Consider the following 54,604-nt stretch of genomic DNA (forward strand, 5'->3'; position numbering starts at 1 on the left):
TGACCGCGAGGGACCGCGTCTTCCGCACACTGGACGCGGACGGCGACGGGGTGATCACCCGGGACGAGTACCTGACCCGCCCGGATCGGGCGGCGGCGCGACTGGGGCGTGGCGTCAACGACCCCCTCGTCGCCGTCGCCCGCAGCCGGCACGAACGCGTCTACGACTCCATGGACGCGGACGGAGACGGCAGGGTGACCTTCCAGGAGTACGCGGCCTGGGCCGGTGCCCACACCTTCGACGACGTGTGCCGGCAGGCTCTGGGGTCCCTGTTCGACCTCGCCGACACCGATGGTGACGGCATGCTGGACCGCGAGGAGTTCACCCGGCTGCGGGAGGTCCTGGGCAACAGCGCCGGCAACGCGGGCGAGGCGTTCGACGCCCTGGACGCCGACGGCGACGGACGTGTCGACCGCGACGAGTACCTCTGCGCCATCCGTGCCTTCGTCAGCGAGGGCGCGTCGCCCATGTACGACGCCCTGGTGGCCGTCCGCTGAACCCGGCCGGCTTGTACGTCTTCGAGGTGCCGACCCTGGACCACTGCGGCCGACCGGACCCGTTCGACGGCATCGAGTCCGAGGTCGGCTGACCGCTTGGTCCTCGCGGTGAGGTGACCGTCCGGCCGTTCATCCGCCACGGTCCGCGTCAGGCCTTCCCCACGTCCCGGCGGACCCCGGTCCTGCCGGGGGCCGGCAGGTTCGACGCCCCGTCAATGCCGTTCGCCCGGGCGTCTACGCAAAGGCCGCAGGGCGCGCGAAAGGTGCCGCCGCGCGGGTGGGAACCGCCTCGTGGGTCAGCGGCGTGACCGGGTGGGGCCGCCCGCCGGTTCCTGCCCGAGCGCGTCCTTCCGCGCCTTGAGCTTGCGCCACACCGTGCCGAGGGCCTCGATGTCGTGCTCGTCGAGCAGGTCGGTGAAGACCGGCGCCAAGACCTCGCGGCGGGTGGCGTCCGCCTGCTCGAAGACGCGGCGGCCCTCGGCGGTGAGCGAGACCTCGACCGACCGCGCGTCCCGCGCCGACGGGGTCCGGGCCACCAGGCCGCGGCCCTGGAGGGCGTCCACGACCCGGGAGACCTGGCTGCGGCTGAGCATGGTGCTGTTGCCCAGGACGGAGGCGGGCACGGGCTCGGGGCTGGACGCCAGCCACAGCATCACCTCGAACCAGGAGACGGGGAGGTTGTGCGCCCTGATCAGGGCCCGGTCGACGTGCTCGGTCATCACCGTGCCGGCCCAGACCAGCCCGTAGAAGGCGTGGTCCGCGGCGGGCATCTCGGCCTGTGACAGCTTCTTCGGCATGGTCCGAGTATAGGCGAGTTGCGTGCGCACACACATAAAGCTATGTTGTGTGTGCACGCACATAAACGTCAGGGAAAGGCACCACCATGTCCACCACCCCCCGCACCGTCCTCGTCACCGGCACCTCCTCCGGCATCGGCCTCGCCGCCGCCATCGCCGCCGGCCGGGCGGGCTGGCACACGATCGCCACCCTCCGTGACACCACCCGCGCCGGCGCACTGCGCCGGGCCGCCGCCGACGCGGGCGTCGCACTCGACATCCGGCAGCTCGACGTGACCGACGAGGCCTCCGTCGCCGCCGCCGTCGAGGGCGTGATCGCCGACCACGGCCGCCTCGACGCCGTCGTCAACAACGCGGGCGCCGGCCACCTGGGCACCCTGGAGAACGACGCCATCGGCGACATCCGCGACGTCATGGAGGTCAACTTCTTCGGCGTGCTCAACGTCTCCAAGGCCGCGATGGCGCACCTGCGCGCTACCGGTGGCCGCCTGATCACCGTCACCAGTGTCGGCGGAGTCATCGGCCAGCCGTTCAACGAGGCCTACTGCGCGGCCAAGTTCGCCGTCGAGGGCTACATGGAGAGCCTGGCTCCCGTGGCGCGGGCACTGGGCGTGAGCGTGTCCGTGGTGGAACCCGGCGCCGTGGCCACCGAGTTCGTCAACAACATCGGTGTCGACCTCGCCGCCGACCCGGCCGCCGGCCCCTACTCCGACGCCCTGCGCCGCTACATCGACCGCACCACCGAGCAGTTCCGGGCCGGCAACGCCCAGACCTCGGCCGCGGCGGCGGAGGCGATCATGGAGGCCCTCCACGCCGATCGGCCCGCCTTCCGGATCCAGACCTCCGACTGGGCCCGCACCTTCGTCGGCACCAAGCTGGCCGACGTCGACGGCTCCGCGGTCCAGAACCTCACCGCCACCTGGATCGCCTGACCGGCCGCGCGGCGGGTTCAGCCGACGGGAGAGCCGAACCACCCGGCCAGCCGGCCGAGCAGGTCCTGCCGGTCCTCTCCGACCCACGCGACGTGCCCGTCCGGCCGCGGCAGCATCCCGGGCGCGCCCAGCTCCTCGCCGACGTCCACGACGTGGTCGACCCGGTCCGCCCAGCCCGCCACCGAGAGACGGCCGGTCCGGTCGAGCAGGAGGCCGCGATGTCGAGGTCGAACCCCTGCCCACCGGCCGGCGGGTGGATGTGCGCGGCGTCGCCGGCCAGCAGTACCCGGCCGACCCGGTAGCGCTCGGCCTGCCGGGTGCCGTCGCCGAACCGGGACAGCCAGCGCGGCGAGTGCACGCCGAAGTCGGTGCCCGCCTAGGCCCGCAGCTGCTTCTTGAAGTCGTCGAGGGTCGGCGCGGCCGTACGGTCCTCGGCCACACCCTCGGCGGGTACGCCGATGCGGTACACCCCCTTGTCGCCGTCGATGTCGGGGGTGGCACCGAACCGCAGCTGGGCACTGCGCGCCCGGGTGACGACGACGGCGACCGTCGCCGGATCCTCGGACACCTCCACGTCCCCGGGCAGCGTCTCGACCGTGGCCGGCTCGCCGGGAAACCGACACCGAGTCGCTTGCGCACCACACTGCGGCCTCCATCCCACCCGACGAGGTAGCGCGAACGCGGACGGGTGCCGTCGGCCGGCTCGACGGTCACGCCGTCCTCGTCCCGCCTCGGCCCGGTCACCTCACGGCCGCGCCGGATCTCGGTACCGAGTTCGCGGGCGCGCTCCTCAAGCAGCTGTTCGGGGGCGTGCCGGGGGATGGCGAGGCCGTACGGGTGAGCCGTGTCCAGCAGGCCCGGCCATGGTGTGATGATGCCGCCGAAGAGTCCGCCGACCTCGAACCTCTCGCTGACCGCGAGGAACCGGTCCAGGCCGCGCCGGTCCGCCAGAAGGAGGACAGTCGCTCCTTGCCACTTTCGACTCATAGCGCGCCCAGGGCTTGCGGCAAGGCCCCGGGGCTCCCGCAGAATGACCGGCCAAGGCCATGACCTGCGGGAACGGGACACCTCTCGCCAAGCGGCACGCGCATGTCCCGAGCCCGGTGAGGAACTGGCCGACGCGATCCCTCTCACCGGACGGAGCCTTCGCCGTTATCCGGCCCCCGGTGACGCCCGCCGCCCGGCCGATCCGACCCGCCGGACCTCCCGGTCACTCCGCATGGCGGACAGCCAGATCCGCTCATTCCGGGTAGTGCGGTAGAGAACGCCACCGCCGGTGGCCGACGAACACGAGGATCGGATGCGCGACAACGCGGGCACCGGCGGTCAGGCCCCCGGCCACGGCACACCTTTGCGGGGCCGCGTCGCCGTCGTCACCGGAGCGGCCCGGGGAGTCGGCGAAGCGCTCGCCCGACGCCTGTCCGGCGCCGGAATGAAGGTGGCGCTGCTGGGCCGCGAAGCGGAAACCCTGCGGCGGGCCGCCGCGACCCTGCCCTCGCCGAACATCTGCGTCGAAGCGGACGTCACCGACCGCGCCGCGCTCGACCGTGCCGCCCGGCAGGTCGCCGAACAGCTCGGCCCGGCCAGTGTGCTCGTGGCCAACGCGGGCATCGCCGTCGGTGGCCCTTTCAGCCGCACGGAAGCCGGCCTGTGGCAACGGGTCATCGACGTCAACCTGGTAGGCGCCGCCAACACCGCCAGGGCCTTCCTGCCCCAACTCATCAGCACCCGTGGCTACTTCCTCCAGATCGCCTCCACCGCGGCCTTCGGTTCCGCACCCATGATGAGCGCGTACTGCGCCTCCAAGGCGGGCGTGGAATCCTTCGCCCAGGCCCTGCGCGGCGAAGTCGAACCCGACGGCGTCTGCGTCGGCATCGCCTACCTCCACTGGACCGGCACCGACATGATCAGCGGTATCGACGACCACCCCGTCCTGCGGGCCCTGCGCCAGAACCAGCCCTGGTTCGCACGCCGCGTCCACACCCCGGCACAGGTGGCCGACTGGCTCGCCACCGGCGTCCTGCACCGCGCCCACCACGTCTACGCCCCGCCGTGGCTGCGCTGGTGCCAACCCCTGAGGCCGCTCTTCCCCGCCCTCGTAGCCCGGCTCGCCCGGCGTGAACTGCGGGCGCTCTCCGGCGCGGAACTCACGGACGACGTGGGAGTCCTGGGCGCCGGCGGCCGAGCCGACTGGGACGCCTTCTCCTCCTCCGCCCACCCGCGTCCCGGTCCACAGCAGTAGGGACCGACGTCACCTGGGGACACTCCCGCTGCACGACGTCCTCGCCGGAGGTGTCCCGGAACGTGTCCCGGCGGCGACGGCAAGGGCCCTCCGTGTCCGCTCCTTGACGTAGCGTGGCCGGGAAGCGGACAGTGACTCCACCAGCCGGGGGACCGATGAGGGATCGTACGGAAGCAGTCGAATCGATGGAGCAACTCGCCCTGGTGTGGCGGGCCTTCGTGCTCGACCGCGACGCGGGCGCCGATGTGCGGGACCTTCCGGGCATCGCCGTCCGCTGGGCCGACTGCCGGTTCCCCTTCTGGAACTGCGTCACACTGACCGACGTCGACGCGGACACCGCGCTCCTCGGGCGCCGCCTGAGCACGGCCGCGGACATCATGCGCGCCAAGAAGCGCCCCGGCTTCCTGTGGCTCTTCGAGGACCTCCTCGGCGACGAGGGGCGCGAGCAGGTGCGGGCGGCGGCCGGGCGGGCGGGCCTCGCGTACGCCTTCTCCGGCACCGGCATGGCCGGCGACTTCCTCCCCGTCCCCGAACCGTCCCACCCCGACCTCACCTTCGTCCGCGTGGGCACGGACGAACAGCTCCGGGCGTACGCGGACCTGAACTCGCGCGCGTACGGCTTCCCGCTGGAGGACGGCCGCGACGGGCTGCTCGGGTCCACGGCGTGGAAGAGCCAGGTCCACGCCTACCTCGGGCTACGGGACGGGGTCCCGGTGACGTGCGCGGGAACGGTGGAGGCGGCCGGCCGGCTCTTCGTCGCGCTCGTCGCCACGGCCCCGGAGTGGGAGCGCAGGGGCTACGGCGAGGCGGTGACGCGGAAGGCCCTGTACGAGGGTGCCCGCGCCACCGGCCTGACCCGCGCCACCCTGCACGCGACCGCGGCCGGGGCTCCCGTGTATCCCCGCATCGGCTTCCGGCCGAATTCGCCGGTGCACTTCTACAGCCTGAGCGGGACGCCGGCCTCCCACGGCTGACAGGCACGGCGGCGGACGTCCGAAAGCGTGTCCCACGTGGCCGTGATCTACGGATGGCGTCGCGGTGGTCCCGCCCCGCTGGACGTTCTCCCCGGCACGTTCGATCCCGGTGGTGCGGTCGCCCTGGCACTTCACCGCCCGGGGCGGCCGCTTGTTACTCTTCCCGATCATGCGAGCCCTCTTCCCAGGATCCTTCGACCCGGTCACCCAAGGGCACCAGGACGTACTCCGGCGCGCTGCCCTCCTGTTCGACGAGGTCGTCGTGTGCGTGATGTTCAATTCGAACAAGACCGGCCGCCTCCCCGTGACGGAACGGCTGGACCGGCTGCGCGCGGCAGCAACCGACTTGAGCAACGTCACGGTCGACTCCCACACCGGCGGCCTGCTGGTCGACTACTGCCGCCGAGTCGGCATCGACGTCGTCATCCGCGGAGTCCGCGGCGTCACCGACCTGGACTACGAGATGCCGATGGCGCGCATGAACCATGAGCTGGCGGGAGTCGAGACGTTCTTCATGGCCGCCGACCCCGCCCTGGCCCATATCTCCTCCACCCTCGTCACCGCGATGAGCCGGCAGGAGCGTGCCCCGAAGGATGATCGAGCGGACTTCTCCCAGCAGGTGGGGCCGGCAGCGAGGCCGAGGAGGCAAGGTGGCCGCGGGGAAGGGACCCGTTCCGACGGGGGGTGAGGGTCACTTGACGGAACCGCCGGTGATGCCGGCAGCGATGTACTTCTGGGCGAGGACGAGGAGGACCGCCGCCGGTACCGCGGACAGGACGGACGCGGCCATCACCGAGCCCCAGTCGCCGACGTGCGCGCCGATGTACTGGTAGATGCCCAGCGTGACCGGCTTGACGTCGTCGGTGGTGTTCAGGGTCAGGGCGAACATGAAGTCGCTCCACGAGAAGAGGAACGCGAACAGGCCCGAGGTGATGAGCGCGTTGCGGCTCATCGGCAGCACCACCCGCACGAACGTCCGCACCGGTCCGGCACCGTCCATCTGCGCCGCCTCGATCACCTCGCCCGGGATCGACAGCATGAAGGACCGCATCAGCACGATGGAGAACGGGATGCCGAGCGAGGAGTCCGCCAGCATCAGCCCGAAGTAGGAGTTGACCAGACCGAGTTCGACGTACGAGTCGTACAGTGCGTTGGCGATGACGATGCCCGGGACCATCTGCGTGATCAGGGTGCCGAACACGATCGTCCGGGTGCCCCGTAGCCCGAACCGGGCCAGCCCGTACGCCGCCGGCGCGGAGACGGCCAGGCAGAGGACGACCGCGCCGAGCGAGACCGCCAGGGACGTCAGCAGGTGTCCGCCCTGATCGCCGAGGGCCTTGGAGAAGCCGGACAGGTCCAGGCGGCTCGGTATCGGATCGACCTGGAGCAGTCCCGAGGCGGGCTGGAGGGCGGTGTCGAGCATCCAGTACAGGGGGAACAGCATCACGCACAGGATGAGCACTCCGGCGAGGGTGGAACCCCAGCGGCGCCTGGATGTCGTGGGCGTACGAGTGGCCATGGACGTCACTTCCCCTCGCTGCGGCCGGCCCGCAGGTAGATCACCGCGAACACCGCGGAGACGAGAACGAGGACGTTGCCGACGACCGCGCCCGCCCCGAAGTCGAGTTGCACGAACGAGTTCTGGTAGGTCAGCGTGCCCAGGGTCTGGGTGGCGTCGGCCGGTCCGCCGTCGGTGAGCGCGAGGATCAGGTCGAGGATCTTCACCGTCGACATGAAGCCCAGGACCAGGACCACGGTGATCACCGGCCTGAGCATCGGCAGGGTGACGGAACGGAACGTCCGCCAGGCCGAGGCACCGTCCAGCGAGGCCGCCTCGTACAGCTCCGCGGGGATCTCCTGGAGACCGCCGTAGAGGATGACCATGTTGAACGGGACACCGATCCAGATGTTGACCAGGATCACCGACAGCAGCGCCAGGTGGGGGCTGGTCAGCCACGGGGTGTGGCCGCCGAGGCCGAGCACGTCCAGGAACGAGTTCAGTACGCCCGTGTCCTGGTCGAGGATCCGCCGCCACACGATGCCGGACACCACCATGGGCACCAGCCAGGGCAGCAGGATCAGTGATCGCAGGACGCCGTTGAGCGGGAACCTGCGGCTGAAGAACACCGCGAGCGCGAGACCGGCGCAGAACTGCCCGAGCAGCGATCCGGCGGTGAACAGGAGCGTATGCCACAGCGCCTTGCCGAAGAGGGCGTCGCGCAGGACGTGCGACCAGTTGTCGACGCCGTTGAAGGGGGCCTCGCCGGTGAAGAACGTCCGCGGCGTGTAGTGCTGGAAGCTCATCACGACGTTGCGGACGAGCGGGTAGCCGAAGAACAGCAGCATGAAGACGACCGCGGGGGCGACGAACCCCCACTGGGCCAGGCGGCGGCGCAGGCGCAGCCGTCCCGGATCGGGGGCGCCGGCCGCCCGGCTCGCCGTGGAAGGCGCCGGGACGGTGGCGGTGGACGTGGTCATGTGTGCGTGTACCTCAGTTCCCGCTCGTGGCCCGCTGCTGGGCGCGTGTCAGGGCGGCCTTGCTGGACTCGCCGGTCAGTGCGGACTGGAAGGCGCTCTGGAGGGCGAGCGACACGCCCGGCCAGCCGGCGCCCAGCTCCGCCGTGCGGGAACGGGCCGCGGCCACCTGATCGGCGAGGGCGTCCAGCTCGGGCACCCGCTCGCGCCACACGGCGGCGGCCTTCTCGGCGGCCGGCACCATCCAGCTGTTGAGCGCGTACGTCAGCTGCTCCTTCTCGCCGGACAGACAGGCGACGATCCGCCCGGCCATCCTCTCCCGCGCCCTGTCCCCGGTGTCCGGGACCGTGAGCACCGCACCGCCGAGGGGTCCCACCGACCTGTCCCCGGCCTTCGGCACGGGGATCCGCGCGATGCCCCAGTGCAGCGACTTGTCGGTGTTCAGCGCCTCCACCTGCCACGGGCCGTTAATCATCATAGCCGCGTTGCCCGCCATGAACTGGTCGTTGACGTCCGCCTGCGTCCAGCCGACCGTCGACCTCGACAGCGAACCGTCGTGCAGCAGGTCTTTCCAGAAGTCCAGTGCCTCGACGACCCGTGGCCCGTCGAGGTGTCTCTCGTCGCCGCCGTTGGACCACATGAACGGCGTGAACTGGAACACGCCGTCCTCGGCGCCGCCCGCGCTGAGCGCCAGGCCGTACCGCTTGCCGTGGGTCAGCCTCTTCGCCGTCGCACGCAGTTCGGCCCACGTGCCCGGGATCTTGAGGCCTGCCCTGGCCAGGGCGTCCTTGTCGTAGAACAGGGCGAGCGTGTTCACCGAGCGGGCCGCGCCGTAGTACGTGCCTTCGTAGGAGCCGAAGTCGACGATGCCCCGGGGGACGCCGTCGGTGCGCAGGCCCAGGGTCCTGAGGTCGGTCAGCCCGCCGGCCTCGGCGAACGTCGGCATCTCGGAGGCGTCGAACTGGACGATGTCGGGCAGCGACCTGGAGGACGCCATGCGCAGCGCCTTCGTCATCACCTGCGCGGCCGGGACGCTCTGCTGCTCGACGGTGACGCCGAGCCGACGGCCGCAGCGGGCCATCGCCTGGGCGTCCCAGCGGTGGTAGGTCTCGTCGGTCGAGGAGTTCATCACGGTGTAGACGTCGCTGTCGCGCTGCGAGCCGCATCCGGTCAGGGCCGCCCCGGCGACCAGGGCGCAGACGGCGGCGAGCGGCGGCACGGCCCTGCGGGAACGTCCGCGGCGCGCGGCAGCCGGAGTGGGTGCTGTCACGGTGGGTGCCCTTGCGTGGGAGAGGGGAGGACGGCCGTCAGCGGGCGTCGCGGAGGCGGCGACGGATTGTGTTGAAGCGCTTCGACATGTCGCGGCCCTTGCTGTCGTGTCGTCGGCGTCCTCGCCGGTGCTTTTGTTTGCTGCGATGACTAATACGTCAGAACCCTGCCGTCCCGCTAGTCCCGTGCATGGATCCATTTTCCCGGCCTCCTAGGTGACGCCGCCCGCGCGAATCCACATAAGACCAGTTCATGCAGGAAGTGAAAGGTGTCGCACGCCAACGGAGCCCGCCCGCCCTGTGTACGATCCCCACGCCGGGGCGACAGCCTCCGCAGTCCCCGCCGAACAGCCCTGCTCCCCCGAGGAAGACCATGAAGTTCACCAACGGGTTCTGGCGCGTCCGCGATGGCGTTCAGATCGACTACGCCACCGAGGTGCGCGACGTGCGCGTCGAATCGAAGCGCTTCACCGCCTATGCGGCCACGCAGAAGGTGACGCGCAGGGGGGACACGCTCAACGCGCCGCTCCTCACCGTCGACTGCTTCTCGCCCGCCGAGGGCGTCATCGGTGTGCGCGTCACCCACCACGCCGGCCGGACACGCCCGGGCCCCGACTTCGACCTCGCGTCCGGCGCCGGCGGCGCCGACCCGGGCGAGGTCCGGCAGGACGGCACCGTCACCGAGCTGACCAGCGGCCCGCTGACCCTGCGCCTGGACCGGGCCGCCCCCTGGGCCCTGACCTTCCACGACGCGGACGGACGGGAGCTGACCCGCGCCGGCCGCAAGGGCACCGCGTTCGCCACCACCGCCGACGGCGGCCACCACGTCCTCGCCCAGCTCGCGCTCGGGGTCGGTGAGCAGGTCTACGGCCTCGGCGAGCGGTTCACCCCGTTCGTCAAGAACGGCCAGAGCGTGGACATCTGGCAGGCCGACGGCGGCACCAGCAGCGAACAGGCCTACAAGAACATCCCGTTCTACCTGTCCTCACGCGGCTACGGCGTCTTCGTCAACCACCCCGGCAGGGTCTCCTTCGAGGTCGGCTCCGAGTCCGTCGGGCAGGTGCAGTTCAGCGTCGAGGACCAGACGGTGGAGTACCACATCGTCGCCGGTCCCACCCCGAAGGACGTCCTCACCCGCTACACCGCCCTCACGGGCCGCCCGGCCCTGCCGCCCGCCTGGTCCTTCGGCCTGTGGCTGACCACCTCCTTCACCACCGACTACGACGAGCAGACGGTGATGTCGTTCGTCGACGGCATGGCCGAGCGCGGCATCCCGCTGTCGGTCTTCCACTTCGACTGCTTCTGGATGCGCGAGTACCAGTGGTGCGACTTCGCGTGGGACCCCGAGGTCTTCCCCGACCCCGAGGGAATGCTCGCCCGGCTGAAGGCCAGGGGGCTGCGGGTCAGTGCCTGGATCAACCCGTACATCGCCCAGAAGTCCCCCCTGTTCGAGGAGGCCGCCGCGCTCGGCCACCTGGTACGCCGCCCCGACGGCGACGTGTGGCAGTGGGACCTGTGGCAGGCCGGCATGGGACTGGTCGACTTCACCAGCCCCGACGCCCGCGCCTGGTTCCGGTCGAAGCTGAAGCCGCTGCTGGACCAGGGCGTGGACTGCTTCAAGACCGACTTCGGCGAGCGCGTCCCGACCGACGTCGTCTGGCACGACGGCTCCGATCCGGAGCGGATGCACAACTACTACACCCACTTGTACAACCGGACCGTGTTCGAACTCCTAGAGAAGGAGCGCGGACAGGGTGAGGCCGTGCTCTTCGCCCGCTCCGCGACCGCCGGCGGCCAGCAGTACCCCGTGCACTGGGGCGGCGACTGCTGGGCGTCCTTCGAGGCCATGGCCGAGTCACTCAGAGGCGGTCTGTCCCTCTCCCTGAGCGGCTTCGGTTTCTGGAGCCACGACATCGGAGGCTTCGAGGGCACCCCCGACCCGGCGGTCTTCAAGCGCTGGCTGGCCTTCGGGCTGCTGTCCTCCCACAGCCGCCTGCACGGCTCGTCGTCGTACCGGGTGCCGTGGGAGTTCGGTGCGGAAGCCGTGGACGTCGCCCGGCGGTTCACGCAGCTCAAGCACCGCCTCATGCCCTATCTGTACGGTGCCGCCGCCGGGGCCCACCACACCGGCGTGCCCGTGATGCGGCCCATGGTCCTGGAGTTCCCGCACGATGCGGCATGCCGCCCGCTCGACCGCCAGTACATGCTCGGCGCGGACCTCCTGGTCGCCCCGGTGTTCACCGAGGACGGCCGGGTCGAGGTCTATCTCCCCGAGGGCACCTGGACCCACCTGCTCAGCGGCGAGCGGGTCACCGGCCCGGTCTGGCGCACCGAACGGCACGGCTACGACAGTCTGCCGCTCTATGTCCGCGAGGGCGCGGTCCTGCCGCTGGCCGCCGACGACCAGCGGCCCGACGGCGACTGGCTGGACAACCCCACGCTGCTCGTCCACCCGCCGGCCACCGCCGAGTACACCCACGAGGTCAGCGTCCCCGACCTGACCGGCGCGCCGGCCGCGCTGTTCCGCGTCCGGCGCGAGGACGGCCTCCTGCGCGTCACCGCTGAGGGCTCCGGCCGGCCTTTCACCGTGCGCGTCGCCGGTGGCGCACAGGGCGAGGGTACGGGCGAGGTCACCGTCGCGCTGCGGTGACCCGGCCGGCCCCGGGGGCCCACGGCGGCACCGACGGCGGCTCCCGCCACCCCGCCGTGGACGACCACCGGCGCCGGCGTCGGCTCGGGCCGACTCGTTCGGGCTACCGGCTACCGGCTACCGGGGCAGGGCGCAGGCCGCCGTACCGCCGGGCAGCCGGTGCCGGTTGTGGGCGACGAGGCGGTAGACGCCATGGGCGATCCAGCGGACCGGCGGGAACCGCAGCAGGGCGCCGGGAACGCGCCAGGCGCCGCCCGCGCTCGACAGCAGCCGGGCGACTGCCTGGGCACCCCCGTGCACGGTCCCGTCCGGGGTGACCCACAGCGCCTCGTACGCGGCTCGCCGAGGGGTGACGCCCAGTTCGTCCAGCGGTGCGCGCTGCTGGGCCACCACCTCGCAGCGAGGTTCGATCCACTTCTGGGCGAAGGACAGGGAGGCCGTGCAGAAGCCGCAGTCACCGTCGTAGACCAGTACAGGTAGCGTCCGCATGCACCCATGGTGCCGCACCCACCGATCCGGCTCCCCTGCGGCCACCGGTGAAGGGAGCCGGCCGGTTCGGGGGAGCTGCGCCGGTCCGGGGGAGGCCGTTGGCAGGGGGGAGCCCCCGGGTTCGGGGGAGCTGTCCCGGCGTCCGGTCCCGGACCGTACCGGTCGGAGAGGGTTCTTCCCGGTGTTCGAGAAGAACCCTCTCGGAACGCGACCGGATGGGCCGGCGGCGCTCCGTTCACGCGCGTGGCGCCGCTCCCTCGTCGACGGGCAGGCAGACGGACTCGTCCGGCGCCGGGGCGTCCGCGCCGGTGCCGGGCGCGGCGTGGTCCTGCCCGGCCGGGGCACGGGGGCCGGTGCGGTGCAGGGCCAGGTGGAGCGCCGGCATCAGGACGCAGGTGATCGCCGCGCTGTACCAGAGCAGCGCGTCCAGCCGGCCCGCCGCCAGGCAGGCGCCCGCGGCCACCGCGGCCGCCGCGCACACACCGCGGTCCACGATGCTCTCCACCGACAGCAGCGTGGCCCGCGGCGCGTCCACCGGGATGGCGTCGTTGACGAGCTTGCGCTGCACCGGATAGACGAACCCGGTGATCGCGGCGAACGCGCACAGCAGCGCGACGACGGTCCACGGGCCGCCCACGGCGGTGCCCGCCAGCACGCCGGCCAGGGCCACGCTCAGCAGGGACACCCAGCCGGCCGGCGGCAGCCGGCGGCTCAGCCATTGGGGACGGGCCGACGCCACGGCCTCGGCGACCGTCATCGCCGCGAGCACACTGCCGTGCGTGCTCTCCCCGATGCCGTGTTCCAGCAGCACCGGCTGGAACAGGTTGACCTGGCAGATCCGTGACAGCGTGAACACGGCGACGCCCTGCACCATGAGCAGCGCCAGCCACGGCGACGACCACAGGACACGCAGAGCGGCGCCCGTGTCACGCAGCGGTCCGCCGCCACGTCGGGCCCGGTCGCGCCGGCGGGTGTCCGTGCCGGGCGTGGCGAGCCGCGGCAGGGCGAGGGCGCAGCCGAGGGAACCGGCCGCGCACACCGCGCTGAGCACGTACGGGGTCTGCGGGGCCAGGGTCATCAGCGGCCCGACGAGCGGCCAGCACACCACCTTGGCGGCGAGCCCGAGGGCACGCGCGGTGCCCTCCGCCTTGAGATAGTGGCCCTCCGCCCGCTCGGCGCGCAGCCCGTCGTACAGATAGGCGCTCGCCGCGCCCGACGCCAGGGAACGCCCGGCCGCGATGGCGAGGAAGTGCGCGAGGAAACCGGTGTACGTGGGGGCCAGCACCGGCGCCAGATTCGCCGCCGTCATGACCACCGCTCCCGCGCGCAGGCAGTTGCGGGCGCCGATGCGGTCGGCGACGATCCCGGTCGGTATCTCGAACAGGCAGAAGGCGATGTAGTAGATGCTCTGGATGCCGAAGATCTGCCCGTCGGACAGGCCCGCGTCCCGCTGGTAGGCGTAGAACACGGGCATCCACCACAGCAGGTTGAACAGCAGCTGGAACCCGTTGTTGAGGCGGATGACGCGGCGCGCCGCCGGGGGCGGCGCCGGTACGGGTGGCGAGGACCGCAGGAGGGACATACGGCGCCTCACCGGGCGTAGGGGCGGACCTGGACCAGGTGGAAGGCCCCCTCCGCGGTCATGAGCCACTCGATGTCCAGGGCGCCGTCGGGATCGTCGTCGCTGAAGTGGGACTGCAGCAGACGCCCTGCGAGGGCGAGTTCGGCCAGTGAGGCGCGTGTCGCCACCGGGAGGTCCGCGCCCGACGAACCGATGTCGAGCGTACGCCCGCCGCCCTCGACGGTGTTGTAGAGGTACTGCTGTGGCAGGACCGTGCCGTCGACCACCTGCTCGGGCGAGCCGGGCGTGCAGTTCAGGTACACGTTGCGGAAGTCCTCGGGGCGGGTGGGATCACAGGTCACGAGCACGCCTCCCAGACCGGCGGGCACGTACTCCTGGACGATCACCCCCATGTAGGTGTCGTCCAGGGGGATGCCGACCTGGTGCCGCAGGCGCACGCTGCGCGGCGACAGCAGCGACGCCCACACCTGCCGTACGGCGTCCATGAGCTGGTCCGTGCCGTGCACGGTGGTCACCGAGTCGTAGATCCCGGCGGCCGAGAAACCGGGCAGGTCCTCGGCGTTGGAGGAGGAGCGCACGACCAGACGGCGTCCGTCGGCCGTGAGCCCCGCCACGGAGGCGGTGATCGCCCGCACCACCTCCTCGGGCATCGGTGTACTGCACGTCAGGTGCTGAAGGTGCAGGGACAGCGGGTCGATCACGTCGAGGGCTTCGAGTTCGAGCGCCATCTTCAGCTTGCCGATGCCCTGTTGGAGGGCGGGGGAGGAGGTGAGGAACAGATGGTGCAGCCGGAACGGCAACGCCACGCCCCGGGGGGCGCGGACCGTCCGCGCCACGCGCTCGGCCGCCGCGGCGCGCAGCCGCCGCGGTGACGCTCCCGGCTCGCCCAGCCGGGCGGCGAGGTGGCCGAGCAGATCGGGTCGTGGCGGGCGCGGGCGCGCGTAGAACGCCGTCAGGTCCGCCGTGCGGCTGTCCAGGACGTGGTGCAGTTCCCCGAGGTTGGCCGCCTTGGTGCCGTAACCGTCCCGGTCGGCGCACCGCAGCCGGTGCAGCTCCAGGATCGGCGCCTCCTCCAGCAGCGGTGTCTCGATGCGGATGCGCTGCTGGTGCCAGGCGGGCCGCTCCAGGGACGGTGCGTGGGGCAGCCGCTCCAGGGTGACGGCGTCCTGACGCACGCGGTAGCGCACCCAGGCGCCATCGAGACCGTCCTGCCGTACGACGGCGTCCAGGTCGCGGACGATCGCGTTCGGGATCCCCCAGCCCGCCGCGAGGACGTTGGTGTGCGACAACGGCGTCGTGGGGACCGTGTTGATGAACCCCGCGGTCCGGGGCACGTCGTCGGGCAGCCGGGGCATCGCCACGATGTCCGACCAGCCCAGCTCCCCGGCCGCGCTCTCGTACTCCGCCGTGGTGCGGAAGTAGCGCAACCGCCCTTCCGCCTCACCCGGGTTGAGGCAGGTTCGGGTACGGTTGCCGAACAGCTCGTGGCTGAGGACGCGCGGCACGCGCGTCTCCCCGACCGTGGCCAGCTCCTGCTCCTGACCGTGGTTGGCGGGCTTGAGCAGCAGCGGCAGGCGGCCGTCCACCCGTCCGCGCACGTAGTGGTAGAACTCCTCCAGCAAGGGCCCCGGCATCGTGTCCGCCTCGGTCGTCTCCAGCACGAGGAAGGGCCGCTCGGAGCCGTCGGCCTCCTCCTCGGTGTGCAGGGACACCACCCCGAGGAGGAACCGGCGTTCGGGGTCCATGTACACCGACGCGTTGAACGCGTCGAGTTCCGCGTCGAGTTCGTCCAGCGGCATGCCGAGGACACGGGTGGCGATGTAGTCGACGTGGAAGGGGTGCACCCGGGTGTCGAGCAGATGCCAGGTGTCCTCGGCACGGTCCACGACGACCTTGAGGTACGGGTGTCCGGCCAGTACCCCGGACAGCGCGCGGAACAGCGGCAGCGACAGGTTCGCGCCGATGACGGTACGGTCGCCGGCGGTGGCGTCGGGCACGGCCGCCCCGGCCGGTGCGTGCGTCATGCGCGGGCCTCCTCGGTGACGTCCGTGGGCAGGATCCGCGGCAGGGCGTCCACCACGGCGGCGAAGTCGCGCACGACGGTCTGCGGCCGGTCGGCCGACAGCAGGCACACGGCCGCCATGGTGTTGGCGCCGGCGGCGGGGTCGTAGACCGGCACGGGGGCGCCGTCGGGCAGGGCGCTCTCGGCGACGACGGACAGCGTGCTGCCCGCCCCGACCGGAGCCGAACGGACGACCGTCGCGGAGTCCCACAGATGGCGGCGGGTCCAGGGCGAACCGTCACCGTTCACGGCCAGCACCACCAGGGAACCGGCCGCGCCGACGGCGTCCTGCGGCGTCAGCGTCCGGGCCGGCCAGGCGGGGGAGCCGCCGAGCAGCTGATCGGTGAACATGCCGGCCAGGTCGAGACCGAAGACCTGCTCGATCTGCGGCACCGTCATCGCGCCACCGAACCGCGCCGCCGTCTCGATCACCCACATACGGCCGTCCGCGCCCAGCTTGATCTCCGTGTGCGTGCCGCAGTCCTCCAGGCCCAGCGCGTCCACGGCGCGCCCGGCCAGCTCCACGATCCTGTCCTGGGCCGCGCCCCCCAGCGCTGCCGGGGTGATACCGGCACGCTCGGTGAACGGTGCCACCGTCGGCATCCGGCCGCTCACGCAGACCGGACGGAACGCACCGCCGGCGACCACGCCCTCCACGCTGACGTAGTCGCCCCAGCCGGCACCGTCGAACCACTCCTCGGCGCATCCGCTGACGATCTCCTCGACGATGAAGTCCTCACCGGCCCCGGCCACATGCAGCTCCGCGAACCCGAGCAGCGCCGACTCCGCCATCACCGCCCGCGACCGCTGCCAGGCGTCCCGCACGTCCCCGGGCGTCTCGATGACCTGGTGAGCGGTCGAACCGGCGCTCCACGCGGCCTTCAACAGCAGCGGGAAGGACAACTCCGCCGCGGCGCGCTCCAGTTCCGCCACCGTCGTGACCGCGCGGAACCGGGGCTGCGGTATCCCCCGGCGCTCCCACGCCGCCCGCATCAGCCGCTTGTCCCGGGCGAGCGCGGCGGCGGGTCCGGCACCGCGCAGCCCGAGCCGCCGGGATGCCTCGGCGACCGCCACCACCGCGTACTCCGAGAAGGTGACGACCGCCTCCGCGCTCACCTCCCGGGCCCGGGCCGTGATGACCTCGACCAGGTCGCGCCCCTCCGGAGCGGTGTGCGTGACCACCGAGTCGCACAGGTCCGCGGCCCCTTCCGCCACCGTGGCGGGCAGTTCGCTGAGTGCCAGCAGGTGCACCGCGGACCTCGCGGCCACCCGCGCGAGGGCGTGCCCCACCGGGGGGCCGCCCTTGGCATGCACGTACAGCACCTTGCTCACCGATACCCAACTCCCTCGGTCGTCGCGAAGGCCCGGACGCGGGCCGCGCCCGGACGGGATACGGCGGCCGGCGGCACACCACCGGTGCGAAGCCCGCTGCCCGCCGTCCTTTCAAGCGAACCAGCCCCAACTGCCCCCCGGACTACGCAGCTAGGCGAATCGTTCAGGCAAATGCCGTACTGGGAACGCCGATTGCGGGCGTGTGAAGACAACGAGATGCGCTAGTGCCCGGCCGCTGCGCACGCGCGCGGCCTCCGCCCGGTCCGCATGTCTGCTCCGCCACGGGATACGCATGCTGTGTCACTCAACGTGATGTGGTGGACCATTGAAGGAGTTGGGCCGTGGACGAGGCCGATTTCAAGACGCTGCTCGCGCCCCTTCCGGTGTCCTGGTGGGAGGCCGACGACGGGCTGGGAGTGGTCGACAGCGGGGGTGGCGCTTTCGATGACGACGGGACCGTGCGCCGCTTCCTCGAAGCCCTCCGCGCCGGCCGCGGCGGGCCGTCCGGCACCCCCGACGCGCCCTACCAGATGCGCTTCGAGGGCCGTACCTTCCACGTCAACTGGCCGTCCCGTCACGACGGGGCCGGCACCGGCGGCGGCAGGGGGGCGGCCGTCGCGGTGAGCGGCCGGCCGGAGGACAACCCGTACGCCGCGTTCGCCGACCTCACCCCGGCCGCGGCCTTCGTGCGCGACGCCACAGGCCGCTACCTGTGGGCCAACCACGCCTACGCCCACCTGTACCGCACGACGCGCGACGCCGTGATCGGCCGCCACCTCGCCGAGATCGACGAACCCGACGACGTCACCCGGTTCCTCGCCCTGGACCGGGCAGTACTGACCGAGGGCCGGCCCTTACGGCACACCCTCACCTACCGGCGCCCCGACGGAACGGCCGGGCAGGCCGCCGGGTACCGCTTCCCCGTCCGCTGGGGCGGCCACCGCTGTGTGGCGGGCATCTACGTCGACGTCACCGACTACACCCGGGCGCTGTCCCAGCGGCGCCGGGCCGAGGAGGACCTGAGAGCCCTGCGCGACCACAGCGGCCTCCTCTGCGTCCGCCTGTCCACCGACGGACTGGTGGGGGAGGCCGGCACCGCGGTCGCCGAACTCCTGCGCGTGCGCCTCTCCGACCTCATAGGCATGCCGGCCGACACCCTGCTGGCGAGGACACCCGAACGCACCGCGGTGCACCGGATCTGGCACGACCTCGTCGGCGGCCGGCGCAGAAGCGCCCGGACCTCCGCGGTACTGGTCGACGGCGACAGCCGGCAGCGCCGGGTGCGGGTCCACCTGAACGCCGTGCGCCACGCCGCGGAACGCGTGCCCAGTGTCTGGGCCGTCATCACCCACGTCGGCCTGCGCCACGAGGCACAACCGTCACTGACGGCCAGCCAGGTACGCATCCTCGCCCTGCTGGCCGCCGGGCACAGCAACGCGGACATCGCGGGAACGCTGCACCTCTCCCGGCAGACGGTCGACTACCACCTGAGCCGGCTGCGCGACCTGCTGGACGCCCCCACCCGCCCCGCCCTGGTCGCCCGCGCCTACGTGCTCGGCATCCTCTCCCCCCAGGCCTGGCCGCCGCGCTCCGCCACGGCGGCCCATCCACTGAGTCCGGTGTGAGCAGGCCCGTGCCGGGCGTCGCGGATCGAGACCGCGACCGCGACCGCGCGCCGCTCGGCCGGTGACCGGGCGGGGGCCTGCGCAGCCGCCCGCGTCGGCAGCGCTCTCGATCTGCGCGCCTGCGCGACCGCCACGGAACCGATGCCACCACCCGCCGACACCGTGGCGGCAGTTGCTCGGCGCGGCGGCCCGCTCGGTGGCGGCCGCGCCGGGGGCCGGCGGCAAGCACAGCCACCGTCGCCCTTCGCGGCGTTCGGCCGGGCCCCCGGGGGTACTGCTGCCGGGGCCTGCGCCGCACACCCCCGGGTCCGCTTCGCCATCGGCACCTCCGGCTCGGTGAGCGACGCCGAACCGGGCGGCGCGCTGCTGGACGTGGCGGCGAGCGCGCGGGCGGTGGGCGGGCGGCGCGGCCCGGTCTCGGTGATCCCCTGCGACGCGGCGGCCTGCCGCGCCGGGGGACATCGAACTGATCGGCGGCGGGGGGACGGACCTGCGCTCCGGCTCCGCCCTGCCACGCCCGGGCGCTGCGCTCCCGGCCACGCCCGTACGCGATCGTCCCCCTGACGGACGGTCAGACGCCGTGGTCTTCCCGGCAGCCGTCCTGCCGCACCGTCGTCGGCCTGTTCCACCTCCCCGGTGGTGCCGTGGACGAGGAGAACGCCGAGGACGCCCCGGACACCCCGCCACCGTGGGCGCGCGTCGTCACCACCGGCTGAGCGGCGCGGTGGGGTGAGGGGAGGGCGCCGGGCGCGGCCGCCCGCCGGGCCCCTACTCGACGGCCGGGTCCTCCTGGCCCTGCCGGACGGCCTTCTGCACGGCCTGTTCCAGCTCGTGCTCGTCGGCCCCCGTGGCCTCGGCGCGCCGGGCGACGGCCGCCCGCGCCGCCTCGGACGCCGCCCGCCAGCGACGCCACTGCGCCTCGTACTCGTCACCGGTGAGGCCGGCGAGCGCGGCCCGTTCCTCCTGGGCGCATCGTTCCAGCCTGATCAGCTCATCGGGGACGTCTGCCACGGGAACAGATGCTAGTCGCGCGCGTGACGCACCGGCCGGCGGACTCACCGCCCGATCGGGTAGACCTGCGGTCGTTCCCCGCCCCCGGCCGGTGCGGCCCGGCTCGGGGGGAGTGAGACACGGCCCGCCGGGCATGCGATTCTGCGGGCTCGTCCGGCGAAGCCCGCACCCATCCGTGCCCCCGGCCCTACGGAGTACCTGCGTGATCCTCGACGGCATACCGGCAGCTCCCGCCCGTGGCACCGCGTCCGACGCGGCTGCCCGCAAGCAGCGACTGCGCCGCCGTCTGGAGCGGCTGATCGGCATCGCCGCCACCGAGGGCAACGAACTGCTTCCCCTGCGCAACGGCGACGAGATCTTCCCCGCGATGCTCGGGGCGATCCGGTCGGCCCGGCACACGATCGACATGATGACGTTCGTGTACTGGCGTGGCCAGATCGCCCGTGACTTCGCGACCGCCCTCGCCGAGCGCGCCCGCGAGGGGATACGGGTGCGCCTGCTGCTCGACGGCTTCGGCGCCAAGGAGATCGAGCGGGACCTGCTCGACCTCATGGACGCGGCGGGTGTGCAGGTGGCCTGGTTCCGCAGGCCCGTCTGGCTGTCGCCGTTCAAGCAGAACCACCGCTGTCACCGCAAGGCCCTGATCGTCGACGAGGACACCGCGTTCACCGGCGGTGTCGGCATCGCGGAGGAGTGGTGCGGCGACGCCCGCGGGCCGGGCGAGTGGCGTGACACCCACGTCCAGGTGCGTGGTCCGGCCGTGGACGGCATCGCGGCCGCGTTCGCGCAGAACTGGGCCGAGTGCCACGACGAACTCTTCGACGACCGCGACCGCTTCACCGAGCACCGACAGGCCGGCTCGTCGGTCGTGCAGGTCGTGCGCGGCTCGGCGAGCATCGGCTGGCAGGACATGCAGACCCTCATCCGGGTCATGCTCACCTCTGCCGAGGAGCGCTTCCGCCTCGCCACCGCCTACTTCGCCCCCGACACGTACTTCATCGACCTCCTGTGCCAGACAGCCCGGCGCGGCGTGCGCGTGGAGATCCTGCTCCCCGGCCCGCACACCGACCAGCGCGCCTGCCAGCTCGCCGGCCAGCACCACTACACCCGCCTCCTCCAGGCGGGCGTGCACATCCGGCAGTACCAGCCGACCATGATGCACGCCAAGATCATCACGGTGGACTCGGTCGCCGCCCTGATCGGTTCCACGAACTTCAACCGCAGGTCCATGGACCACGACGAAGAGGTCATGCTCGCCGTCCTGGACGAGACGTTCACCGCCGAACTCGACCGGGACTACGACGAGGACCTGCGGCGGAGCGTGGCCATCGACCTCGCCCGGTGGAGACGGCGCGCGCTCCTCCAGCGCGCCAAGGAGGCAGCCGTCACCCCGGTCCGCCGCTTCCTGTGACCTCCCGACCGGGCCCCCGGCCTGGTCGGGGCTGCCGGGCGGAGCCGGTCCCGCCTCTTGCCCGGGTACGGACGGGCAGATACGAAGAAGTTTCCCTCAGGCAATGGTTGTCGCCCGGGAATGAGCTGTTCCGGTCACCTCAGCTCTTACGATGGCCCCGCCGGCGGTGCTTGCCCGGCGGCTCGTCGGGTAACCGCGTCAGGATGAGGGTGGTATCCGTATGGGCAGGCTATTACTGAAAGCGATGTGTTCGTGACTCGTCTCACTGGCTCGGGGGACGACCGGCCGGGCGGACCGGGGGACGACGACCCTTTGTCCGTCGCGCTGGAGATCACCGATGCCGCGGACGGTCTGGCGAACCTGTGGTCGGTGGCCGCCCAGGGGGCGAGCCTTCGGCTGTCGCCCCATCAGCTGAGGGCCCTTCGGATCCTGGAGTCACAGCCGGGGCTCAATCTCACCGCTCTGGCCGAGGGGATGGAGATAGGGCTGCCGACCGCCAGCCGGCTGTGCGACCGGCTGGAGGCAGCCGGTCTCCTCGAACGTCTGCTGCATCCGCAGAGGCGGCGGGAGGTGCGGCTGGTCCTCACCGGACCCGGCCGGCACGTCCTCGACGAGGTGGCCGCGCGCAGGTCCCAGGCGCTCGCCGCCGTCCTCGCGGCCATGACGCCCGGCGAACGGGACGCGCTGAGCCGGGGGATGCGGGCGTTCATGGCCGCTCAGGCCGGCCCAGGCCGGGGGACCGAGGGTCCCGAACCCTGAAGCGCCGCGCGCCGGAGCGCCGCTCGGCGTCAGGCGGGCGGGCCGTGCCAGTCGAGGCAGACCACGGCGGCGTCGGACATCAGTTCCTTGCTGCCGTGGTGCTCGATCAGCCCGGCGACGACCGCGCGGGCCGTCTCGTGCGGTGGTGCGGAACGGGTGGCGCCGAGGATCAGGCGCAGGGCCTGTTCGCCGAAGAGGTCGCCGGCCGTCGACCGCGTCCCGTGCACACCGCTGCTGACCACGAGGAGCCGGTCGCCGGGCTCGACCTGAAAGGCCTGCTCCTCGTAGACCGTCTCCTCGAACATCCCCAGCGGCATCTGGGCCTCCAGCTCGATCCGCTCGGTATGGCCGTCGCGCTGGCGGAACAGCTGGGGCGAGCCGGCGTCCACCGCACGTGCCGCGCCGGTGGCCAGGTCGAACGCCAGCAGCAGGGTGGAGGCGTACATCTTGCCGCCGTGCTGGGCGTAGACGGCCTGGTCGGCGAGGGACGCCTGGTCGGCCAGGCCGATGCCGGCGCGGCGGGCGTTGCGCAGCGCGCCCACGGCGAGGCTGGTGAGCAGGGAGGCGTCGATGCCCTGCCCCATGCCGTCGGTGACGGTGAGGACCAGGCGGTCGGCGGTGGTGGACCAGTCGAAGTTGTCCCCGCCGATCGCGTAGGCGGGTTCCAGGTGGGCGCCGATGACGTACTCGTCGCGGGAGCAGCCCCGGCCGGGCAGGAGCTGCCACTGCATCTCCGCGGCCAGGGTGAGACGGCGGGTGCGACGGGCCTGGAGATAGAGGTCGGTGTCGCGGCCGGCGGTGGTGACCTCATGCCCCAGTGCCGTGGCGAATCCACCGAGCTGGAGCACGGTGTCCGGGCCGGCGGCCCCCGCCGGCAGGCGCACGGAGAGCACGCCCAGACGGTCGCCGCGCACCGTGATGGGCAGATGCACCAGATGGCCGGCCGGCTCCCGGAGGACCTCGATCACCGGGTTCTGGGTGAGGAAGGCGCTGCCGGCGGGACCGTCGTGGGCGGAGACGGGGGTACCCGTGTGCGGCAGGTGGGACACCGGTTGCAGAACCGACAGGCCGTAGTCGGCGAGCAGGAGGGTCACCTCCTGCGCTCCGACACCCTCGGCGAGGATGCGGCGGGCCGTGGCGACCAGGGCGTGTGGCGCGGCCGCGCGCAGGAGCGCCTCCGCCGACGGGAGCGGTTCAGAAGCTTTCACACCATCCACCCTCTCGCCTCGTGTCCTCCACGCTACCCCGAGAACGTTCGCCTCCAGGACGCCGGGTGGGCGACGGGCGCCGGTCCGCCCCCTCCCGCCCGGACGGTGACACGGTGTGGCACATCAGCACGCAGACGTCGTCGTCGCGTTCGGAGTCGTGCAGCAGGGGCTTGAGCAGCGCGTCGGCCGCGGCGTCCGGATCCTGTTCCAGCTCGGCGGTGCTCAGCGTGCCCAGCGCACGGCCGAGCCGCTCGATGCCGGGGTCGATGCCCTGCGCCCGGCGTTCGACCAGGCCGTCGGTGTACAGCACCAGGGACGAACCGGCGGGCAGATCCGCCCGGTGGTCCGCGTACGCGTAGGGCACGGGGATGCCCAGCATCACACCGGGCTTGGCGTTCAGCACGCGCACGGTGCCGTCGGCGTCGCGCACCACGGCGGGTGGGTGACCGGCCGACGCCCAGACCACCTCCGGTTCACCCGGCCGGAAACGGGCGATCATGGCGGTGGCGTACAGCTCCGGTTGCAGGTGCCGGAGCATGCGGTGCAGGTGCGTGAGGATGTCGCCGGGGCTGTCGTTCTCGACGGCGTACGCCCGTAGCGCCGTGCGCAGCTGGCCCATGACCACGGCGGCGTGCAGACCGTGCCCGGTGACGTCGCCTATGACGGCCAGCAGGCTGCCGTCCGGCTGGAGGAAGGCGTCGTACCAGTCGCCGCCGATGTTCAGACCACGGGTGGCGGGGAGGTAGCGCGCGGCCAGGAGCAGACCGGACACGGTGGGCAGGTCGGTCAGCTGAGCGTGTTGCAGGGTTTCGGCGGTGTCGCGGTACTGCTCGTAGCGGCGCGCGTTGTCCAGGGCGACACCGACCCGGCGGGCGAGTTCGACCAGCATCACCGTGGTGTCCGCGTCGAAGCGCGGCCCGGGCGCGGTGAGGGTGAGGACCCCCAGCTGACGGTGCGCCACCAGGGGGATGGCGAGCACCGGGCGCTGCGGAAACGGTGCGGACGGCGGGAGGTCCTCGGTGCCGGGCAGCCTCCCGGGGTGGGCGGCGGCGTGGTGGGGACGGCCGGTACGGGCGGCGGCGACCGCGGCGTCCGGCCGCTCCCGCAGGTGGTGCGCGTCCGTGCCGTACTCCTGCTGCTCCCCGTCCTCCTCGTCGAAGAGCCACACGTCGAGGTGCTCCCCGTACTCCGGGACCAGCATGTCGGAGAGACGGCGCAGGATGGCCGTACGGCTCAGCGACGCCGTGATGGCGGCGCTGGCGTCCCCGAGGAAGGTCAGCAGCCGCCGGGCCCGCTCGGCCTCGGCGCGCGCGGTCCGCTCGGCCTCGAGGAGTTCGCGCTGGGCCAGCGCCGCGGCCTCCAGGTCGGAGTGCAGCGCCAGGACGCCCTGGTTGGTCTGGTGCAGCTCCTCCAGGTGCAGCCGGACGAGGCGTTCCTGTTCGTCCAGGACCTCCAGGACGGCCCCGGTGTTCTCGTCGGCGCGCAGCAGGGCCTCGGGCAGGGTCGTGTCGTCGGCCGGGCCGTCCGGTGCGGGCCGGTGCGGCAGGGAGCAGACGAGGGCCGGCTCGTCGTCCGGGCCCGGCACCGGTGAGCCGGCCCGCCGCAGCGAGACCTCGAGCCGGCCTGCCCGGCCGGCCGTGCCCTGCCGGGCGTGGAGCGCGAGTTCCCACGTGCCGCCCTGGCCGAGGCAGCGGCGCAGCCGTGCCGTCAGCGACGTCAGCAGGCGGGCGCGGTCCAGCGCCGGCGCGCCGCCGTCCGTGGCGACGCGGTCGACGGCCACGCGGGCCCGGGCCGCGTCGCCGACGGACGCGATCTTCCAGACATCAGGGGTTGCGGTCATGGACGTCCGTCCGGAGGGTCGGGGGTCAGTACGGCCACACTGCTGGCGTCGCGCGGGAGGCGTACGGCGCCGCCGGCGTCCCACGGGACACGGCGCGCCGCCGGCACGTGCGGGAGGCCCGGCACGTGTGGAAGGCCCGGCACGTCCCGGAGCCCCGGTCCGTGGGCGGGCGAGGCGATCCGCACGCACGGTGCGCCGTCCGCGAGGGGGCCGGGCGGGCCGGCCGCGCGCACGCCGGTGTGACCACCGTTCGCGTGCCCGACGAGGCCGGACGCCGGCTCGGTGGCGACCGGCGCCACGACCGCCACGGCCCACGCCTTCATGACGCACCTGTACGGGGTGAGGGCAGGCCGGGAGCCCAGTCGGTGATGGTGACGGCGGTGCCCCGGCCCGGGCCGGTGTCGAGGGCGAACTCCCGGACGAGCCGCCGGGCCCCGCCCAGACCGAGGCCCAGGCCGTCGTTGGTGGTGTACCCGTCGGTCATGGCCCGTTCGACGTCCCGGATCCCGGGGCCGGAATCGACGAAGGAGAGCCGCAGTCCCCGGCGGGCCCCGTCCCCGAGCGGCGTCATCTCCATGTGTCCGCCGCCCCCGTGGACGAGGGTGTTCCGGGCCAGTTCACTGGCCGCGGTCACCAGCTTCGTCTGCTGGACCAGCCGGAAACCGAGGTCGGCAGCGGCCTGACGCACCCGCTGGCGCACCCGGGAGAGATCCGCCTCCGAATCGATGGGCACGCGCGCGGTCGGGGAGAGGGGATCATGCATCACGCACCCTCTTCCGGGCGTGTGCCCGCGGTCCGCGTGACCGGCAGGCGCGCGCTTCCCGCGATCTCGGCGAAGACGCGGCCGGGGAAGGAGTCGACCATCTCCACACCGGAGACGTCGATCACGACACCGCCCACCGGCGCCGGTCCGGAGTCGATGCGACGGACGATGGCGGACCGCAGTCGTTCGGCCGCCTCGTCGTGCAGCTCTCCTTGCAGGGTGACCAGCAGGACGTCTCCCAGCGCCGGTACCGGCACCGGTCGGGGGGCGGGCGAGCGGGTCACCGCGGGATCGCTCCCGCGGCCGGTGCCGGAGAGACGACGATGCCCTGCCGGCCGAGCGCGTACGCCAGCGCGTCGGCGAGGCCGGCCCGCGTGATGATCGATCCCAGGTCGATACCGAGCTGGACGATGGTCTGCGCGATGGCGGGACGGATACCGGAGACGACGCACTCCGCGCCCATCAGACGGGCCGCGGCGACCGTCCGCATCAGGTGCTGCGCCACGAGCGAGTCGACGGTCGGCACACCGGTGATGTCGAGGATCGCGAACCGGGCCCTCTGGTCCACGATCGCTTCGAGCAGGCTCTCCATCACGATCTGGCTGCGGGCGCTGTCCAGGGTCCCGATCAGTGGTACGGCGACGACACCGTCCCACAGCCGGATGACCGGAGTGGCCACCTCCAGCAGCTGATGGCGCTGCCGGGCGATCAGGTCCTCGCCCGCGCTGACCGCCGTCTCCATGACCACCAGACGCAGCGTGCCCATGAGGACCGTCAGCGCGAGCCGGCATGCGTGCGCCTGCTCCTCACCGGGATCCGCGAACTCGGCGTCCAGCAGCGCGGCCACAGGTTCGCGCAGGCCGGCGACCTCACCGGCGATCTGCGACGGGCTGGACCCGGCCCGGGCCCGGGAGGCGGACATCCGGCCGAGCTGCTCCCTCACGGTGCTGAAACCGGAGGCCTCGATGTCCTCCAGCCGCCCGGTGCGGGCCACCTCGGCCAGGGCGTCCACCACCGCCCCGCACGCCTCGACCGCCTCGCCGCGGGAGACCATGAAGACGGTACGGAACAGGGTGGCGTCCGCCCACCGCTGGGCGATCTGCTCGCGGCGCCGTGCCAGGAAGCCGCCCAGCCGTTGCGCCACCTCGGAGGCCGTGTCGTGCTCCGCCACCTGCATCGTCTCCCTGTTGTGGGCTCCTGCGGCCGGCCGAACGACGAGCCATCGACAATTATTGCTTTATGGCAAACATTAGCGTGAGCGCTGGAGGGGAACAACACGGGATCGTCACAACCGCGCGCGCCCGGTCACCCGTCGGCCGACCTCCCGTGCCGGTCCAGGCAGACGCTCACGGCGTCGTCCTCCGGTACCGCCTCGCCCCGGTGGCCGGCCGGCTCCCGCAGGATGGCGCGCGGCACCTCGGCCGCGGGCGGCAGCCTGGTGGACCGGATCGGCCCCCGCCAGGGTCGAGAGCAGCAGGACCGACAACCAGCAGTGTCCGCGGTAGCGGGCGCAGACGGCCTCGTCGGCGATCGGGATGCCGGCCCGGCGGGCGTTGCGAAGGGCGCCGATAGGGGCAGCAGGGACGCCTCTATGCCTCGCCGGTCGAGGTACGGGCCGCGGCGCACCGGGCCGAGGTTGTGAAGGGGCTGCGACGGTCGCCCCTGATCATCTGTGGCGGGCGCGTGTGCCTAGTACGCTGACAGGCGCCCCAGTGCCTGCGAGAGTGTGACCGTGACTGCCTTCCGCCGCCGTCCAGAGCCCGATGAGGTCGCGCGTGTGACCACCACGGCCGTCGAGCTGCTGGAAGTCGTGTGGGGTCGCGCCTCCACCGCGCCCACCTCCGCGTCCCAGTTGCGCGTGCTGCACATCCTGGAACACCACGACGGCATCAACCTGCGCACCCTCGCCGAGTCTCTCGCGTCCACCCCGCCGTCCACCAGCCGCCTGTGCGACCGGCTGGTGGCCGCAGGGTTCGTGGAGCGGGTGGTGAGCGCGCAGGACAGGCGTGAGGTGCGGTTGCATCTCAGCGGCCGGGGCCGCGCGTTCCTCGTCGACCTGCGTGGCCGCAGGGAGAGGGAGCTGCGCACGGTGCTGGCGGACATGCCCGCGGCCAAGCGGACCGCGCTCCTGGAGGGGCTGGAAGCGTTCTGCGCCACCGCGGCGACGCAGATTCTGACCGACGACGTCCCGGACTCCGGCAGCCGGACCGCCTGAACCATCGGCGACCCCGCCACCACCGCGGTCGCCGCCGCGCCCCCAAGACGCATCCCGAAGACCCATCCCGAGGACGCATCCCGAGGACGCGCCCCGTGCCGCGCCGGGCCTGCTTCGTCCCGGCGGTCCTGGCAGTGCCCGGGAGATGCTGCTGGCGAACACCGCTGCCCACGTGACCGGGCAAGGAGACTGCCGACAACAGGGCGGCCCCCGGTCAGCGCGCCTCCGCCCCGGCCACCGCTCTCGTTGCTGGGGCCGGATGACGGCCCCACGCAGCCGTCGTGCTTGTCCTTGAACATCTCGTACGCCCGCGGCGCCTCGTCCAGCGGCACGCCATGGGTCGCCGGATGGGACGTGCTCAGCTCCCCGGCCGCCATCCGGTCGAGAAGCATCGGGAGGTATCGCTGACCGTGCTGCTGGGCGCCGCGTACAGTCAGGCCCTTGTTGATGACCGCGCCGAGTGGAAACCCGTCGACCGCGCCCGCGAAGACGCCGAGCACGAAGACTGTGCCGCCCTTGCGGCAGGCGTGGATGTCCTCCCGGACCGCGGTGGGGCGGTCCGCCTGGAGCCGCAGATGCTGCTTCACCTGGTCGCAGGCGTGCACCAGGGTGTCGCTGTGCGCTTCCATGCCGACCGCCTCGATGCACACGTCCGGGCCCCGGTCGCCGGCCCGCTCGCGCAGCTCCGCGCCGACGTCGGTGGCCGTGTAGTCGATGACCTCGCTGCCGATGTGCGCCCCCAGGGAAGTTGTTGTGGCGGGTCAGGCGGCGGCCCGCCGGGGGAGGGACGTCAGACCCGGGCCAGGCGCCGGTGCGGCTCGCTGGGAAGCTCCACTCGGATCGTGTCGCCCGGACGCACCGCGCCGCCCTCCCTCACGACGCTCATGATCCCGGCCTTGAGCACGGGGCGCCCGGCTTCGTCGCGGCCGACGACCCGCTTCAGCAGTCCGGCCTGGAAGCGGTCGATCTGCCGGCACGGGTTGCGCAGGCCGGTCACCTCCAGCACCGCCTCGTCGCCGATGCGCAGCAGCGTGCCGACCGGCAGGCCCAGCAGATCGATGCCGCTGGTGGTGATGTTCTCGCCCAGGTCACCGGGTGCCACCCGGAATCCCTCCGCACCGACCTCGGCGAACAACTCCTCATGGATGAGGTGCACCTGACGGAGGTTCGGCTGGGTGGGATCCTGGGCGACCCGGGAACGGTGCTTGACCGTCACCCCGGCATGCACGTCGCCCTCCACACCGAGCCCGGCGAGCAGCGTGATGCTGTCCCGGTTCGGCTTGGTGAACGAGTACGCGCCGTTGCTGCTGACCGCCGTCACTGTCCCGCTCATCCTCGGATCCCCCTCCTCGGCGACAATGCTCAGCCACGACTCTAACGCCGGTCGCAGGCCCCGCACCGCAGTCGAGCGGCATGCCCGGATACCACCGCCCGGCGCGAGCGTGACGGGAGGCGTTCCCCTCCATTCCCCCACGCGTGACCGAAAAGCCCTCGCTCCCGGCCCGGACCCTGCTCACCACCCCGCTCAGCGAACCGCCGACGCGTACGCGGCTCCCCGTCCCGGCCTCGACAGGCGCAGCCCGGTACCTACGGCACCAGGCGCGCCATCACGGCTGCGGGGAGCGACGGGTCGGCGGCTGCCGCCTGCACCACTCGCCGGTCGTCGTCGGCGAGCAGCCCGATGATGACCCGCGGCGGCAGCGCCGGATGGCCGGCGGTTGTGGGCCGTGCCCGCCCGTCCGCCGGAGTGGCGAGCAGCGCCGGGCCGGTCGCGCGGGGATGCCGGGCGACCTCGCGCAGGGCCTTCGGGACCGGTGGCACCCGTCGGGCCAGGTCCTCCAGCAGCGCGGCCGGTGCGTCCGTTCGCCGCCACGCCGGTGACCCCGCACCCGATGTGCGTGCCGACCTCGCGGAGAACCCGGCGATCGGCGACACGCTGATGCGTGCGCTGGCTGCCGACCGTGGCCACGACGTCCGGCGCGGACTCGCCCACCATCCGCGCGTGCCGCTCGATGTCCTCTCCCGCCTGGCCGCCACCGTCAGGATCGGGCCGACCCTGCTGCCGTGCATCGCCGCCGCCGCTCCGGCCGAGGGCGCGGAGCTGTCCGGGGCGCGGGTCCGGCGGCAAGTCGCACATGGCCCGGCCGGCGACCGGGCCTGCCCGACGGGCCGGTGGAGATCCCTGGCGCACCCCGCCGGGGGTTCCCCCGCCCGGGGGAGGTCGCGCCGCCTCCGCGTGCGGACCGGCTGCGGCGTCCATAGCCTGAGGGTGCTCGGGGCGTCTGCGGAAGGACAGCCATGCCCCGAACGATCTGGTCCGGCGCGATCTCCTTCGGTCTGGTCACGGTGCCGATCAACGTGGTCAGCGCCACCGAGGACCACAGCATCCGGTTCCACCAGTACCACCTGCCCGACCAGGGCCGGGTCCGCTACCGCAAGGTGTGCGAGCTGGAGGACCGCGAGGTCGCCCAGGAGGAGATCGGCAAGGGGTACGAGCTGACCAAGACCATGGTCATTCCCATCACCGACGAGGACCTGAGCAATCTGCCGCTGCCGACCGCGAAGGCGATCGAGATCGACGCGTTCGTGCCGCTCGACTCGGTGGATCCGATCCGGATCGCCGAGGGCTACTACCTCCAGCCGGCCGGCCAGGTCGCGGCCAAGCCGTACAAGCTGCTCGTCAAGGCACTCAGCCGTTCGGCCAAGGTCGCCGTGGCGAAGTACGCCTGGTCCGGTCGGGAACGGCTGGGACTGCTGCGAGTACGCGACGACGTCCTGGTCCTGCACGCCATGCGCTGGCCCGACGAGATCCGCGAGCCCGCCGAGCTGCTGCCGCCACCGGTGGAGGTCTCCGAGGGCGAGATCGAGGGCGCGCTCGCCCTCATGGACACCATGACCGTCGACAAGCTCGAAGGGGAGGAGTTCCAGGACCGTTACACCGAGGCCATCGCGCGGATCATCGAGGCCAAACGCGAGGACAGACCGCTGCCGGAAGCACCGGCGCCGGAGCAGCCGGCCCAGGTCCTCGACCTGATGGCGGCGTTGCAAGAGTCGGTGGAGAAGGCCAAGGCGTCCCGCGCGGGGGACGCCGGCCCGGCCGACGTGCACGAGCTTGCGACGCCGAAGAAGAAGCCGGCCGCGAAGAAGCAGCCGGCCAAGAAGGCGGCGGCCAAGAAGACCGCGGCCAGGAAGACGACCGGACGCCGGCCGAGAAGTGCGTGACCGTATGAGCACCCGTGAGCCGGTCCGGCGGCGAGGGCCCCACCGCACATGACCGGCTCCGGCCGCTACCACCTGCGGCTCTGCACCGACGGCAGACCGGTGCAGCACGGCTGGTGGGGCAGTGAGGAGACGGCGCGGGACAAGTTCCGGCGCTGGGTCGGCGAGTACGGCGGCATGCCCGGCGCCCGCGTCACCCTCACGGACGAGGAGAGCGGCGACGTGCTGGCCACCTGGCCCGACGAGCGGTAGCCCACGCGCCTGCGACCCGCTCCACGCAGGCCCACCACACCGCACCGCGTCAATGATCAGTAGCGCTGCGCCTTGGCGAGAACGGGCGTCAGCTTCGGCTCGGGTGGCTGATGACTGAACGCGATGGGCTGTTTCCTCTCCCCGGGCTTCAGGTGTTCCGCGCCCACGTACCGCGTCTCGACCACCTTGCCGGACGCGTTCTTGAAGTCGATCTGCACGGCGTAGGAGGCTTCGCTGCGGGTCTTGTTGGTGATTTTGACCAGGACGGCGAGTACTCCGCCCGTCTGCGCTTTCGGCATCCCGGTCATAGCGACTTCCGACAGCGCGTTTCCTTGCCCTTTGACATCTTTCAGGGCCTTTTGTGCCGCCGTGCTCCTGCGCTGGGTCTCGGCGTCCACGGATGCCTCGAACTCGGAGGCCCGAGCCGAGGCCGACGACGCCGCGGCAGAGGCGGCAGCACGGGCGGAGCTGATCGCCGAAGAGGCGGCGGACGCCAATGCCGACGGCGGTGTGCCGGAGAAAGACGAGGCATTCGGCGTAGCGGGAGCGCTCGCCGGGGACGAGGAACCGCCGCCCGAACCGCTTCCGCCGCCACAGCCCGAGAGCCCGCCCGCGAGCAGAAGGATGCCGAGGGCACCCCCCAGGGCGATCCGGCGCCGGGCCCTTCCGGAACCTCTGAGTCGTCTCACCGACATGCTGCCGTCCAAGGAATAGGTGGTCGTGTCGCTCCATCCTCGGGGCCGAACCCCCCACTCGCGAGTCGGACACCGCCCTCCGGACCCGCGCCGCCGGCCCCGACCACGTCCCTCTTCCGCCGACCGCCGCCGGCACTGCGCGCGGCGGCCGAATCCGGTTGCGGCGGGGCCGGTGTGCCCGGTGAGGTGTTCCTGTGGACGGTGCGACGGAGCAGGCGCGGCAGGGCAGGGCGGGACGTGTCCGCGGGATCACGGCGCCTCCGGCTCCGTGGCGCGGGTCGGCGGTGCTCGCGGCCCTGATGCTGGCCGCTTTCACCTTCAACACCGCGGAGAACCTGCCGATCGGCCTCTTGGAGCTGATCTCCGAGAGTCTGAGCGTGCCAGTGCCGGCGGTGGGGCTCCTGGTCACCGGTTACGGCGTGACGGTGGCCGTCGCGTCCCTGCCGCTCGCGCACGTCACCCGTGCCGTGCCCCGGCGTCATGTGCTCACGGGGCTCCTGGCCGTGCTGGTCGTGTCCGGTCCGGTCGCGGCGCTGGCCACCTCCTACTGGCTGCTTCTCGTGGCGCGGCTGTGGACCGCGCTCGCCCAGGCGCTGTTCTGGGCCGTGATGGGGCCGGTAGCGGTGGGCCTGTTCGCGCCCGGGGTGCGTGGGCGTGTGGTGGGGGCGCTGTCCGTCGCCGGTTCGCTCGCCCTCGTGCTCGGTGTGCCCGCCGGGACCTGGCTGGGCCGGCGGAGCGACTGGCGGATCCCCGTCGCCATGCCGGCCGTCCTGGGACTCGTCTGCCTGGTGACGATCGCCGTTCTGCTGCCGACCTCACGCCCGGAGGAAGAACCCGCCGCGTACGGAAGCGGTCCCGACGCCCGCCGGTTCGGGACGGTGCTGGCGGCCGGGACGCTGTCCGCCACCGGAGCGTTCGCGGGTTACACCTACATCGTGCGGTTCCTCAGCGGTGTGAGCGGCTTCTCCCCGGGGGCGGCCACCGTCCTGCTCGTGGCGTTCGGTGGTGCGTGCCTGGCCGGGGTGAGCATCACCGGGGCACTGCTGGACCGCTGGCCGTGGGCCGCCCTGACCGTCGCCGTGGCCACGCAGGCGGCGGGCATGCTCGGCCTGTACGCGACCGGCACCCACCCCGTGGCGGCGGTGGTGTTCCTGGTCCTGATGGGCGGCGCGCTCGGACCGGTGTTCATGACCACCCAGAACGCGATGCTGCACTGCGCACCGGGCCGCACGGACATCGCACTCGCGGCGAACTCCGGTGCCTACAACGCCGGAATCGCGACCGGGGCCATGCTCGGCGCCCTGATCCTGTCGCTCGGCGACGTGCGCGCTACCTTCCTCGCCGGCGGACTGCTGACCACCGGGGCCTGCGCGGTGCTCTCCTACGCGGAAGTACGCAGGATCTCCCGGATGACGTACCGGGCATTGGCCGAGATGATCGGATTGGTCGCCCGGTAGTACGGCAGTTGGATGACCGCCATGGACAGCGCCCAGCCCCGGCCGCGCGCCCAGGTCGCGTCGTCCACATCCACCGCCTCGCGGTACGCCTGACGCGCCGAGGCGGGCAGCAGGTTCCAGGCGGGGATGAGGTCGGTGGCCGGTTCGCCCATGCCCACGGTGCCGAAGTCGATGACCGCCGACACACGGTCACCGGTGAGCAGCAGATTGCTCGGCATCAGGTCGGAGTGCGTCCAGCAGGCCGGGCCCGCCCATCGCGGTGCCGCGAGCGCCTCCTCCCAGGCCGCGGTGATCCCGTCGGTGTCGAAGGGTTCGTCGGTGCGGCGCAACGCCTCGATCGACGCCCGCATCTCCTGGTCCTCGGCGATCAGCGGCTCGCCCCGGTGGGCGCGCGGACCGCCGGGTAGGTCGATCTTGCGGAAGGCGACCGCGAACTCCGCGAGGTCACGGGCGACGAGTTCGGGCTCGGACAGCTCACCCTCGACCGGGTTGCGTCCCTCGATCCACCGGTGCACCGCCCAGGCCAGGGGGTAGCCCTCGCCCGGGACGCCGGTCGCCACCACCTCCGGGACCGGCAGCGGCAGCAGCGGGGCCAGCCGAGGCAGCAGCCGTGCCTCCAGCGCGATGGCCTCGGCGCCGCCGGGGCGCAGCGGCAGCCGGACGGTCAGGTCCTCGCCGAGCCGGTAGATCGCGTTGACCGTGCCTCCGGAGGCGAGCCGGGAGACCGGCAGGTCGGCCCACTCGGGGAACTGGGCACGCAGCAGCCGCCGGACCAGGCCGGCGTCGGTCTCCACTCGGTCCGCGTGCATCGCGCCCCCACCCACTTGATCTCCTGCCGGGATCGTCGCACAGCCGGACCGAGGACCGGAGTCCTTTTTTCAGCTCCTCGGTCCGGTCGAGCCGTGAGGCCCGGTCACTTGCGCCAGAACAGGTAGTGCGTCACGCCGCTCGGGCTGGGGACGACGTCCAGGTGGAACCGGTCGAGCAGCTCATCGGGTGACTCCCAGAGCCGTAGTCCCGAACCGAGCTTCACCGGTGATACCGCCACGTGCATGGTGTCGACGAGGCCGGCGTCGAGGAACTGCCGGATGGTGGTGACCCCGCCGCCCAGCCGGACGTCCTTGCCCTGCGCCGCCTCCCGCGCCCGCTGGAGGACCGCGGCCGGGTCGCCGTCGACGAAGTGGAACGTGGTGTCGGACAGCGTGAACGACGGACGTACGTGGTGGGTCATGACGAACACCGGGGTGCGGAACGGGGGCTCGTCGCCCCACCAGCCACGCCACTCGTCGTCGAGCCAGGGCCCGCGCTGGGGCCCGAACTTGTTGCGCCCCATGATTTCGGCACCGATATTGCGTGCGTAGTCCCGGGTGAGGTAGTCGTCGAGACCCCGGCTGCCCCCGGGATCGGTGCGCATGGGCCAGCTCGCCGTGGCGCCGGCCCAGGCGAACAGCCTCTCCGGGGCGACGTGGCCGAACGGACGCTCGAGGCTCTGGTCCGCGCCGGCACCGATGCCGTCGCTCGACACGCTGAAATTCTGGACCCTCAGCAGCTGGGGCACGTGTTCCTCCTCTTGGTGGTGATGACGGTGAGGAGACTCTCCGGCCCAGGGAAACTCATCGCCGCCCCCCGGGCCGGGCAGGCCGTCACCGCGGCCGAAGGTTCAGTACGAGGTCACGCGGCAGGCCGTAGGTGTCGTGGAGGTGGTGGAGGTCCTCCTCGCTCAGCGGGCCCCGGAAGCGCGGCCGGGCCAGTACCTGCCGGCCGCGTTCCAGGAGGCGGCCGAAACGCTCCTCCTCGTCCAGCAGGACCCGGCGAACGACGTCCGGACCCTCATCCTGACGGAAGAGGTCCAGGGTGTGCCGGACCAGCTCGTCCGGCAGGTCTCCCAGGCCGCGCGACGGATCGTCCCGCCGCAGCACGGTGAGCACCCGCCGCAGCAGGCGGCGCAGTACGTAGCCGCGGCCGGTGCCGGCGGGGCGGACCCCGTCGCCGATCACCACAACGGCTGAGCGGATGTGGTCGCAGACCAACCGCGTCGACACTTCGTCCAGCTGCCACAGGGCGGGCACGAGGCGCCGCCAGGGGTCGAAGACGTCGCAATCGAAGACCGACGTCCGGCCCTGCAACAGCGAGGCCAGTCGTTCCAGGCCGAGGCCGGTGTCGACGTTGTGCTGGGGGAGTGGCACGAGCGAACCGTCGGCGAGCCGCCGGTAGCGCATCATCACGTGGTTCCACACCTCCACCCAGCGTTCGTCGCAGGTGGGCGTCGACTCCGGCGGGGTGTCGCCGGTCCACAGGAAGATCTCCGAGTCGGGGCCGCACGGGCCGGTCGGTCCGTTGGACCACCAGTTGTCCTCGACGGTGAGTTCCACCGGCACCCCGCGCCCCTGCCACAGCTCCAGGGAGGCGGTGTCCGGACCGGCCTGGTCGTCGCCACCGAAGACCGTGACATGGAGCAGCCCCGGATCGATGCCGAAGCCCTCGGTGAGCAGGCCGTAGCCCCAGCCGAGGCTCGACGGGCCCCCGTAGTCACCGAGCGACCAGGACCCGAGCATCTCGAAGACGGTCAGATGGGTGTTGTCGCCGATCTCGTCGAGGTCCGTGGTGCGCAGACACCGCTGTACGTTGACCAGCCTCCTGCCGAGCGGGTGCGGGCGCCCCTCCAGGTAGGGGGTCAGCGGGTGCATGCCCGAGGTGGTGAACAGCACGGGGTCTCCCGGCGGCGGCAGCAGAGTCGAGCCGGTGATGCGGCGGTGGCCGCGGTCCTCGTAGTACTCGATGAACGTGCGGACGATCTGGTCGGTGTGCACGGGGTGGCTCCTTCGCGGGTGGGGCGGGGGAGGCACCGGACAGCACGTCCGCACAGGCGTCGGAACCGGGCGGAGAACGCCAGGGAACCACCGGCGGACCGTGTCCGGTCGCCGGTGGGACGGGGAAGTACGTCAGGCGGCGGCAACCGGCGAGCTGGTCGCTCGCGCGGTCGCGGTGATGATGCGGCCCGTGACGTTCATAGCGGAGAAGGTAACGCGTCCCGTCCCCTCGGTCACCCGCTTTTCCTCCCGCCCGGACGGCACCGGCACCGAGTGCCGTCATCGGTGCTCACCGACCGGCCGGACGCACGGGATCGAGGGGCGAGTGGGCCAAGGCGTGACGCGCTAACGGTCCCTCGGCGGCAGGCCGCTGACGGGCCTGCCATGGAGTTTGCGGACCAGCATCACCAGCAGCGCGTAGAAGCACACCAGCCCGATGCCCGCGAAGACCGCGATCACCTGCGCCACCTGCGGATTCAGCTGCGCCGGCCAGCTCATCGCCGGTCCGTCCTCCGGGCGGGGTTCATGCTTCCAGGGTCGTACCGCCGCGGCCGGACGCCAACTCAGGAGACCGGCCGCGCACCCGCCGAATCGGCAGGTCCCATCCGGCCCGACACGTCGCCCACCGCTCCCACCAGCCCGCCGGCCGGTGACCTGAGTCGCCGCAGGCGCAGATCAGGCGCAGTATCGGACCACACCTGTCCCACGGCCCGAGGCGGTGAGAAGTGAGGTGAGACGTCGCTCGTTCCGGAGCCCGGCGCAGTCGATCGGCGAGGCGCCGCCGAAGGAGCGGGTCGGTGCGCGTCCTCATCGGTTTGTGCGCGAGGCATGGCCCGCACTCGTGATCTACGGCGCGGCCACGCTCCTGCACCTCGTCGTCCTCGCGGTCATGAGCCCGCCGGACGGGCCCGGCCTCCGCGACCGCCTGCTCGCCTGGGACGGCCGGCTGTACACGGAGATCGCCGCGCACGGCTATCCCGAAGGTTTCACCTATGCGCCCTCGGGCGGGCTCACCGGCAACAATCTCGCGTTCTTCCCGCTGTTCCCGTTACTGATCCGGGCCGTCCACACAGTGACCCGCCTCGACTACGGTACGGCCGCGATCGTCACCGCCAACCTGGCCTTCGCCGTCGCGCTGGTCCTCGCCGACCTGCTGCTGACCCGGCTCCACGGACGGCGTACGGCACTCATCGCGGTCGTACTGCTCGCCGCGGCGCAACCCATGGCGCTCGCCTTCGTCATGGCCTACAGCGAATCACTGTTCCTCGCGCTGTCCGCCGCCACCCTGCTGGCCGTCCGGCGGCAGGCGTGGCTCACCGCCGGTGCCGCCGCCATGCTGGCCGGCCTGACGCGGCCGGCCGGCGTGGCGGTCGTGGCGGCCCTCGCCGTCGCCGTCGCCCTGTCCCTGACCAGGACACGCCGGCCCGCCTGGCGCCCCCTCGCCGCCGTCGCACTCGCCTGCGCGGGCACGCCCGGCTACCTCTGGTGGGTGGGCCGGCGGGCCGGCCGGCCGGATGCCTGGTTCAGTATCGAGCAGGCCGGCTGGGGCACCCATTGGGACAGTGGCAGGTCCTTCCTGCGTTTCCTCGGCGAGACGCTGGTGCACGGCGACGGGTGGGTGCCCGTCAGCACCGCCGTCCTCCTGCTGGCCCTGGTCGACGCCACCGCCGTCACCTGGCGCCGGAACACCTGGCCGCCCCTCCTCGTCCACGGCTCCGGCATCCTGATCCTGACGCTGGGGCAGACCAGCTTCTACCACTCCAAACTGCGCCTGACGCTCCCCGCCGTACTCTTCCTCATACCCCTCGCCCGTGCCCTCGCCCGGGCACGCACCACCACGGTCGCGATCGCGGTGACCGGCGGCGCGCTGTTCGGCTGCTGGTACGGCGCGTACATGCTCACCGTCTGGCCGTACGCCATCTGAGAGACGTGCACCCGCAAGGGCGAGTCCCCGTAGGGTCGGGTGCATGCTCTTGTGGATCAACGGCCCCTTCGGTGGCGGCAAGACACAGACCGCCTACGAACTCAGACGCCGGCTGGCGGACAGCGTCGTCTGCGATCCCGAACACGTCGGCTTCGGACTGCACCGGATGATGCCCCCGCCCTTGCGTGGAGACTTCCAGGACCTCGCGGCCTGGCGGCAGGGGGTGTTCGACGTACTGGACCACGTCCTGAGCAGGCACCGCGGGACGGTGATCGTGCCGATGACGGTGGTCGAGCCGGCGTACTTCCGGGAGACCGTCGGCCGGCTGCGCGAGCGCGGTCACGATGTCCGGCACTTCGCCCTGCTCGCCGGGCGCGAGACGGTGCTGCGACGGCTGCGAAGACGCGGCTTCGGACACGCTGCCCGACTGATCGCGGGAAGGGACGCCCCCTTGCGCCGGGAGAGCTTCGCGGTGTCGAAGCTCGACCTCTGCTTGGAGCGCCTGCGAGCGGAGGAGTTCGCGCGGCAGGTATGGACCGACCACCTCACTGTGCCCCAGGTCGCCGACCACGTCGCCGCGACCGCCGGCCTGGCGCTCGTCCCGAACGGGGAGGGACCGCTACGGGGGCACGCGCGGCGCGCCTGGACGGGGATCAAGCACATCCGTCTCGACTGAGCGCCGTCGGCCACTGGTCAGGGCAGGCACGGTCCCGCGTCCGCTCCGGTACGGCACCGCGCTCACTTATCGCGCGGCGGGGGCAGCTGTTCGCGTACCCATGCGGGGGCGGGGTTGACATGCGGCACGCCCGCCACCAGGACGGTCGGTACGGTCTCGTTGCCATCGTTGACCGCTCTCACCGCAGCCGCTCCGGCGGGGTCGCGCCAGATGTCGACCCAGTGCAACTGGCGGGCCCGACCGCCCAGCCGGATGCGCAGCCGCAGGCAGTAGGTGCACCCCGGCCGCCAGAACACGACCGGCCGGCCGTCGACCGCGCTACGGCGTCGTGCCTCCAGCGCGCCGATCGACCTCGGGAACACCAGAGGCGAGTTCACCCCTGCGAACAGCACGAACAGCAGCAGGACCGATGCGGCTGGGCCGGGGCTCCCACTGGAGACCAGCCCGGCCGCAACGACCGATCCGCAGAGCAGCAGCAGTACCGGTAGGAACCAGGCTCGCATCATGGTGAGGCAGGTTAGCGCGAGGCCGGAACTCTCCTCGGCGAACCAGTCAGGCACCCGACGGCTCAGGGCATGAAGAGTGCCAGGAGTACGACCACCACGGCTATCAGCAGGATGACCATCCACACCGACTTGCCGCCCCGGCGATTCCTCCGGTGGGTGTCTTCCGGGCCCCCGCCCCGCGGGCGGTCCTCCACGTACTGCGGATTGTCCGGGCGATCACGTGTGTAGAAGTCGTCGTCAGCCATATCGGGCTCCCCTCGTCTCTGGGAGCCGAGTGCCCCGTCAGGGACGGCGTGCACATCGGTTCACCGCGGTCAGCCGGGCAGTTCCGTGTGGAGGCGGATCGTGGTACCGGCCTGCGGCGTGGACCGTATCTCGACGAGGTCGCACAGCTGGTGCACGAGCCACAGACCCCGTCCGCCGAGCTGCGTGCCGGTGGGCCTGGAGCGTCCGGCGAGGGGATCCTCGATGTATCCGGCATCGCGGAACTCGCAGATCAGCCGGCGCTCCTCGCTCCAGGTGCGCAGCACGCCCTCGCCTCCACCGTGCCGGATGCTGTTCGTGGCGACCTCTGTGGCGGCCAGGTGGAGTTCGCGCAGCCGCCGCCCGCTCAGCCCGTGGCGTTCGGCGCAGGCTGTGATCTTCTCCCGCAGCGCGGGAAGGCCGCCGGGGGCGTAGGAGAATTCGTCGTACGGGTCGCAGGGCCCGGTCAGCGCGGTGAAGTCGAACGCGGCGTGCTGGCTGTAGTCCGGGCTCGAGGTGGTGCGGCCGTCTGCGCGGATCTCGGGGTGGCAGCGGGTCATGCTCTCCAGCGCGGCCTTCTCGCCGGCGGTGTCGTAGGGGCACAGCAGCCACCATGCGGGGCTGTGCGCGAAGGCCTTGTTGAGCAGCCACTCGTGATACCGCAGTTCCTCCACCTCGGCCTGGCTGCGGGCCTCCTCCCAGGGGGATTCGCCGATGCCGCGCACCGGACGCCCCTGGGAGACGTACTCCTCGATCCACTCCTGCCAGGCTCCGATGAGCCGCCCCGGATGGTGCGCCGTGGGGGTGGTGTCGACATAGCGCACCGCCCCGTCCTCGGGAATCTCGGCACGCAGCAGGGACGCCTTGTCGTGCGGGACGGCCACGACGACGGCCTCGCCTTCGTCGAGTGCCTCCTGGATGAAGCCCATGGTGCCCTCGACGAACTCGTCCCTTCCGCGGTACGGGTACAGCTCGTGCCGGTAACCGGTCCCGGAAGCGGAAGACGTGGAGGTGGGGCGGGAGGAGGTCACGGCGTCATCACCACCGGGACTACGGGCGCGGCGAACCCGGAGAGTTCCCAGGCCAGCCGCACGGTCTCGTTCGTTCCTTCCAGGATGACCTTGCGGTCCGGCAGATGTCCGGCCGCGCCGGCCAAGGCGCTCATCCCGGCGGCATCCAAGAAGTCCAGGGCCTGACAGAACAGGCGCACCGTCGCCGTACGGGCGAGCAGCGTCCGCAGGATGGCGGCGAAGGCCGGGGCGCCTTCGGCGTCGATAACCCCGTTCACCGTCCAGCCGTCCTTTCCCGTCCGGTACACCTGGAATGCGGGTGATGCCGGACGGCTGCCCAGGTGGTGGGGGTGCACGCATCTGACTTTGTCCAGTGTAGACGCGCCCCAGTCGGCACTGCTGTAGACGCACACCACCAGAGCGCCGCTGTCGGCGGCGAACTCTTCCAGCTCCAGCTCACTGCGCAGAAGCTCCTCCGACTGCGCCGGTGAGCCGTCCGGGGTCACATGGTGGAGCACCCGAAGCGAGCGGAACCCCTCCCGCCCGGCACTGACGGCCTCGCGGCGCACCGCGGCGAGGAGGGAGCCTGCCAGCCGCGCCGGATCAAGCACCTTGGGAGCGAACTCGCTGGTCGCCTCCGCGGCCGGACCGACGATCACCACCTTGTCACCGAACAGGGCCCCGTCCGCGACGAAGGCCCGGCTGCGGTCCTTGACATCGTCCGCCGGACCCAACAGCTGGCAGACGTGGTCACCAGTGCCGACCTCGTCGAGTCTCGCCAAAGTGCGCGCCGCTCTCACCGCTCCTCCCCTCAGACTCTCACCCTACTGGCACGCACGACGGCGCCCGCCACCGACTCGTCGCGGTCGGCATCACCCGCCCGAGTACGGACCGATCACCGCCGAAGCCGGACCGGCGGAGAGCCGGCGCCCGCGGTGGCTGCGCTTCGTCAGTGAGCGAACTCGGCGAAGGCGGCTGCGGCGACCGGGGTGAAGAAGTTGACGAGGTTGCCGTCAGGGTCCCGGAGGAGGAGCGAGCGGTTGCCCCAGGGCATCGTGGTGGGCGCCTGGACGAGGTCCGCCACGGACCCGGTCAGGTCCTGGTGCACGCGGTCCACGTCGTCCACGAGGAACTCGATGATCACGCTGTGGTTGTCGGCCGGCCGGGCGGCGCCCGGCGCGAACAGGGGCACGGTGCGGACGCCGGCGATGGCGAGGGTCGCCGAGGCGGTCCTGAGCTCGGCGAAATCCTCGGTGGACCAGTCCGCCCCCACTCCGGTGGCGAGCTCGTAGAAGTCGACGAGGCGGGCGACGTCGCCTGTGATGATGCGGATCGAAACGAAGTTCACGGGTCTCTCCAGCGCTCGGTGCTTGTGATCACACGCTAAAGCGGATACCGGACGGGATCCGCCCGGTATCCGCGAGAGACTTCTCGGCATGTCCCGACCCACCGCGCGCGTGCTCACCCTGCTGGAGCTCTTGCAGTCGGGCGGCCTGCGGACCGCGGCCGAACTCGCCGCCCGGCTCGGCGTCGACGAGCGCACGGTGCGGCGGTACGCCGATCACCTCCTCGACCTCGACGTACCCGTCGAATCGGTGCGGGGCCGCCACGGCGGTTACCGGCTCGCCTCCGGTTACCGAATGCCGCCACTCATGCTGAGCGACGACGAAGCCCTCGCCGTACTGCTCGGCCTGGTCGCCGGTCAGCGGGCCGGTCTGATGACCGCCACGGGCACCGCGAGCGAGACGGCAGCGGCCAAGATCCGGCGAGTCCTGCCGGAACGGCTCGGTCGCAGGCTCGACGCCGTACTCGACTCCCTCACCTTCACGGCTCCGTCCGGCCGCTCGCCGGCCCCGGCGTCCGGCATCCTGCTCCCGATCGCCGACGCGGTGCGCCATCACCGGCCGGTTTCGATCCGGTACATCGCCGCCGACGGCCGGCGCAGCGAGCGCACGGTGCACCCGTATGGACTCGTCGCTCACTCGGGCAGGTGGTACGTGACCGGTGTGGATGACGCGGCGGGCGAGGAACGCACCTTCCGGCTGGATCGCATCGCCGGCGCGAGGATCCTGCCCGGCACGTTCGACCCGCCCGCGGGGTGGGATCCGGCGGAGCGCGTCCTGTCGGCACTGGCCACCGCTCCGTACCGGCACGAGGTGACGGTGCGGGTCGAGGGGACGGCCGAGTACGTCCGGGCCCGGCTTCCCGCCGGTGTCGCGATCGTGGAGGAGCTGCCGTCCGAGGGTGGCCCGGATCCGGGGACCGAGCGCTGGTGCCGCGTCGACATGCGTGTGGACCGGCTCGACTGGCTGCCTGCCGTACTCGCCTCGCTCGACCGTCCGTTCGTCATCGAGCGACCGGACGAACTCCGCGGACTCGTCACCGCGTTCGCCGCGCGGCTCGCGGACTCGGCCCGACAAAGACCGCCTGCGGTATAACGTCCGGCCGTGCGCTTGCACCCTGACGGGGTGGGGTGATCGGTCGCCGCGTCCAGGCCTTCGCCGCCCCCGGGGGTCATCACACCGGCCGACTCCGTGCTCGATGACGGCCGGCCGGTACTCCATGTCCCGGCCCGCGCCCGCTCCTAAGTCGTGCGTTACGTGGCCGCTCGTCGGCATCAGGACGGGTGGGGTCGCCGGAGTCCCTGGAGGAGGAGGGCGATCAGGCGGCGGGGGTCGTAGCGGGGGTCGTTGTCGCGTCCGACGCAGAGGTTTCCGATGCCGCGCATCAGCTCGTACGACTGCGTACCGGGCCTGATGTCGCCGGACTCCACCGCGGCGTCGAGCAGTTGGTCGCAGACGGGCAGCAGGCGGTCCAGGAAGTAGGCGTGCAGCGCGGCGAAGCGGTCGTTGTCGGACTGGAGGGCGTCGGCGAGTCCGTGCTTGGTGATGAGGAAGTCGACGAAGAGGTCGATCCACTGGCGCAGCGCCTCGAGCGGGGAGCCGGCACTGGCCAGCAGGTTCGGGCCGGCCTGGACGCACGCCTCGATCTGGTGGCGGTAGACGGCTGTGACGAGGTCCGCCCGGGTCGGGAAGTGACGGTAGATCGTGGCCATCCCGACTCCCGCCCTGGCCGCGATCTGGCGGATGGGTGCGTCGACGCCGGAGGTGACGAACACCTCGGCGGCGGCGGAGAGCACCACCTGCCGGTTGCGCTGGGCGTCGGCCCGCTTGCCTCGGGACGGCGACTCACCTGTGGGGCTGTCGGTGGCCATCACGCACTCCTCCACACCGATTGACAAAACGGAGCAGCGCTCCGAATATTAAGTGGAGCGACGCTCCGGTTCAGGTTAGCCGAAGCGGGTCGCTCCTGACCGCCTCGCCCTTCGCCGGTCGCAGGAGACCGGCGCACGGCGGGTGCCACCGAAAGGGAATCCACATCGTGAGCACATCCCCTGCCACCAGCGCCGACGCCGCGGGAACGCCCGTCCCGGTCCTCTCCTTCAGCCCCGTGGTCCTCTCCGTGCCCGGACGCCCGGTGGACCTCCACGTACGCGTCTCCGTGCCGGCGACCGGAACCCGCCTGCCCGTCATCCTCCTCTCCCACGGTCACGGCCCCTCCAACAACCTCTCCTCACTCAACGGCTACGCACCACTGGCCAACTCCTGGGCCGCTCACGGATTCGCCGTCATCCAGCCCACCCACCTCACCTCCAGGACACTGAGCCACCTGGTCGCCGACGCGCCCGGCGCGCCCGACTTCTGGCGCTCCCGCGCCGAGGACATGACCCACATCCTCGACCGGCTCGACGTGATCGAGCGCACCGTGCCGCAGCTCGCGGGGCGGATCGACCCGACCAAGGTCGCCGTCGCCGGACACTCGCTCGGCGGCTTCACCGCCACCCTCCTGCTGGGCGCCGGGCTCAATGACCCCGACACCGGGAACGTGGTGCACCTCGCCGAGCCTCGCATCAAGGCCGGCGTCCTCCTCGCCGCCCCTGGCAGAGGGGGCGACGCCCTCAACGGGCCCCTGGCGGAACAGTGGCCGATCATCGGCGCCCTCGACTTCTCCACCATGACCGCACCCGCTCTGGTCGTCGCCGGCGACAAGGACGACTCCCGGCACTTCACGGACGTGGGACCCGACTGGCACGCCGATCCGTACACCCTGGCTCCCGGACCCAAAACCCTGCTCACCCTGTTCGACGCGGAACACGGACTCGGCGGGATCGCGGGATACGACGCCGCCGAGACCACCGACGAGAACCCCGAGCGAGTCGCCGCCCTCGCCCGTCTCACCGCGGCCTACCTCCGCACTCAGCTCCACCCCGGCACCTCCGAATGGCAGGCCGCGTGCGAGGCACTGACGACCGGTCCCGACTCGGTAGGACGGGTCGAAGGCAAGTAGGCCCCCACGGCCGCGCCACGGCCACGCCACGGCCACGGCCACGCCACGGCCACGGCCGCGCGGCCCGGGTGGGCATGGGGCAAGCCCCGTTGCACTCGCGTCACGCAAGAAGACCTGCGAGGTTCGTCCCGCCACCGGGGGGAACCTCGCAGACGATCAGGACACGATCTGTGTCCTCGTCTCCCGGAACGGCTGATGCCGGTGCGGGTCGGTCTCAGGACCAGGCGATCTCGCCGTTGCGGGAGAGGAAGCGTCCGGTGCCCGAGCCGGGCTTCTCGGTGGCGAGGGCGACGATCGCGTCCGTGCCCTCCGTGACCGTCTGGGGACCGCTGTGACCGTTGAGGTCGGTCGCGGTGTAGCCGGGGTCGGCGGCGTTGACGCGGATGCCCTTGAGCCCTTTCGCGTACTGCGTGGTCAACATCGTCAGCGCTGCCTTGGAGGAGGTGTACAGCGGCGCGACGACGTGCGACTCGGGCCGGCCGGGGTCGTGGGTGAGGGCGAGGGAGCCCATGCCGCTGCTGACGTTGACGATCACAGGGTCGTCCGATCGGCGCAGCAGCGGCAGGAACGCGGTGGTGGTGCGGACCACGCCGATGACGTTGACGTCGAGGACGGCGAGAGCGTCGGCGGCGGTGAGGTCGCTGGGATCACCGATGGGGCCGTGGACACCGGCGTTGTTGATCAGGACGTCGATCCTGCCTTCGTGTTCGGCGACGTTCGCGGCCGCGGCGGCCACGGACGCGTCGTCCGTCACGTCGATGGGGACGTACCGTGCGCCGAGCGCGGCGGCGGCCTTCTCGCCCTGCTCGCGGTTGCGGGCCCCGACGAGCACGGTGTGGCCACATCGGACGAGGCGGCGGGCGGTCTCGCGGCCGAGGCCCTTGTTGGCTCCGGTGATGAAGGTGATGGTCATGGGTTCGATACTTGCCTCCATGAGGGAAGCGGACCAGGGACGCTCCGGCGGTAGGAAGACCAGTACCACCCTCACGCCCATCCGCCCGACCGGAGGTGCGGGAGGATGGAGATCATGTCGACGACACCCGGAACCGGACTGGGCGCGATGATCCGCACGTGGCGGGAGCGGCTGCCCCCGTCGGCCGCCGGGCTGCCGGTGGCCCGTGGGCGCCGAGCGGCCGGGCTGCGGCGTGAGGAACTGGCCGACCTGGCCGGCGTATCGGTCGACTACGTCGTGCGCCTGGAGCAGGGACGGTCCACGACACCCTCGGCGTCGGTGGTGGCGTCCCTGGCGCGTGCCCTCCAGCTGTCCACCGCCGAGCGGGACCACCTGTACCGGCTGGCCCAGCTCGTACCGCCGGCGGGCGGCGCCATCTCGGACCATCTGCCACCCGGCATGCAGCGGGTGCTCACCCGCCTCGGGGACGTGGCGGTCGCCGTGTTCGCGGCGGACTGGCAACTGGTCTGGTGGAACCGTGTGTGGGCCGCCCTGCTGGGCGACCCCTCCGCCTCGCCACCGGGGCTGCGCAACTTCGCCCGCGACAGGTTCCCGGTGGACACCGGCCCCGCCCGCCTGGCGCTGTGGCCGGTGACCGAGGCGGATCGCGACGCCACCGACGCCGCCGTCGTCTCCGACCTGCGCCGCGCCACCGGCCGCTTCCCCCAGGACGGCCGCTTGGCCACACTGATCCGTGAACTGAACGCGGGCAACAAGAGGTTCGCCGAGCTATGGGCGACTGGAGGGGTGGCCGCGCACCGCGAGGACCACAAGACGGTGGACCACCCGTCGGTGGGCCCTGTCACGGTGGACTGCGACGTGCTGGCCGACGGCGACTCCGAGCTCAAGATCGTCATCATGACCGCCGTGCCCGGCAGCGAGGACGAGACCAAACTCCAACTGACCGCTGTCACCGGCCCACCGGCTACCAGCCTCGACTGATCCCACGCGCGCGTCGATCGACCGGCCAGGGGCCGGAAGATCGACCATTCAAGTGGCTGGGTGACGAAGCCCGGAGTAGCCACATCAGGACCGGAAGGGGAGAGAGTGAACTTTTGGGGTGCTCGGGCCGCGTCGTTCATGGTGCCACTCGGGGTTGGCTTGTTGCTCGGCCTGATAGGGCCTATCGCTGAGCATTGGGGCGGCCGTCCAGGTGCAGCCGTGGCCGCCGTTTTCACCGGTGGGTGGCCGTGGGCCTGTTACGCGTTTCTGGTGGGTTATCTCCGCCGGTCCAAAATCGAATCGGTTCTTCTCGCGCCTCTGGGGCTGGCTGTCGGTGTCGTGACCTACTACCTGACCAAGGAGTACCTGGCCTCCTTGGATGGGCTGGATTCCTCAGGTGGGGGATCATCTGGAATCGTCCTCTGGGGTGTGCTGGCATTCCTCTTCGGAGCACCCCTTGGGCTCCTGGGGAACCTCGCACAGGTGCCGGGCGTCGGCGGCCTGTTCTTCCGGCTGCTTGTTCCCTTGGTGGCGTTCTATGAGACTTCCATGCGTCTGGAGAAGGAGTCGCGCGGGCCGGGTCAGGTTGTTCTGGATACGTGGATCACCGTTCGGGTCACGGCTGTCGCCGTTGCGGTCGCTCTGGTGGGCCACACGGTCTGGGGTTGGTGGAGGTCTCGCCGCATTCGTTCCGCCGGGGCGGGCGTTGGCTAGTGTTCCGTGATCCTGGTCATGCCAGTTCGAGTGGACTTGGTGACGGCTTGCCACGCGTTGCCCTCGCTGCTGGCCCTGGCCGTGTGCGCGATGACACCGGCGGGCAACGACTCGCTGACGGCGGCAGCGGCATGGTGCCAGCGAGCCGCGAATTCAGCTCAGCACCTTGTGCCGTCCGTCCACTCGGAGATCTCCGCGGCACCCCGCCGGACAGCTGCTTCCTGGTCCTGGGCCAGCTTCCCGCAGGCCGCTGCGACATCCGGCACACCGTCCGGTCCCACGAGCGCGTCCTGCACGCCGGTCTGCAGCCAGTCAGTGTGGTCGCCGTCGGCCTCGGCAACCGCGAGAGCGATGAGCCTCATGGCGGCCACCGTCCCCACCCGGGTCAGGGCCTCTGCCGTCTGCCGGGTCACCGCCGTGTCCTCGACGTCCAGCAGCAGCCCCATCAGCACTCCCGCAGCCTCAGGGACATCAGCGAAGGAGGCAAGGTCACGCCCAGCACGAACACGTTGCGTCCACGAAGGCGACGACGCCTCAGTCAAGGCTGCCCTCAACCCGCTCATCATCTCTGGCACGATCAGACAGTCTCATGCCCCGCGAAGGAGATCGAACCCCGGACCGAAGCTGCCTCGGACCGAAGCCGCCCCCACGCTTGACGAGCGTCGCCCACTTGTTCAAGCCCCCCGGCGGAGACACGCCGCACCCGTCCACCACTTCCCGGGACGGATCACCTGGTGGGCGCTCTTCATACGGCCGGGCACTTCGCTGTACGCGCGCGCTGGTCAGCGGCGGATGAGGCCGAGGCCGACGGCGGTGGCGACGGCGGCGGTGCGCGAGTCGACGCCGAGCTTGACGTAGACGCGGGCCAGATGGGACTTGACGGTCCCTTCCGTCAGGTGGAGCCGCTCGCCCACGGCCTGGTTGGACAGACCGTCGGCGACCAGGGCGAGGACTTCGGTCTCGCGCCGGGTCAGTGCGGTCCTCGGCGTGCGCAGCCGGTTCATCAGCCGGTCCGCGACGGTGGGCGCCAGCGCGGTACGTCCCGCGGCAGCGGTGCGGACGGCGGCGGCCAGGTCCTCGGGTGGGGCGTCCTTGAGGAGGTAACCGGTGGCGCCGGCCTCGATGGCGGGCAGGGTGTCGGCGTCGGAGTCGTAGGTGGTGACGATCAGCACGCGGGGTGCGCCCGGGCGGGCGGTGATCCGGGCGGTCGCTTCGGCACCGCCCATGCCCCTGCCGAACTGGAGGTCCATCAGCACGACGTCGATGTCGCCTTCGCCGGCACGCGTGACGGCGTCCTCCGCGGTGGCCGCTTCGGCCACGACGACGAGGCCGGGTTCGGTTTCCAGTACGGCCCGCAGCCCGGCGCGTACGACGGGGTGGTCGTCGGCCAGGAGAAGGCGGACAGGTGCGTCATCGGTCACGCGTGGGCCCCGGGCTCGGTCCGGGTGGGCGGGGTGCGGGGGAGCCGGGCGGCCAGGGCGGTGCCGTGGCCGGGCGCGGACTCGATGGCCAGGGTGCCGCCGAGGACGTTCATGCGGGCGCGCATGGCCGCCAGGCCGAAACCCCCGCCCTCGGGGTCGGGGGCGGGCAGCCGGCCGGGATCGAAGCCGTGCCCGTCGTCGACGACGTCTAGGGCGACGTGGTCGCCGAGGTAGCCGAGAGTGACTTCGGCGGCGGTGGCCCGGGCGTGGCGGACCGTGTTCGCGAGGGCGGACTGGGCGACGCGCAGCAGGGCGACCTCGTGGGCGGTCGGCAGCTCGGTGGGGTCTCCGGTGAGGCGGAAGCGCGCGGTGAGGCGGTGGCGGGTGCCGGTGGTGGTGCACAGTCGTTCCAGGGCGTCGGCCAGGGTGGTGCCTTCCAGGGGCGGCGGGGTGAGGGCGGCGACGAAGCGGCGGGCCTCGGCGAGGCTGTCCACGGCGGCCTGGCGGGCCGCCTCGACGTGGCGGGAGGCGGTGTCGGGCCGGCCGGGCAGGGCACGTTCGGCGGCGCGCAGCAGCAGCTGGATGCTGGAGAGGCCCTGGGCGAGAGTGTCGTGGATCTCGCGGGCCAGACGCTCGCGTTCGGCGAGCACACCGGCGGTGTGCTGGGCCCGGGCCAGGTCGGCCCGGGCGGCGGTGAGTTCCTCGATCAGCTGACGGCGCTGTTCGCTCTCCCGGTACAAGGCCTGGTATCCCCACACCACCGCGACGGCGACAGCGGCGCCGAGCGCCGGGCCGATCGCCATGGCGGGGCCGAAGGAGTGCTGGTGGGCGGCGAAGCCGGCGATGGCCGCCACCGCGGTAGCGGTCACAGCGGCGAGGCCGGATCGGCGCGGCAGCAGGTGGAGCTGGAGGAAGTACAGCGGGAACGCCACCCATACCGCGTCGGGGGACAGGGCCAGCAGCACCAGCCACACGGTGCCCACGGCGGCCAGCCACCAGGCCGCGGCCCGCCGGCAGAGACGGACGCGGGGCAGGAGCGGCCCGGCGGCGTACACCAGGCCGCACGCCGCCACGGCGGCGACGATCGGTCCGGCGTGCGGCCGGGCGTCGGCCACGGCCCGGCCGGCGGCCAGGACGAGCAGGCCGATGACCAGCAGGTGCAGGCACCGGGCCAGGGCCCGGGTGGTCGGGGTCAGGTCAGGGGCGGCGGTGTTCACAGTGCGTACCAGGTTACGGAGGCCGGCGGCCGGGGGCCTCCATCGAAAGTTAGAACCCGTGTGCCGCCCTTCGGCCCGTGAAGTGCCGTCCTGCGCCGGACGCGGACACGGGCGGGTGGCCGCGACGGTGGAGTCGTACCGCTTCCCCATCGGAAAGAGCAGGCCGAGGCCATGTTTGTCGCCTGGAGAGATCTGAGGTTCGCCAAGGGGCGCTTCGCCCTGATGGGAGCCGTCATCGTGCTGATCACCCTGCTGGTCGGTCTGTTGTCCGGGCTGACGGCCGGACTGGGCCGGCAGAACATCTCCGCGATCACGGGACTGCCCGCCGACAAGATCGCCTTCCAGGCCGCCGGGAACGCTCAGGACCTGTCGTACGCGGACTCCACCGTCACCCGGCAGCAGTGGCAGCGGTGGTCCGAGGCGCCCGGGGTGGAAAGCGCCGAACCCCTGGGGATCACCACGACCAGGGCCACCGCCGGTGACAGGAGCACCGGGGTCTCGGTCTTCGGCGTACGGCCCGGCTCCCGCCTCGCCCCGGACGGCAGCAGGATCACCGAGAGCGCCGTGGTGTTGTCCACCGCGGCCGCCGACGGCCTGGGGGTGAAGGCCGGGGACTCCCTCACCCTCGCCGGCCGCCGGCTGAAGGCGGCCGCCGTGCGGGGCGACGCCCTCTTCAGTCACACCCCCGTCATCTGGACCAGCCTCGATGTCTGGCGGAAGACCGCGCCGCCCACCGCCACGGGCGACGGCCCCGTCGCCACCGTCATCGCCTTGAACACCACGTCCGCGGCCGACGTGGCGGCCATCGACCAGCAGGCCGGCACCCGGACGGTCTCCACCGAGGACTCACTGTCCGCGATCGGCTCCTACACCTCCGAGAACGGCTCCCTCCAGCTGATGCGCGGCTTCCTGTTCGCCATCTCCGCCCTCGTCATCGGGGCCTTCTTCACCGTGTGGACCATCCAGCGCAGCGGCGACGTCGCCGTCCTGAAAGCGCTCGGCGCCTCCACCGCCGGCCTGCTCAGGGACGCCCTCGGCCAGGCCGTCGTCCTGCTCGCCGGCGGCACTCTGACCGGCACCGGCATCGCCGCCGTCCTGGGCGCCCTCGTGGCCGGCTCGGCCGTGCCGTTCCTCCTCACGCCCGCCACCGTCCTGCTCCCGGCCGCCGTGATGATCCTCCTCGGCGCCCTCGGAGCCGGCCTGTCCATCCGCCGCATCACCTCTGTCGATCCACTGACCGCCCTGGGGAGCACCCGATGAGCCTTCACCTGACCGGCATCACCCTCACCTATCCCGACGGCGACAACGTCCTGACCGCGCTGGACCGGGTGCGCCTGATGGTTCCCCAGGGCAGCCTGACCGCCGTGGTCGGCCCCTCCGGCTCCGGCAAGTCCAGCCTGCTGGCCGTCGCCGCCACCCTGATCACCCCCGACGCCGGCACCGTCACCATCGACGGCACCCCCACCACCCGCCTGACCCGCGGCGAGCTGGCCGAACTGCGCCGCCGCAAGATCGGCATCGTCTTCCAGCAGCCGAACCTGCTGCCCTCCCTCACCGCCGCCGAGCAACTCCAGGTCATGGCCCAGATCGACGGCCGCAAACCCCGCACCGCCCGCAACCGTGCTCTGGAACTCCTCGACTCGGTCGGCTTGGCCGATCAGGCCGGCCGCCGCCCCCACCAGCTCTCCGGCGGCCAGCGCCAGCGCGTCAACATCGCCCGCGCTCTGATGAACGACCCCACCGTCCTCCTGGTCGACGAACCCACCAGCGCCCTCGACCACGAACGCGGCGCCGCCGTCATCGACCTGATCACCCGCCTCACCCACGAGCGGGCCACCGCCACGGTCCTGGTCACCCACGACCGCGCCCACCTCACCGCCGCCGACCAGACCGCCGAAGTCCACGACGGCCGCCTCCACGTGCCGGTACCCAACCGCTGAAACAGCAGCGCCACGTAGGCCGTGCCCGCCGACGCGGCGCGGCCGAGGTGCCGCGTGCCCGGTATCCGTTCCGTGCCGTACGACCGAGTCACCGGGCCGTTCCCCTCGCTCTCCCCGGCCGGTAGCGGGCCCGTGCTGCCGGACCCGGGCACCCGAAGCTCGTGCTCCGCCGGCTGACGGAGGCCGCAACTGACCGCCTGGCCTCCGGCCCGCCGCCCGCCGCCCGCCGGGGGTCGGGTCACGCCGCGTACCGAGGGGAATGCGCGACGGGCCTCAGGCCCGCCCGTCGGGGCATCGGACCGACTGCCCCGGGTAGGCGACCGCTGGCACTGTTCACCACCTGGGAGGCGTCATGGGACAGCAGAATCCGGATCAGCCGGTCAACCGGTACTGCAAGGCCTGCGGAACACCGGCCGGGGACGCCGGCATGTGCCAGCGCTGCGGGACCACCCTGACGCTGCCCGACGGCGCGGGACTGACGGAGGACGAGGGCGCCGCAGTCCGACGGGACTTCGAAGGGCGCGGCCAGTAGCGGACGCGCCGCCGCCCCCCTGACCGCGGGGCGGGCTGACGGCCGACGCGACCAAGCAGGAGTACGGCGGCCAGGCAGAAGGCGCGGACCAGCCGCAGCCGCTGTACGGCCCGTGTGCATCACGCTTGCTGCGGAAGCCTATCCCGCGGTATCGCCGTCGGGGAGTCGGCCCGGCAGCTCGCCAAGCGGCTGGGCCGATCTCCTTCGACCGTCCCCCGCGAGATCGCCCGCAACGGCGGCCGGGACCGCTACCGAGCTGCCTCGGCTGATGCAGCCGCCTACAAGCGCGGGCGCCGCCCCAAGCAGGCCAAGCTCGCCCAACGGCCTGCTCTTCGGGCCCTGGTGGAAGCCAAGCTGGCTCTGTGCTGGTCACCCGAGCAGATCGCGGGATGGCTGCGACGGCAGTTCCCTGGTGACGCCGCCATGCAGATCTCGCACGAAGCGATCTACCTCTCGCTCTGCGACCCCCGCCGGCGCCAGGCCATCGACCGTAGCCTCACCCAGCGGCTGCGGTCAGGCAGGCCCATGCGCCGCCCGAAGCTCGACCGCCGGCCCACCGGGCGGGGCATCATCCGCGGCATGGTGTCCATCACCGCCCGCCCCGCCGAGGTCGAGGACCGCAAGGTCCCCGGCCACTGGGAGGGCGACCTTGTGATGGGCACCCGGCCCTCGGCAGTGGCCACGCTGGTCGAGCGCACCAGCCGTTACACGGCCGTTGTCGCGCTGCCGGACGGCATCAAGGCCGAGCAGGTCACTCCCCACCTCACCAGGAGTCTCCTCGGCATCCCGCCCCAGCTACGAGGGACGCTCACCTGGGGCCGGGGCCGGGAGATCGCCGAGCACCAGGCCATCACCGCCGAGACCGGGATGCCGATCTACCTCTGCAAGCCACGGAGCCCATGGCAGCGCGGCACCAACGAGAACACCAACCGGCTGCTACGGCAGTACCTCCCCAAGGGAGCGGACCTCCGCACGTTCAGCCAGGCCGACCTGGCCGCCATCGCCCACGAGCTCAATCACCGTCCGCGCAAGACCCACGGGTACCGCACTCCGGCGGAGGTCCACGCTGACCTTCTGAACAGCAGTGATGCGCTGACCGCTTGAGCTCGCCATCGTTTGCCGACAGGCACAAGCTGGCCGACAAGGAATCTGGGGATCCGGTAGACGCAAATCCAGGACCGGTCGGCGAGGCCCCGGGCTCCACAGCGGCGGCCACTCATCGGACCGGCTCCGCAATGCCCCGCTCCTCGATCGATACTGCCGCCCTCCGCTACTCGGTGATACCGTATAGCGGTATTCGGTACCACGTAGTACTGACAGGCTGAGGAGCACCCGCGATGGACGACCTGACGGAGATGTTGAAGGGCACGCTCGAAGGGTGCGTGCTCGAAATCATCGGCAGCGAGGAAACCTACGGGTACGCCATCACCCGTCAGCTGAACGAGCTCGGCTTCACCGACGTCATCGAGGGGACGGTGTACACCATCTTGCTGCGGCTGGAGAGGAACGGGCTCGTCCAGGTGACGAAACGGCCATCCGGGGTCGGTCCGCCGCGCAAGTTCTACGCGCTCAACGACGCAGGACGCGAGGAACTCGCGAAGTTTTGGGCGAAGTG

Annotated in this window: 56 protein-coding genes and 2 pseudogenes (2 of these 58 only partly in view); 24 read left to right on the plus strand and 34 right to left on the minus strand. The window is 72.1% G+C overall.

Annotation, left to right across the window (positions count from 1 at the left end):
• Positions 1-497: the 3' portion of an EF-hand domain-containing protein gene (locus tag ACGFT1_RS17755; RefSeq protein ID WP_373909899.1), read on the plus strand. The gene continues 10 nt to the left of window position 1, outside the view; only the last 497 of its 507 coding nucleotides appear in the window; its start codon lies off the left edge, out of view; the stop codon is at positions 495-497.
• Between the two features lie 296 nt (positions 498-793).
• Here ACGFT1_RS17755 and ACGFT1_RS17760 read toward each other — a convergent pair whose 3' ends face one another.
• The gene (locus ACGFT1_RS17760) at positions 794-1,294 is read right to left on the minus strand and encodes a MarR family winged helix-turn-helix transcriptional regulator (RefSeq protein ID WP_373909900.1); all 501 of its coding nucleotides are present in this window, start codon (positions 1,292-1,294) and stop codon (positions 794-796) included.
• Positions 1,295-1,380: 86 nt separating this feature from the next.
• Between ACGFT1_RS17760 and ACGFT1_RS17765 the strand changes: the two genes are divergently transcribed.
• Positions 1,381-2,226 (plus strand): SDR family NAD(P)-dependent oxidoreductase, encoded by an 846-nt coding sequence (locus ACGFT1_RS17765; protein WP_373909901.1) that lies wholly within the window; start codon positions 1,381-1,383, stop codon positions 2,224-2,226.
• 17 nt (positions 2,227-2,243) lie between these two features.
• Here the strand turns inward: ACGFT1_RS17765 and ACGFT1_RS17770 are convergent.
• Positions 2,244-3,177: pseudogene (locus tag ACGFT1_RS17770) on the minus strand (FAD-dependent monooxygenase); the annotation flags it as partial.
• A gap of 349 nt (positions 3,178-3,526) precedes the next feature.
• Here ACGFT1_RS17770 and ACGFT1_RS17775 point away from each other — a divergent pair.
• The 3 genes from ACGFT1_RS17775 (at position 3,527) to coaD (ending at position 6,130) form a co-directional block, all read left to right on the plus strand.
• Positions 3,527-4,468, plus strand: coding sequence for an SDR family oxidoreductase (locus ACGFT1_RS17775; protein WP_373909902.1), 942 nt, complete (start codon positions 3,527-3,529; stop codon positions 4,466-4,468).
• A gap of 155 nt (positions 4,469-4,623) precedes the next feature.
• Complete coding sequence (locus ACGFT1_RS17780; protein WP_373909903.1) at positions 4,624-5,442, plus strand: GNAT family N-acetyltransferase; 819 nt, start codon at positions 4,624-4,626, stop codon at positions 5,440-5,442.
• Between the two features lie 169 nt (positions 5,443-5,611).
• Complete coding sequence (gene coaD / locus ACGFT1_RS17785; RefSeq protein ID WP_373909904.1) at positions 5,612-6,130, plus strand: pantetheine-phosphate adenylyltransferase; 519 nt, start codon at positions 5,612-5,614, stop codon at positions 6,128-6,130.
• Between the two features lie 3 nt (positions 6,131-6,133).
• On the opposite strand, the gene ACGFT1_RS17790 is transcribed toward coaD, so the two are convergent.
• Genes ACGFT1_RS17790 through ACGFT1_RS17800 form a run of 3 tightly spaced genes read right to left on the minus strand, consistent with a single transcriptional unit; the run spans position 6,134 to position 9,187 of the window.
• Entirely contained in the window at positions 6,134-6,961 is an 828-nt protein-coding gene (locus tag ACGFT1_RS17790) for a carbohydrate ABC transporter permease (protein WP_373909905.1), read from the minus strand.
• 5 nt (positions 6,962-6,966) lie between these two features.
• Positions 6,967-7,920 (minus strand): carbohydrate ABC transporter permease, encoded by a 954-nt coding sequence (locus ACGFT1_RS17795; RefSeq protein WP_373909906.1) that lies wholly within the window; start codon positions 7,918-7,920, stop codon positions 6,967-6,969.
• 13 nt (positions 7,921-7,933) lie between these two features.
• Positions 7,934-9,187, minus strand: coding sequence for a sugar ABC transporter substrate-binding protein (locus tag ACGFT1_RS17800; protein ID WP_373909907.1), 1,254 nt, complete (start codon positions 9,185-9,187; stop codon positions 7,934-7,936).
• Between the two features lie 371 nt (positions 9,188-9,558).
• Between ACGFT1_RS17800 and yicI the strand changes: the two genes are divergently transcribed.
• Positions 9,559-11,835, plus strand: a complete 2,277-nt coding sequence (yicI, locus tag ACGFT1_RS17805; RefSeq protein ID WP_373909908.1) for an alpha-xylosidase — start codon at positions 9,559-9,561, stop codon at positions 11,833-11,835.
• A gap of 117 nt (positions 11,836-11,952) precedes the next feature.
• Here yicI and ACGFT1_RS17810 read toward each other — a convergent pair whose 3' ends face one another.
• From ACGFT1_RS17810 to ACGFT1_RS17825, 4 genes are all read right to left on the minus strand, one after another.
• The gene (locus tag ACGFT1_RS17810; protein WP_373909909.1) at positions 11,953-12,324 is read right to left on the minus strand and encodes a thiol-disulfide oxidoreductase DCC family protein; all 372 of its coding nucleotides are present in this window, start codon (positions 12,322-12,324) and stop codon (positions 11,953-11,955) included.
• Positions 12,325-12,559: 235 nt separating this feature from the next.
• Positions 12,560-13,906: an MFS transporter gene (locus tag ACGFT1_RS17815; RefSeq protein ID WP_373909910.1), complete on the minus strand. Its 1,347-nt coding sequence runs from the start codon at positions 13,904-13,906 to the stop codon at positions 12,560-12,562.
• Between the two features lie 8 nt (positions 13,907-13,914).
• Entirely contained in the window at positions 13,915-15,930 is a 2,016-nt protein-coding gene (locus tag ACGFT1_RS17820; RefSeq protein ID WP_373909911.1) for a PEP/pyruvate-binding domain-containing protein, read from the minus strand.
• On the minus strand, positions 15,927-17,300 hold the full coding sequence (locus ACGFT1_RS17825; protein ID WP_373909912.1) for an acetyl-CoA carboxylase biotin carboxylase subunit family protein: 1,374 nt from the start codon (positions 17,298-17,300) through the stop codon (positions 15,927-15,929). The genes ACGFT1_RS17820 and ACGFT1_RS17825 overlap by 4 nt, the downstream gene beginning before the upstream one ends.
• A 341-nt stretch (positions 17,301-17,641) precedes the next feature.
• On the opposite strand from ACGFT1_RS17825, the gene ACGFT1_RS17830 reads away from it, so the two are divergent.
• Entirely contained in the window at positions 17,642-18,925 is a 1,284-nt protein-coding gene (locus ACGFT1_RS17830; RefSeq protein WP_373909913.1) for a PAS domain-containing protein, read from the plus strand.
• A gap of 768 nt (positions 18,926-19,693) precedes the next feature.
• Here ACGFT1_RS17830 and ACGFT1_RS17835 read toward each other — a convergent pair.
• Positions 19,694-19,936, minus strand: a complete 243-nt coding sequence (locus ACGFT1_RS17835; RefSeq protein ID WP_373909914.1) for a hypothetical protein — start codon at positions 19,934-19,936, stop codon at positions 19,694-19,696.
• 202 nt (positions 19,937-20,138) lie between these two features.
• Between ACGFT1_RS17835 and ACGFT1_RS17840 the strand changes: the two genes are divergently transcribed.
• Positions 20,139-21,347 carry a phosphatidylserine/phosphatidylglycerophosphate/cardiolipin synthase family protein gene (locus tag ACGFT1_RS17840; protein ID WP_373909915.1) on the plus strand — a complete coding sequence of 403 codons (1,209 nt, stop codon included), beginning with the start codon at positions 20,139-20,141 and terminating at the stop codon, positions 21,345-21,347.
• Positions 21,348-21,599: 252 nt separating this feature from the next.
• Positions 21,600-22,106, plus strand: a complete 507-nt coding sequence (locus tag ACGFT1_RS17845) for a MarR family winged helix-turn-helix transcriptional regulator (RefSeq protein ID WP_373909916.1) — start codon at positions 21,600-21,602, stop codon at positions 22,104-22,106.
• A gap of 29 nt (positions 22,107-22,135) precedes the next feature.
• Here the strand turns inward: ACGFT1_RS17845 and ACGFT1_RS17850 are convergent, their stop codons facing one another.
• From ACGFT1_RS17850 to ACGFT1_RS17880, 7 genes and pseudogenes are all read right to left on the minus strand, one after another.
• On the minus strand, positions 22,136-23,323 hold the full coding sequence (locus tag ACGFT1_RS17850) for a PP2C family protein-serine/threonine phosphatase (RefSeq protein WP_373909917.1): 1,188 nt from the start codon (positions 23,321-23,323) through the stop codon (positions 22,136-22,138).
• On the minus strand, positions 23,301-25,154 hold the full coding sequence (locus tag ACGFT1_RS17855; protein WP_373909918.1) for a PP2C family protein-serine/threonine phosphatase: 1,854 nt from the start codon (positions 25,152-25,154) through the stop codon (positions 23,301-23,303). The genes ACGFT1_RS17850 and ACGFT1_RS17855 overlap by 23 nt, the downstream gene beginning before the upstream one ends.
• Positions 25,151-25,477 (minus strand): hypothetical protein, encoded by a 327-nt coding sequence (locus ACGFT1_RS17860; protein ID WP_373909919.1) that lies wholly within the window; start codon positions 25,475-25,477, stop codon positions 25,151-25,153. The genes ACGFT1_RS17855 and ACGFT1_RS17860 overlap by 4 nt, the downstream gene beginning before the upstream one ends.
• Positions 25,474-25,917, minus strand: a complete 444-nt coding sequence (locus tag ACGFT1_RS17865; RefSeq protein ID WP_373909920.1) for an anti-sigma regulatory factor — start codon at positions 25,915-25,917, stop codon at positions 25,474-25,476. Before ACGFT1_RS17865 ends, ACGFT1_RS17860 begins: the two co-directional genes overlap by 4 nt.
• A complete protein-coding gene (locus tag ACGFT1_RS17870; RefSeq protein WP_373909921.1) occupies positions 25,917-26,201 on the minus strand; it encodes an STAS domain-containing protein in 285 nt (94 codons plus the stop codon). The genes ACGFT1_RS17865 and ACGFT1_RS17870 overlap by 1 nt, the downstream gene beginning before the upstream one ends.
• Positions 26,198-27,094 (minus strand): STAS domain-containing protein, encoded by an 897-nt coding sequence (locus ACGFT1_RS17875; RefSeq protein ID WP_373909922.1) that lies wholly within the window; start codon positions 27,092-27,094, stop codon positions 26,198-26,200. The genes ACGFT1_RS17870 and ACGFT1_RS17875 overlap by 4 nt, the downstream gene beginning before the upstream one ends.
• A 128-nt stretch (positions 27,095-27,222) precedes the next feature.
• Positions 27,223-27,487: pseudogene (locus ACGFT1_RS17880) on the minus strand (hypothetical protein); the annotation flags it as partial.
• A 207-nt stretch (positions 27,488-27,694) separates the two neighbouring features.
• Between ACGFT1_RS17880 and ACGFT1_RS17885 the strand changes: the two are divergent.
• Complete coding sequence (locus ACGFT1_RS17885; protein WP_373909923.1) at positions 27,695-28,132, plus strand: MarR family winged helix-turn-helix transcriptional regulator; 438 nt, start codon at positions 27,695-27,697, stop codon at positions 28,130-28,132.
• Positions 28,133-28,922: 790 nt separating this feature from the next.
• On the opposite strand, the gene ACGFT1_RS17890 is transcribed toward ACGFT1_RS17885, so the two are convergent.
• Both ACGFT1_RS17890 and ACGFT1_RS17895 read right to left on the minus strand, forming a co-directional pair.
• Positions 28,923-29,465 carry an MOSC domain-containing protein gene (locus ACGFT1_RS17890; RefSeq protein ID WP_373909924.1) on the minus strand — a complete coding sequence of 181 codons (543 nt, stop codon included), beginning with the start codon at positions 29,463-29,465 and terminating at the stop codon, positions 28,923-28,925.
• Between the two features lie 254 nt (positions 29,466-29,719).
• The gene (locus ACGFT1_RS17895) at positions 29,720-29,953 is read right to left on the minus strand and encodes a hypothetical protein (RefSeq protein WP_373909925.1); all 234 of its coding nucleotides are present in this window, start codon (positions 29,951-29,953) and stop codon (positions 29,720-29,722) included.
• Positions 29,954-30,430: 477 nt separating this feature from the next.
• Here ACGFT1_RS17895 and ACGFT1_RS17900 point away from each other — a divergent pair, with 477 nt between their 5' ends.
• The gene (locus ACGFT1_RS17900) at positions 30,431-31,354 is read left to right on the plus strand and encodes a Ku protein (RefSeq protein WP_373909926.1); all 924 of its coding nucleotides are present in this window, start codon (positions 30,431-30,433) and stop codon (positions 31,352-31,354) included.
• A gap of 48 nt (positions 31,355-31,402) precedes the next feature.
• Positions 31,403-31,603 (plus strand): hypothetical protein, encoded by a 201-nt coding sequence (locus tag ACGFT1_RS17905; RefSeq protein WP_373909927.1) that lies wholly within the window; start codon positions 31,403-31,405, stop codon positions 31,601-31,603.
• A 56-nt stretch (positions 31,604-31,659) separates the two neighbouring features.
• Here the strand turns inward: ACGFT1_RS17905 and ACGFT1_RS17910 are convergent, their stop codons facing one another.
• The gene (locus tag ACGFT1_RS17910; protein WP_373909928.1) at positions 31,660-32,001 is read right to left on the minus strand and encodes a hypothetical protein; all 342 of its coding nucleotides are present in this window, start codon (positions 31,999-32,001) and stop codon (positions 31,660-31,662) included.
• A gap of 596 nt (positions 32,002-32,597) precedes the next feature.
• Between ACGFT1_RS17910 and ACGFT1_RS17915 the strand changes: the two genes are divergently transcribed.
• Positions 32,598-33,755 (plus strand): MFS transporter, encoded by a 1,158-nt coding sequence (locus ACGFT1_RS17915; RefSeq protein ID WP_373910104.1) that lies wholly within the window; start codon positions 32,598-32,600, stop codon positions 33,753-33,755.
• Here the strand turns inward: ACGFT1_RS17915 and ACGFT1_RS17920 are convergent.
• From ACGFT1_RS17920 to ACGFT1_RS17935, 4 genes are all read right to left on the minus strand, one after another.
• Positions 33,680-34,564 (minus strand): aminoglycoside phosphotransferase family protein, encoded by an 885-nt coding sequence (locus ACGFT1_RS17920; RefSeq protein WP_373909929.1) that lies wholly within the window; start codon positions 34,562-34,564, stop codon positions 33,680-33,682. The genes ACGFT1_RS17915 and ACGFT1_RS17920 overlap by 76 nt on opposite strands.
• Before the next feature lie 104 nt (positions 34,565-34,668).
• Positions 34,669-35,313, minus strand: coding sequence for a dihydrofolate reductase family protein (locus tag ACGFT1_RS17925; RefSeq protein WP_373909930.1), 645 nt, complete (start codon positions 35,311-35,313; stop codon positions 34,669-34,671).
• Positions 35,314-35,398: 85 nt separating this feature from the next.
• Entirely contained in the window at positions 35,399-36,565 is a 1,167-nt protein-coding gene (locus ACGFT1_RS17930; RefSeq protein ID WP_373909931.1) for an alanine--tRNA ligase-related protein, read from the minus strand.
• 345 nt (positions 36,566-36,910) lie between these two features.
• Positions 36,911-37,063, minus strand: coding sequence for a hypothetical protein (locus ACGFT1_RS17935; RefSeq protein ID WP_373909932.1), 153 nt, complete (start codon positions 37,061-37,063; stop codon positions 36,911-36,913).
• Between the two features lie 319 nt (positions 37,064-37,382).
• Between ACGFT1_RS17935 and ACGFT1_RS17940 the strand changes: the two genes are divergently transcribed.
• Both ACGFT1_RS17940 and ACGFT1_RS17945 read left to right on the plus strand, forming a co-directional pair.
• Positions 37,383-38,489, plus strand: a complete 1,107-nt coding sequence (locus tag ACGFT1_RS17940) for a hypothetical protein (RefSeq protein ID WP_373909933.1) — start codon at positions 37,383-37,385, stop codon at positions 38,487-38,489.
• Between the two features lie 43 nt (positions 38,490-38,532).
• The gene (locus tag ACGFT1_RS17945) at positions 38,533-39,165 is read left to right on the plus strand and encodes an AAA family ATPase (RefSeq protein ID WP_373909934.1); all 633 of its coding nucleotides are present in this window, start codon (positions 38,533-38,535) and stop codon (positions 39,163-39,165) included.
• Between the two features lie 62 nt (positions 39,166-39,227).
• Here ACGFT1_RS17945 and ACGFT1_RS17950 read toward each other — a convergent pair whose 3' ends face one another.
• The 5 genes from ACGFT1_RS17950 to ACGFT1_RS17970 form a co-directional block, all read right to left on the minus strand.
• Positions 39,228-39,671, minus strand: coding sequence for a glutaredoxin domain-containing protein (locus tag ACGFT1_RS17950; RefSeq protein ID WP_373909935.1), 444 nt, complete (start codon positions 39,669-39,671; stop codon positions 39,228-39,230).
• 62 nt (positions 39,672-39,733) lie between these two features.
• On the minus strand, positions 39,734-39,916 hold the full coding sequence (locus ACGFT1_RS17955; protein ID WP_373909936.1) for a hypothetical protein: 183 nt from the start codon (positions 39,914-39,916) through the stop codon (positions 39,734-39,736).
• A 69-nt stretch (positions 39,917-39,985) separates the two neighbouring features.
• Positions 39,986-40,945 (minus strand): anti-sigma factor RsbA family regulatory protein, encoded by a 960-nt coding sequence (locus ACGFT1_RS17960; RefSeq protein WP_373909937.1) that lies wholly within the window; start codon positions 40,943-40,945, stop codon positions 39,986-39,988.
• The gene (locus ACGFT1_RS17965; RefSeq protein WP_373909938.1) at positions 40,942-41,724 is read right to left on the minus strand and encodes an MEDS domain-containing protein; all 783 of its coding nucleotides are present in this window, start codon (positions 41,722-41,724) and stop codon (positions 40,942-40,944) included. The genes ACGFT1_RS17960 and ACGFT1_RS17965 overlap by 4 nt, the downstream gene beginning before the upstream one ends.
• A 149-nt stretch (positions 41,725-41,873) precedes the next feature.
• Positions 41,874-42,272 carry a VOC family protein gene (locus ACGFT1_RS17970; RefSeq protein WP_373909939.1) on the minus strand — a complete coding sequence of 133 codons (399 nt, stop codon included), beginning with the start codon at positions 42,270-42,272 and terminating at the stop codon, positions 41,874-41,876.
• Positions 42,273-42,360: 88 nt separating this feature from the next.
• On the opposite strand from ACGFT1_RS17970, the gene ACGFT1_RS17975 reads away from it, so the two are divergent.
• Positions 42,361-43,362 carry a helix-turn-helix transcriptional regulator gene (locus tag ACGFT1_RS17975; protein ID WP_373909940.1) on the plus strand — a complete coding sequence of 334 codons (1,002 nt, stop codon included), beginning with the start codon at positions 42,361-42,363 and terminating at the stop codon, positions 43,360-43,362.
• Positions 43,363-43,541: 179 nt separating this feature from the next.
• Here the strand turns inward: ACGFT1_RS17975 and ACGFT1_RS17980 are convergent, their stop codons facing one another.
• Positions 43,542-44,138: a TetR/AcrR family transcriptional regulator gene (locus ACGFT1_RS17980; protein WP_373909941.1), complete on the minus strand. Its 597-nt coding sequence runs from the start codon at positions 44,136-44,138 to the stop codon at positions 43,542-43,544.
• Between the two features lie 167 nt (positions 44,139-44,305).
• Here ACGFT1_RS17980 and ACGFT1_RS17985 point away from each other — a divergent pair, with 167 nt between their 5' ends.
• The gene (locus tag ACGFT1_RS17985) at positions 44,306-45,271 is read left to right on the plus strand and encodes an alpha/beta hydrolase family protein (RefSeq protein WP_373909942.1); all 966 of its coding nucleotides are present in this window, start codon (positions 44,306-44,308) and stop codon (positions 45,269-45,271) included.
• Between the two features lie 214 nt (positions 45,272-45,485).
• Here ACGFT1_RS17985 and ACGFT1_RS17990 read toward each other — a convergent pair whose 3' ends face one another.
• On the minus strand, positions 45,486-46,184 hold the full coding sequence (locus ACGFT1_RS17990; RefSeq protein WP_373909943.1) for an SDR family NAD(P)-dependent oxidoreductase: 699 nt from the start codon (positions 46,182-46,184) through the stop codon (positions 45,486-45,488).
• 105 nt (positions 46,185-46,289) lie between these two features.
• Between ACGFT1_RS17990 and ACGFT1_RS17995 the strand changes: the two genes are divergently transcribed.
• Entirely contained in the window at positions 46,290-47,165 is an 876-nt protein-coding gene (locus ACGFT1_RS17995; RefSeq protein WP_373909944.1) for a helix-turn-helix transcriptional regulator, read from the plus strand.
• 219 nt (positions 47,166-47,384) lie between these two features.
• Positions 47,385-47,879 carry a hypothetical protein gene (locus tag ACGFT1_RS18000; protein WP_373909945.1) on the plus strand — a complete coding sequence of 165 codons (495 nt, stop codon included), beginning with the start codon at positions 47,385-47,387 and terminating at the stop codon, positions 47,877-47,879.
• 158 nt (positions 47,880-48,037) lie between these two features.
• Here ACGFT1_RS18000 and ACGFT1_RS18005 read toward each other — a convergent pair whose 3' ends face one another.
• The 3 genes from ACGFT1_RS18005 to ACGFT1_RS18015 all read right to left on the minus strand — a co-directional run bounded on the left by ACGFT1_RS18005 (position 48,038) and on the right by ACGFT1_RS18015 (position 50,517).
• Entirely contained in the window at positions 48,038-48,445 is a 408-nt protein-coding gene (locus tag ACGFT1_RS18005; RefSeq protein ID WP_373910105.1) for a hypothetical protein, read from the minus strand.
• A 216-nt stretch (positions 48,446-48,661) separates the two neighbouring features.
• On the minus strand, positions 48,662-49,300 hold the full coding sequence (locus ACGFT1_RS18010) for a response regulator (protein WP_373909946.1): 639 nt from the start codon (positions 49,298-49,300) through the stop codon (positions 48,662-48,664).
• On the minus strand, positions 49,297-50,517 hold the full coding sequence (locus ACGFT1_RS18015) for a sensor histidine kinase (protein ID WP_373909947.1): 1,221 nt from the start codon (positions 50,515-50,517) through the stop codon (positions 49,297-49,299). The genes ACGFT1_RS18010 and ACGFT1_RS18015 overlap by 4 nt, the downstream gene beginning before the upstream one ends.
• Before the next feature lie 171 nt (positions 50,518-50,688).
• Here ACGFT1_RS18015 and ACGFT1_RS18020 point away from each other — a divergent pair, with 171 nt between their 5' ends.
• The 5 genes from ACGFT1_RS18020 to ACGFT1_RS18040 form a co-directional block, all read left to right on the plus strand.
• Complete coding sequence (locus tag ACGFT1_RS18020; protein ID WP_373909948.1) at positions 50,689-51,777, plus strand: ABC transporter permease; 1,089 nt, start codon at positions 50,689-50,691, stop codon at positions 51,775-51,777.
• A complete protein-coding gene (locus ACGFT1_RS18025) occupies positions 51,774-52,457 on the plus strand; it encodes an ABC transporter ATP-binding protein (RefSeq protein ID WP_373909949.1) in 684 nt (227 codons plus the stop codon). The genes ACGFT1_RS18020 and ACGFT1_RS18025 overlap by 4 nt, the downstream gene beginning before the upstream one ends.
• A gap of 352 nt (positions 52,458-52,809) precedes the next feature.
• Positions 52,810-52,989, plus strand: a complete 180-nt coding sequence (locus ACGFT1_RS18030) for a hypothetical protein (protein WP_373909950.1) — start codon at positions 52,810-52,812, stop codon at positions 52,987-52,989.
• 114 nt (positions 52,990-53,103) lie between these two features.
• A complete protein-coding gene (locus tag ACGFT1_RS18035) occupies positions 53,104-54,093 on the plus strand; it encodes an IS30 family transposase (RefSeq protein WP_373909951.1) in 990 nt (329 codons plus the stop codon).
• Positions 54,094-54,326: 233 nt separating this feature from the next.
• A protein-coding gene (locus ACGFT1_RS18040; RefSeq protein WP_053711998.1) for a PadR family transcriptional regulator crosses the window boundary here: on the plus strand, positions 54,327-54,604 show its 5' portion. 49 nt of this gene lie beyond the right edge of the window; only the first 278 of its 327 coding nucleotides appear in the window; it begins with the start codon at positions 54,327-54,329; its stop codon lies off the right edge, out of view.

It is taken from the genome of Streptomyces sp. Y20 (genome assembly GCF_043195475.1).
Classification (GTDB): domain Bacteria; phylum Actinomycetota; class Actinomycetes; order Streptomycetales; family Streptomycetaceae; genus Streptomyces.

Excerpts from the sequence above, each read along its gene's own strand:
- ACGFT1_RS17815 (WP_373909910.1), bottom strand. The coding sequence starts at position 13,906 with ATGTCCCTCCTGCGGTCCTCGCCACCCGTACCGGCGCCGCCCCCGGCG.
- ACGFT1_RS17905 (WP_373909927.1), top strand. The coding sequence starts at position 31,403 with ATGACCGGCTCCGGCCGCTACCACCTGCGGCTCTGCACCGACGGCAGA.
- ACGFT1_RS17865 (WP_373909920.1), bottom strand. The coding sequence starts at position 25,917 with ATGCATGATCCCCTCTCCCCGACCGCGCGCGTGCCCATCGATTCGGAG.
- ACGFT1_RS17855 (WP_373909918.1), bottom strand. The coding sequence starts at position 25,154 with ATGACCGCAACCCCTGATGTCTGGAAGATCGCGTCCGTCGGCGACGCG.
- ACGFT1_RS18030 (WP_373909950.1), top strand. The coding sequence starts at position 52,810 with ATGGGACAGCAGAATCCGGATCAGCCGGTCAACCGGTACTGCAAGGCC.
- ACGFT1_RS18020 (WP_373909948.1), top strand. The coding sequence starts at position 50,689 with ATGTTTGTCGCCTGGAGAGATCTGAGGTTCGCCAAGGGGCGCTTCGCC.
- ACGFT1_RS17950 (WP_373909935.1), bottom strand. The coding sequence starts at position 39,671 with ATGATGCGAGCCTGGTTCCTACCGGTACTGCTGCTGCTCTGCGGATCG.
- ACGFT1_RS18025 (WP_373909949.1), top strand. The coding sequence starts at position 51,774 with ATGAGCCTTCACCTGACCGGCATCACCCTCACCTATCCCGACGGCGAC.
- ACGFT1_RS17975 (WP_373909940.1), top strand. The coding sequence starts at position 42,361 with ATGTCCCGACCCACCGCGCGCGTGCTCACCCTGCTGGAGCTCTTGCAG.
- ACGFT1_RS17790 (WP_373909905.1), bottom strand. The coding sequence starts at position 6,961 with ATGGCCACTCGTACGCCCACGACATCCAGGCGCCGCTGGGGTTCCACC.
- ACGFT1_RS17945 (WP_373909934.1), top strand. The coding sequence starts at position 38,533 with ATGCTCTTGTGGATCAACGGCCCCTTCGGTGGCGGCAAGACACAGACC.
- ACGFT1_RS17900 (WP_373909926.1), top strand. The coding sequence starts at position 30,431 with ATGCCCCGAACGATCTGGTCCGGCGCGATCTCCTTCGGTCTGGTCACG.
- ACGFT1_RS17810 (WP_373909909.1), bottom strand. The coding sequence starts at position 12,324 with ATGCGGACGCTACCTGTACTGGTCTACGACGGTGACTGCGGCTTCTGC.
- yicI (WP_373909908.1), top strand. The coding sequence starts at position 9,559 with ATGAAGTTCACCAACGGGTTCTGGCGCGTCCGCGATGGCGTTCAGATC.
- ACGFT1_RS17935 (WP_373909932.1), bottom strand. The coding sequence starts at position 37,063 with ATGAGCTGGCCGGCGCAGCTGAATCCGCAGGTGGCGCAGGTGATCGCG.
- ACGFT1_RS17915 (WP_373910104.1), top strand. The coding sequence starts at position 32,598 with ATGCTGGCCGCTTTCACCTTCAACACCGCGGAGAACCTGCCGATCGGC.
- ACGFT1_RS17990 (WP_373909943.1), bottom strand. The coding sequence starts at position 46,184 with ATGACCATCACCTTCATCACCGGAGCCAACAAGGGCCTCGGCCGCGAG.
- ACGFT1_RS17780 (WP_373909903.1), top strand. The coding sequence starts at position 4,624 with ATGAGGGATCGTACGGAAGCAGTCGAATCGATGGAGCAACTCGCCCTG.
- ACGFT1_RS17890 (WP_373909924.1), bottom strand. The coding sequence starts at position 29,465 with ATGAGCGGGACAGTGACGGCGGTCAGCAGCAACGGCGCGTACTCGTTC.
- ACGFT1_RS17875 (WP_373909922.1), bottom strand. The coding sequence starts at position 27,094 with ATGCAGGTGGCGGAGCACGACACGGCCTCCGAGGTGGCGCAACGGCTG.
- ACGFT1_RS17820 (WP_373909911.1), bottom strand. The coding sequence starts at position 15,930 with ATGACGCACGCACCGGCCGGGGCGGCCGTGCCCGACGCCACCGCCGGC.
- ACGFT1_RS17795 (WP_373909906.1), bottom strand. The coding sequence starts at position 7,920 with ATGACCACGTCCACCGCCACCGTCCCGGCGCCTTCCACGGCGAGCCGG.
- ACGFT1_RS17860 (WP_373909919.1), bottom strand. The coding sequence starts at position 25,477 with ATGAAGGCGTGGGCCGTGGCGGTCGTGGCGCCGGTCGCCACCGAGCCG.
- ACGFT1_RS17775 (WP_373909902.1), top strand. The coding sequence starts at position 3,527 with ATGCGCGACAACGCGGGCACCGGCGGTCAGGCCCCCGGCCACGGCACA.
- coaD (WP_373909904.1), top strand. The coding sequence starts at position 5,612 with ATGCGAGCCCTCTTCCCAGGATCCTTCGACCCGGTCACCCAAGGGCAC.
- ACGFT1_RS17760 (WP_373909900.1), bottom strand. The coding sequence starts at position 1,294 with ATGCCGAAGAAGCTGTCACAGGCCGAGATGCCCGCCGCGGACCACGCC.
- ACGFT1_RS17765 (WP_373909901.1), top strand. The coding sequence starts at position 1,381 with ATGTCCACCACCCCCCGCACCGTCCTCGTCACCGGCACCTCCTCCGGC.
- ACGFT1_RS17920 (WP_373909929.1), bottom strand. The coding sequence starts at position 34,564 with ATGCACGCGGACCGAGTGGAGACCGACGCCGGCCTGGTCCGGCGGCTG.
- ACGFT1_RS17955 (WP_373909936.1), bottom strand. The coding sequence starts at position 39,916 with ATGGCTGACGACGACTTCTACACACGTGATCGCCCGGACAATCCGCAG.
- ACGFT1_RS18005 (WP_373910105.1), bottom strand. The coding sequence starts at position 48,445 with ATGATGAGCGGGTTGAGGGCAGCCTTGACTGAGGCGTCGTCGCCTTCG.
- ACGFT1_RS17980 (WP_373909941.1), bottom strand. The coding sequence starts at position 44,138 with ATGGCCACCGACAGCCCCACAGGTGAGTCGCCGTCCCGAGGCAAGCGG.
- ACGFT1_RS17995 (WP_373909944.1), top strand. The coding sequence starts at position 46,290 with ATGGAGATCATGTCGACGACACCCGGAACCGGACTGGGCGCGATGATC.